Annotated in this window: 54 protein-coding genes and 1 other RNA gene (1 of these 55 cut by a window edge); 28 read left to right on the top strand and 27 right to left on the bottom strand. The window is 68.4% G+C overall.

The genetic code is table 11. The annotated features are described in order from the left end of the window. A protein-coding gene (locus NE2_RS27265; protein ID WP_084494363.1) for an ester cyclase crosses the window boundary here: on the top strand, positions 1–30 show its 3' portion. Its footprint begins 417 nt before the window's first position; 30 of the gene's 447 nt are visible here — the last part of the coding sequence; the start codon falls outside the window, past its left edge; the stop codon is at positions 28–30. Positions 31–110: 80 nt separating this feature from the next. Here the strand turns inward: NE2_RS27265 and NE2_RS27260 are convergent, their stop codons facing one another. The 3 genes from NE2_RS27260 to smpB form a co-directional block, all read right to left on the bottom strand. After that, entirely contained in the window at positions 111–1,190 is a 1,080-nt protein-coding gene (locus tag NE2_RS27260; RefSeq protein WP_218018672.1) for a hypothetical protein, read from the bottom strand. 63 nt (positions 1,191–1,253) lie between these two features. Then, positions 1,254–1,624, bottom strand: a transfer-messenger RNA (tmRNA) gene (gene ssrA, locus NE2_RS27255). Between the two features lie 81 nt (positions 1,625–1,705). Further along, a complete protein-coding gene (gene smpB, locus NE2_RS27250; RefSeq protein ID WP_040720876.1) occupies positions 1,706–2,179 on the bottom strand; it encodes an SsrA-binding protein SmpB in 474 nt (157 codons plus the stop codon). 340 nt (positions 2,180–2,519) lie between these two features. On the opposite strand from smpB, the gene NE2_RS27245 reads away from it, so the two are divergent. Next, the gene (locus NE2_RS27245; protein ID WP_030515491.1) at positions 2,520–2,888 is read left to right on the top strand and encodes a hypothetical protein; all 369 of its coding nucleotides are present in this window, start codon (positions 2,520–2,522) and stop codon (positions 2,886–2,888) included. 7 nt (positions 2,889–2,895) lie between these two features. Here the strand turns inward: NE2_RS27245 and NE2_RS27240 are convergent, their stop codons facing one another. The 3 genes from NE2_RS27240 to recQ all read right to left on the bottom strand — a co-directional run bounded on the left by NE2_RS27240 (position 2,896) and on the right by recQ (position 5,668). Next, positions 2,896–3,132: a WLR motif membrane protein gene (locus tag NE2_RS27240; RefSeq protein WP_030515490.1), complete on the bottom strand. Its 237-nt coding sequence runs from the start codon at positions 3,130–3,132 to the stop codon at positions 2,896–2,898. 15 nt (positions 3,133–3,147) lie between these two features. Continuing rightward, on the bottom strand, positions 3,148–3,399 hold the full coding sequence (locus tag NE2_RS27235) for an Rv3103c transmembrane domain-containing protein (protein ID WP_146165177.1): 252 nt from the start codon (positions 3,397–3,399) through the stop codon (positions 3,148–3,150). A 145-nt stretch (positions 3,400–3,544) separates the two neighbouring features. Beyond that, on the bottom strand, positions 3,545–5,668 hold the full coding sequence (recQ, locus tag NE2_RS27230) for a DNA helicase RecQ (RefSeq protein WP_063030688.1): 2,124 nt from the start codon (positions 5,666–5,668) through the stop codon (positions 3,545–3,547). Positions 5,669–5,871: 203 nt separating this feature from the next. Between recQ and NE2_RS27225 the strand changes: the two genes are divergently transcribed. After that, a complete protein-coding gene (locus NE2_RS27225) occupies positions 5,872–7,422 on the top strand; it encodes an HD domain-containing phosphohydrolase (protein WP_063030686.1) in 1,551 nt (516 codons plus the stop codon). Positions 7,423–7,510: 88 nt separating this feature from the next. Continuing rightward, a complete protein-coding gene (locus NE2_RS27220; RefSeq protein ID WP_063030684.1) occupies positions 7,511–7,918 on the top strand; it encodes a nuclear transport factor 2 family protein in 408 nt (135 codons plus the stop codon). Here the strand turns inward: NE2_RS27220 and ftsX are convergent. The 6 genes from ftsX to NE2_RS27195 all read right to left on the bottom strand — a co-directional run bounded on the left by ftsX (position 7,903) and on the right by NE2_RS27195 (position 12,752). Next, positions 7,903–8,808, bottom strand: coding sequence for a permease-like cell division protein FtsX (gene ftsX, locus NE2_RS27215; RefSeq protein WP_030515485.1), 906 nt, complete (start codon positions 8,806–8,808; stop codon positions 7,903–7,905). The genes NE2_RS27220 and ftsX overlap by 16 nt on opposite strands. Beyond that, complete coding sequence (gene ftsE, locus NE2_RS27210; protein WP_039780105.1) at positions 8,808–9,497, bottom strand: cell division ATP-binding protein FtsE; 690 nt, start codon at positions 9,495–9,497, stop codon at positions 8,808–8,810. The genes ftsX and ftsE overlap by 1 nt, the downstream gene beginning before the upstream one ends. 74 nt (positions 9,498–9,571) lie before the next feature. Continuing rightward, positions 9,572–9,727 (bottom strand): Rv3103c transmembrane domain-containing protein, encoded by a 156-nt coding sequence (locus tag NE2_RS36000; RefSeq protein WP_157110973.1) that lies wholly within the window; start codon positions 9,725–9,727, stop codon positions 9,572–9,574. Beyond that, a complete protein-coding gene (locus NE2_RS27205; protein WP_063013854.1) occupies positions 9,714–10,571 on the bottom strand; it encodes a mechanosensitive ion channel family protein in 858 nt (285 codons plus the stop codon). The genes NE2_RS36000 and NE2_RS27205 overlap by 14 nt, the downstream gene beginning before the upstream one ends. Before the next feature lie 127 nt (positions 10,572–10,698). After that, positions 10,699–11,811, bottom strand: coding sequence for a peptide chain release factor 2 (gene prfB / locus NE2_RS27200; protein ID WP_063030682.1), 1,113 nt, complete (start codon positions 11,809–11,811; stop codon positions 10,699–10,701). A gap of 83 nt (positions 11,812–11,894) precedes the next feature. Continuing rightward, on the bottom strand, positions 11,895–12,752 hold the full coding sequence (locus NE2_RS27195) for a helix-turn-helix domain-containing protein (protein ID WP_063030680.1): 858 nt from the start codon (positions 12,750–12,752) through the stop codon (positions 11,895–11,897). Positions 12,753–12,884: 132 nt separating this feature from the next. Between NE2_RS27195 and NE2_RS27190 the strand changes: the two genes are divergently transcribed. From NE2_RS27190 to NE2_RS27160, 7 genes are all read left to right on the top strand, one after another. Beyond that, complete coding sequence (locus NE2_RS27190; RefSeq protein WP_063030678.1) at positions 12,885–13,472, top strand: NADPH-dependent FMN reductase; 588 nt, start codon at positions 12,885–12,887, stop codon at positions 13,470–13,472. Positions 13,473–13,617: 145 nt separating this feature from the next. Further along, positions 13,618–14,424, top strand: coding sequence for an SDR family oxidoreductase (locus NE2_RS27185; RefSeq protein WP_063030676.1), 807 nt, complete (start codon positions 13,618–13,620; stop codon positions 14,422–14,424). Positions 14,425–14,483: 59 nt separating this feature from the next. Next, positions 14,484–15,269: an inositol monophosphatase family protein gene (locus NE2_RS27180; RefSeq protein ID WP_233429887.1), complete on the top strand. Its 786-nt coding sequence runs from the start codon at positions 14,484–14,486 to the stop codon at positions 15,267–15,269. Positions 15,270–15,385: 116 nt separating this feature from the next. Beyond that, a complete protein-coding gene (locus tag NE2_RS27175) occupies positions 15,386–16,279 on the top strand; it encodes an ABC transporter ATP-binding protein (protein WP_063030668.1) in 894 nt (297 codons plus the stop codon). Beyond that, on the top strand, positions 16,279–17,073 hold the full coding sequence (locus tag NE2_RS27170; protein WP_063030666.1) for an efflux permease Rv1217c-related protein: 795 nt from the start codon (positions 16,279–16,281) through the stop codon (positions 17,071–17,073). Before NE2_RS27175 ends, NE2_RS27170 begins: the two co-directional genes overlap by 1 nt. 120 nt (positions 17,074–17,193) lie before the next feature. Beyond that, complete coding sequence (locus tag NE2_RS27165) at positions 17,194–18,579, top strand: acyl-CoA dehydrogenase family protein (RefSeq protein ID WP_036524539.1); 1,386 nt, start codon at positions 17,194–17,196, stop codon at positions 18,577–18,579. Between the two features lie 45 nt (positions 18,580–18,624). Then, on the top strand, positions 18,625–19,863 hold the full coding sequence (locus NE2_RS27160; RefSeq protein WP_063030664.1) for an acyl-CoA dehydrogenase family protein: 1,239 nt from the start codon (positions 18,625–18,627) through the stop codon (positions 19,861–19,863). A 320-nt stretch (positions 19,864–20,183) separates the two neighbouring features. Here the strand turns inward: NE2_RS27160 and NE2_RS37735 are convergent, their stop codons facing one another. Beyond that, positions 20,184–20,540 (bottom strand): alpha/beta fold hydrolase, encoded by a 357-nt coding sequence (locus tag NE2_RS37735; RefSeq protein WP_373862285.1) that lies wholly within the window; start codon positions 20,538–20,540, stop codon positions 20,184–20,186. A 184-nt stretch (positions 20,541–20,724) separates the two neighbouring features. Between NE2_RS37735 and NE2_RS27150 the strand changes: the two genes are divergently transcribed. The 7 genes from NE2_RS27150 to lhgD all read left to right on the top strand — a co-directional run bounded on the left by NE2_RS27150 (position 20,725) and on the right by lhgD (position 29,887). Continuing rightward, positions 20,725–22,395, top strand: a complete 1,671-nt coding sequence (locus tag NE2_RS27150) for an acyl-CoA synthetase (protein WP_373862286.1) — start codon at positions 20,725–20,727, stop codon at positions 22,393–22,395. Positions 22,396–22,539: 144 nt separating this feature from the next. Further along, positions 22,540–24,198: an acyl-CoA synthetase gene (locus NE2_RS27145; protein WP_063030660.1), complete on the top strand. Its 1,659-nt coding sequence runs from the start codon at positions 22,540–22,542 to the stop codon at positions 24,196–24,198. A gap of 128 nt (positions 24,199–24,326) precedes the next feature. After that, a complete protein-coding gene (locus NE2_RS27140; protein ID WP_063030658.1) occupies positions 24,327–24,905 on the top strand; it encodes a hypothetical protein in 579 nt (192 codons plus the stop codon). A gap of 323 nt (positions 24,906–25,228) precedes the next feature. Beyond that, positions 25,229–26,734 (top strand): PepSY-associated TM helix domain-containing protein, encoded by a 1,506-nt coding sequence (locus NE2_RS27135; protein ID WP_307618026.1) that lies wholly within the window; start codon positions 25,229–25,231, stop codon positions 26,732–26,734. 283 nt (positions 26,735–27,017) lie between these two features. Then, positions 27,018–27,716: a DUF8020 domain-containing protein gene (locus NE2_RS27130; RefSeq protein ID WP_063030656.1), complete on the top strand. Its 699-nt coding sequence runs from the start codon at positions 27,018–27,020 to the stop codon at positions 27,714–27,716. A gap of 197 nt (positions 27,717–27,913) precedes the next feature. Beyond that, the gene (locus tag NE2_RS27125) at positions 27,914–28,576 is read left to right on the top strand and encodes a YcnI family copper-binding membrane protein (RefSeq protein ID WP_063030654.1); all 663 of its coding nucleotides are present in this window, start codon (positions 27,914–27,916) and stop codon (positions 28,574–28,576) included. A gap of 108 nt (positions 28,577–28,684) precedes the next feature. Beyond that, complete coding sequence (gene lhgD, locus NE2_RS27120; protein ID WP_063030727.1) at positions 28,685–29,887, top strand: L-2-hydroxyglutarate dehydrogenase; 1,203 nt, start codon at positions 28,685–28,687, stop codon at positions 29,885–29,887. Positions 29,888–29,897: 10 nt separating this feature from the next. Here lhgD and NE2_RS27115 read toward each other — a convergent pair whose 3' ends face one another. Together NE2_RS27115 and NE2_RS27110 are read right to left on the bottom strand one after the other, a co-directional pair. Continuing rightward, entirely contained in the window at positions 29,898–30,161 is a 264-nt protein-coding gene (locus tag NE2_RS27115; protein ID WP_063030652.1) for a hypothetical protein, read from the bottom strand. A gap of 12 nt (positions 30,162–30,173) precedes the next feature. Then, positions 30,174–31,895: a sodium:solute symporter family protein gene (locus tag NE2_RS27110; protein WP_228816356.1), complete on the bottom strand. Its 1,722-nt coding sequence runs from the start codon at positions 31,893–31,895 to the stop codon at positions 30,174–30,176. Positions 31,896–32,095: 200 nt separating this feature from the next. Here NE2_RS27110 and NE2_RS27105 point away from each other — a divergent pair, with 200 nt between their 5' ends. Genes NE2_RS27105 through NE2_RS27095 form a run of 3 tightly spaced genes read left to right on the top strand, consistent with a single transcriptional unit; the run spans position 32,096 to position 34,781 of the window. Further along, positions 32,096–32,644 carry a pyruvoyl-dependent arginine decarboxylase gene (locus NE2_RS27105; RefSeq protein WP_106958420.1) on the top strand — a complete coding sequence of 183 codons (549 nt, stop codon included), beginning with the start codon at positions 32,096–32,098 and terminating at the stop codon, positions 32,642–32,644. Beyond that, positions 32,641–33,240, top strand: coding sequence for a hypothetical protein (locus tag NE2_RS27100; protein WP_063030648.1), 600 nt, complete (start codon positions 32,641–32,643; stop codon positions 33,238–33,240). Before NE2_RS27105 ends, NE2_RS27100 begins: the two co-directional genes overlap by 4 nt. Next, positions 33,240–34,781: a GGDEF domain-containing protein gene (locus NE2_RS27095; protein ID WP_084494361.1), complete on the top strand. Its 1,542-nt coding sequence runs from the start codon at positions 33,240–33,242 to the stop codon at positions 34,779–34,781. The genes NE2_RS27100 and NE2_RS27095 overlap by 1 nt, the downstream gene beginning before the upstream one ends. Positions 34,782–34,788: 7 nt before the next feature. On the opposite strand, the gene NE2_RS27090 is transcribed toward NE2_RS27095, so the two are convergent. The 3 genes from NE2_RS27090 to NE2_RS27080 all read right to left on the bottom strand — a co-directional run bounded on the left by NE2_RS27090 (position 34,789) and on the right by NE2_RS27080 (position 36,916). Beyond that, positions 34,789–35,652, bottom strand: coding sequence for a TIGR03619 family F420-dependent LLM class oxidoreductase (locus NE2_RS27090; RefSeq protein WP_063030646.1), 864 nt, complete (start codon positions 35,650–35,652; stop codon positions 34,789–34,791). A gap of 15 nt (positions 35,653–35,667) precedes the next feature. Then, a complete protein-coding gene (locus tag NE2_RS27085; protein ID WP_030515457.1) occupies positions 35,668–36,045 on the bottom strand; it encodes a MerR family transcriptional regulator in 378 nt (125 codons plus the stop codon). Positions 36,046–36,148: 103 nt separating this feature from the next. Continuing rightward, the gene (locus NE2_RS27080) at positions 36,149–36,916 is read right to left on the bottom strand and encodes a DUF6319 family protein (protein WP_063030721.1); all 768 of its coding nucleotides are present in this window, start codon (positions 36,914–36,916) and stop codon (positions 36,149–36,151) included. A 416-nt stretch (positions 36,917–37,332) separates the two neighbouring features. Here NE2_RS27080 and NE2_RS27070 point away from each other — a divergent pair, with 416 nt between their 5' ends. The 3 genes from NE2_RS27070 to NE2_RS27060 all read left to right on the top strand — a co-directional run bounded on the left by NE2_RS27070 (position 37,333) and on the right by NE2_RS27060 (position 40,367). Continuing rightward, positions 37,333–38,118: a maleylpyruvate isomerase N-terminal domain-containing protein gene (locus NE2_RS27070; protein ID WP_063030642.1), complete on the top strand. Its 786-nt coding sequence runs from the start codon at positions 37,333–37,335 to the stop codon at positions 38,116–38,118. Between the two features lie 118 nt (positions 38,119–38,236). After that, entirely contained in the window at positions 38,237–39,040 is an 804-nt protein-coding gene (locus NE2_RS27065) for an SAM-dependent methyltransferase (protein ID WP_084494359.1), read from the top strand. Positions 39,041–39,071: 31 nt separating this feature from the next. Beyond that, positions 39,072–40,367, top strand: coding sequence for a sensor domain-containing diguanylate cyclase (locus NE2_RS27060; protein WP_063030640.1), 1,296 nt, complete (start codon positions 39,072–39,074; stop codon positions 40,365–40,367). On the opposite strand, the gene NE2_RS27055 is transcribed toward NE2_RS27060, so the two are convergent. Continuing rightward, positions 40,361–40,801 (bottom strand): MerR family transcriptional regulator, encoded by a 441-nt coding sequence (locus tag NE2_RS27055; protein ID WP_063030638.1) that lies wholly within the window; start codon positions 40,799–40,801, stop codon positions 40,361–40,363. The two genes, NE2_RS27060 and NE2_RS27055, sit on opposite strands and share 7 nt — an antisense overlap. A 157-nt stretch (positions 40,802–40,958) precedes the next feature. On the opposite strand from NE2_RS27055, the gene NE2_RS27050 reads away from it, so the two are divergent. Beyond that, a complete protein-coding gene (locus NE2_RS27050) occupies positions 40,959–41,864 on the top strand; it encodes an MBL fold metallo-hydrolase (protein WP_231509209.1) in 906 nt (301 codons plus the stop codon). Between the two features lie 87 nt (positions 41,865–41,951). Next, positions 41,952–43,043 carry an aminotransferase class V-fold PLP-dependent enzyme gene (locus NE2_RS27045; RefSeq protein WP_063030636.1) on the top strand — a complete coding sequence of 364 codons (1,092 nt, stop codon included), beginning with the start codon at positions 41,952–41,954 and terminating at the stop codon, positions 43,041–43,043. On the opposite strand, the gene NE2_RS27040 is transcribed toward NE2_RS27045, so the two are convergent. The 5 genes from NE2_RS27040 to NE2_RS27020 all read right to left on the bottom strand — a co-directional run bounded on the left by NE2_RS27040 (position 43,037) and on the right by NE2_RS27020 (position 49,067). Continuing rightward, on the bottom strand, positions 43,037–45,532 hold the full coding sequence (locus NE2_RS27040) for an ATP-binding protein (protein WP_063030635.1): 2,496 nt from the start codon (positions 45,530–45,532) through the stop codon (positions 43,037–43,039). The two genes, NE2_RS27045 and NE2_RS27040, sit on opposite strands and share 7 nt — an antisense overlap. Continuing rightward, positions 45,529–46,908 carry a LuxR C-terminal-related transcriptional regulator gene (locus tag NE2_RS27035; protein ID WP_063030633.1) on the bottom strand — a complete coding sequence of 460 codons (1,380 nt, stop codon included), beginning with the start codon at positions 46,906–46,908 and terminating at the stop codon, positions 45,529–45,531. The genes NE2_RS27040 and NE2_RS27035 overlap by 4 nt, the downstream gene beginning before the upstream one ends. 64 nt (positions 46,909–46,972) lie before the next feature. Beyond that, on the bottom strand, positions 46,973–47,557 hold the full coding sequence (locus tag NE2_RS27030; protein WP_030515447.1) for a dihydrofolate reductase family protein: 585 nt from the start codon (positions 47,555–47,557) through the stop codon (positions 46,973–46,975). A gap of 123 nt (positions 47,558–47,680) precedes the next feature. Next, entirely contained in the window at positions 47,681–48,190 is a 510-nt protein-coding gene (locus NE2_RS27025) for a hypothetical protein (RefSeq protein WP_063030631.1), read from the bottom strand. A gap of 142 nt (positions 48,191–48,332) precedes the next feature. Beyond that, a complete protein-coding gene (locus NE2_RS27020; RefSeq protein ID WP_063030629.1) occupies positions 48,333–49,067 on the bottom strand; it encodes a MerR family transcriptional regulator in 735 nt (244 codons plus the stop codon). Positions 49,068–49,184: 117 nt separating this feature from the next. On the opposite strand from NE2_RS27020, the gene NE2_RS27015 reads away from it, so the two are divergent. Then, positions 49,185–49,550 carry a DUF1707 SHOCT-like domain-containing protein gene (locus NE2_RS27015; protein WP_036524529.1) on the top strand — a complete coding sequence of 122 codons (366 nt, stop codon included), beginning with the start codon at positions 49,185–49,187 and terminating at the stop codon, positions 49,548–49,550. A gap of 6 nt (positions 49,551–49,556) precedes the next feature. Here NE2_RS27015 and NE2_RS27010 read toward each other — a convergent pair whose 3' ends face one another. Beyond that, the gene (locus tag NE2_RS27010) at positions 49,557–51,986 is read right to left on the bottom strand and encodes a serine/threonine-protein kinase (RefSeq protein ID WP_063030628.1); all 2,430 of its coding nucleotides are present in this window, start codon (positions 51,984–51,986) and stop codon (positions 49,557–49,559) included. A 127-nt stretch (positions 51,987–52,113) separates the two neighbouring features. Next, positions 52,114–53,664 carry an amino acid permease gene (locus NE2_RS27005; protein WP_063030626.1) on the bottom strand — a complete coding sequence of 517 codons (1,551 nt, stop codon included), beginning with the start codon at positions 53,662–53,664 and terminating at the stop codon, positions 52,114–52,116. 184 nt (positions 53,665–53,848) lie between these two features. Between NE2_RS27005 and NE2_RS27000 the strand changes: the two genes are divergently transcribed. Beyond that, on the top strand, positions 53,849–55,108 hold the full coding sequence (locus NE2_RS27000; RefSeq protein ID WP_063030623.1) for an SPFH domain-containing protein: 1,260 nt from the start codon (positions 53,849–53,851) through the stop codon (positions 55,106–55,108). A gap of 267 nt (positions 55,109–55,375) precedes the next feature. Here the strand turns inward: NE2_RS27000 and NE2_RS26995 are convergent. Continuing rightward, the coding region (locus NE2_RS26995; protein WP_167356787.1) for an NAD-glutamate dehydrogenase domain-containing protein at positions 55,376–57,076 on the bottom strand (1,701 nt) is incomplete at its 5' end.

The raw sequence follows: 57,076 nt of genomic DNA, 5'->3' as shown, positions 1-57,076 counted from the left end.
CACCTGCAGCAACTGGGGCTTCTCGGCTGACGCCGCCACCCTCGTCCGCATCGGAATGCCCCTCACCTGCGATGCACGGTGAGGGGCCGCTGTGGCGATGCCCGACCGGACTACAGCACCGGCGGGCGCTGATCGTCGGCCTCGGCCCGCACCGCGTCCTCGAACCCCGACTCGTATTCCTCGCAGTACAGCAGCCGGCAGCCGCGGATGGCGTCCAGCAAATCCTCCAGCAGATCGACGGCCGGACGGGCCGGATCGAGGCAGGAGATCCGGAATTCGTCGGTGAGCGCGGTCAGGCCCTCCTCGTCGAGTTCCTCTCCGCGCAAGCGCCTTTCGATCGCCTCGGCGGCCTCGACGATCCGGACCGGGTTGCGCACCCGGCCCTCGGCAGCCGCGAGCGCGTCGGCGATCAGGTCGACCACCACGGCGGTCGGGCTCTCGCCCGCACACAACCGCTCCAGCACCAGAGTCGGCGTCTCCACCTGCAGCGCCTCGAGATTGTCGGCCTCCGCGACCACGTGCACCGGATGCACCTCGGCGGCCTCGGCCGCGACCTGAGCGGCGAGGTACAGCCAGCGCGCGGCGGCCACCGCGGCGGCGGCCGGGTCGATATCGGTGAACCGGTCGAGAGAGGCGAGCGGGTCGGCGTACAGCAGCGCATCGGCCGCGTGCACCTGCACCGGCGAGATGTCCGCCCGCGACAACTCCACCGCCTGCCGGGCTCGTCCGGACAGATCGCCCAGTTCCGCGGCCTCGATCGCCGCCTGTTCGGTCCGCACCTCGGCGACCAGCGCGTCCACCAGTGTCGCATCACCGATCAGATGCGCCACCCGCCCGATCCGATGCGCCGCCTCCTCGACCACGCTGTAGGACACCGCCATCATCCCGTCCTCGTCCGGCAGATTCGGTTCCCGGACAGCCGCCTCCACCTCACGGAACCGATTGCGCTCCTCGGCCCGATGCCACGCCACACTGTTCGGCACCTCCGGATCCCCCGCCGCCGACGCCGGATGCGTGTAGGTCCGCCACTGATACTCCGACAGTTTCGTCAACGCCGCCGCCAGCGCGAGCGCGACCTCGGGTTCGACCGTCCGTGACAGGGGCGCGATGGTCTCGGCCACGTCTCCCCCACCGGTTCCCCAAGTCGCGACAAGTGCGCCGGCCCCCGCGTCGTATGCATACCGCGTCACGACCTCAGTTCTACCCTCGTGAATGAAAAAGGCCCCTCACCTGGGGCTCAGGTGAGGGGCCTGTCGTGGAGCTGCCGGGAATTGAACCCGGGTCCTCCGCCGCTTCTTCAGGGCTTCTCCGTGTGCAGTTCGCTGAGCCTCTACTCGGATCTCTCGGTCACGCGAACAAGCCGAGATGACGATCCCAGTCGCTGTTCGATGTCCCGTACGACTCCGCGACCGAGCCGCACGGTAGAGCTCTCTAGCTGATGCCAGTACCCGGGCCGAGAGCAAACCCGGACTGACAGACACGCTCTACTGCTTAGGCAGCGAGAGCGTAGTCGCGCTGATGAGAATCGGCGCTTATTGGGTTACAGCGACGCTTACGGTGGTCTCCTGCCTGCACCGACACGCTTCCCCTGAATCGACGTACGCAGTCGAAACCGATCAGCCCCGTAGTCAACTCAGTTGAACACCCGGCTGGTGGGCCGGGCTGTTCATATTAACATCACTTCGCCTTCATACATTCCCGCCGGTCAGCGCATGCCCTTCACGCGCCGGCCGAGTTCGCGCGTCACCTCGCGCTCCGCGGTGCGGCGGGCCAGGTCGTGGCGCTTGTCGTAGTCCTGCTTACCCTTGGCCAGCGCCAGTTCGACCTTCACCTTGCCGTCGGTGAAGTACATCGACAGCGGCACGAGCGTCTGCGAGCTCTCCTTGGTCTTGCCGGTGAGCTTGTCGATCTCGCGACGGTGCAGCAGCAGTTTCCGGGTGCGGCGCGGGGCGTGGTTGGTCCAGGTGCCGTGCCCGTATTCGGGAATGTGCAGGCCACGCAGCCACACCTCACCGTCGTCGATGGTGGCGTAGGCGTCCACCAGCGACGCCTTACCCTCCCGCAGGCTTTTCACCTCGGTACCGACCAGCGCGATCCCCGCCTCGTAGGTGTCGAGGATCGTGTAGTTGTGCCGCGCCTTGCGGTTGGTGGCGATGACCTTGCGCCCCTTCTCCTTCATGAACACCTTTCCCTCGACTCCGCGCAGCTCGGCGGCGCTCCACGCTGTCATTGTGCCTCGACGCCCGCTGAGCGTACGGACCTGTCCGGTTTACACGGCCGCCGAACAGAAGGAAAACGAAATTCCGGCGCGGAACATGCCGTGATCCGTCTCACGGTCGGCCGGTCTCCGGCAACCCGCCCGCGCCGCACGGGAGCCGGTGTCGCGGGAGAAACCACCGCACCGGAAGGCGGCGGCAGCGGACGAATGCGGACATCCCCACCGCCGGGAACCGAATTTGTGTGCCCATCACCGAGCGAGCGCGCAAAATGGTTGCGTGACAACGGTACCCAGATTCAGAGTGAGCACCGCCTCGGATCGTGTACTCGACGACCCGACCGATGCGCAACTACACGACCTCCTGGCCGAGTTGGATTACCGAGAACCCCAACTCGTCGTCGAACGCCCGGGTTCGCCTGCGGCCCAACACTATCTGCGCGTCGAGATGGATCGGCGCATCGATCCCGACGACGGTCGCGGCTATATCGTCGAATACGGCGGGGGCGGGCCGGGCATGCAGTTCCGCGCCAGCGTGCGCGACACCGCGCGCTGGGGAACCCCGCACTCCCCCGCCTTCGAGCTCGTCGCAAAGACCGTGCAGGACTGGGCCTTTCAGCGCTACGGCTGGCAGAACGCGATGATGTGGGAGCGGGTGAGCGCCGACCGCTGACGCGCGGTCAGCCGCCGGGGCGGACCTGCAGATACAGAATCAGCAAGGCGATCCACGCGAGTAGCAGCACCACGGTCGTCAGCCGCGGGCGACCGAGCGGGTTCGCGTGCGGGCGCAGCCACCCGGCCTCGACCGAATCCGCTCGGGTGCGGCGAGGTCCGGGTTTCGCGGCATCCGGCGGATCGCCGCCGGGGCCGGAATCCGACGACTGATCGGAGCGGTCGTCGTGATGGTCGTGGGACATAGCGGCACGCTACCGCTATCCGCCCGGTCGCACCGCCAGATACAGCGCCAAGACGGCAATCCAGACAGTGATCAGGGCCAGCGTCGAGGGCCGCATGCCGGTGCGGGCTCGTCGCAACTGCCGGGTCATTCCGATCCGGCCCAGGGGCCGCACCCCGAGCCGGGAAGGATCCGGCGTGGCCGAGACGGCCCAATCGGCGTCTGAAGCCGGGTCGTGGTACTTCGGCGACCCGTTGGTCTCGATCACTCCGTCCTGCCCATGTGTCACGGCGAGACGGTTACCCGCGCCGCGCGGAGGGATAAACGTGGAACGGGCGTCACCCCCGAGGCGGCGTGGCGGTCGACACCGGGGCGCACGGCGATCGCAACCTTCGTCCGCGCTGGTGAGCGGGCAGGCCGGCGCACCGAGCGGTTCAGTAGAAGTCGTCCGGCGGGGGCTCGAAATCGGCGTCGGGGATGTCCCAGTTCACCGAATCGTTCGGGGCTACCGGTTCCGCGGCCTCGAACCTCGAGCGTGTGACGGGGCCGCGAGACGGTTCCGGGCGCGAGCGGGCACCCGATGCGGCTGCGCGGGAGGAGCCGCGCCGGCCGGCCGGTCGCTCGGCTCGGTTCAGACGTGAGGCCGGCGCCTCCGCCGCATCGCCCGAGCTACCCGCATCGAATCCCGCGACCACTTCGAGGACGCCCTCGCCGTACTTCGCGAGCTTGTTCTCACCGATTCCGCTGATGCCGCCGAGTTCGGCCAGGGTCGCGGGGGCACGGCCGGCGATATCGCGCAGGGTGGCGTCGTGGAAGACGACGTAGGCGGGAACGCCCTGCTCCTTGGCGACCGAGGCACGCCAGGCACGAAGCTGTTCGAACAGGTCGGCCGCCGCGGGCGCCAGCTCGGCCGCGGCGAGGCGGGACGCCGCCTTCGCCTTGGCCGCGCGCGGTGGCTTCACGCGTTCCGGCTCGCGGCGCATGAGGACCGTGCGGTTCTTGAACAGCACCTCGTCGCTGGCTTCGGTGAGGGTCAGCACGCCGTATTCGCCGTGCACCGCGAGCAGGCCCTGGGCGAGCAGCTGGCGGATCACGCCGCGCCATTCGGTATCGCGCAGATCGGCGCCGACGCCGAACACCTTCAACTCGTTGTGCTTGTGCTGCAACACTTTCGGATTCGACTTCCCGAGCAGAATGTCGACGATATGTCCGGCGCCGAAGCTCTGCCCGCGTTCGCGTTTGAGCCGCAGCACCGCCGAGAGCACCTTCTGCGCGGCGACCGTGCCGTCCCAGGATTCCGGCGGATTCAGGCAGGTGTCGCAGTTACCGCAGGTGTCACCGGATTGGCCGAAGTAGTTGAGCAGCTGGGTGCGGCGGCACTGCACGGTCTCGCACAGCGCGAGCATCGCATCCAGATGGAGCTGCAACTGGCGCCGGTGCGCCGCGTCGCCTTCGGAGGAGTCGATCATCTTGCGTTGCTGCACAACATCATTGAGGCCGTAGACCATCCAGGCGGTGGACGGCAGGCCGTCGCGGCCGGCGCGACCGGTCTCCTGGTAGTAGCCCTCCACCGACTTGGGCAGATCCAGATGTGCGACGAACCGCACATCGGGTTTGTCGATGCCCATCCCGAAGGCGATGGTCGCGACGACGATCAGTCCGTCTTCGCGCAGGAACCTGGCCTGGTTGGTGGCGCGGGTGCGCGCGTCCAGACCGGCGTGATAGGGCACCGCCTCGATTCCGTTGCGGCACAGGAATTCCGCTGTTCGCTCGACCGAATTGCGAGACAGGCAGTAGACGATGCCCGCCTCGCCCGGATGTTCGGTGCGGATGAAGGACAGCAGTTGCTGATCGGCGCGATTCTTCGGTTCGATCCGGTACTGGATATTGGGCCGGTCGAAACCCGCGACGAAATGCTTCGCCCCGGTGAGGTCGAGCCGCTCGGCGATCTCGCGGCGTGTGGCCTCGGTGGCGGTGGCGGTCAAGGCGATCCGCGGCACGTCGGGCCAGCGTTCGTGCAGTACCGACAGCGCCAGATAGTCGGGCCGGAAGTCGTGGCCCCACTGTGAGACACAGTGCGCCTCGTCGATGGCGAACACGGATACTTTGCCGCGATCGAGCAATTCCGCGGTCGATTCGAGCTTCAACCGCTCCGGCGCCAGATACAACACATCCAGTTCCCCGGCGACGAACTGCGCCTCGACCGTGCGCCGCTCGTCCGGGTATTGGGTGGAGTTGAGGAATCCGGCCCGCACCCCGAGCGCGGTCAGCGCGTCGACCTGATCCTGCATCAGCGCGATCAGCGGCGAGATGACCACGCCCACCCCCGGCCGCACCAGCGCCGGAATCTGATAGCACAGCGACTTGCCGCCGCCGGTAGGCATCAGAACGAGTGCATCGCCCCCGGAGACGACCTGATCGACGATCTCGCGCTGTAATCCCCGGAAACTGTCGTACCCGAACACACGCTGCAGAATCTGTTGCGCCGCATCGGTTTCCACAGTGCGCGACGAAGCGTCGGCCGTCTCGAGCGTCTCCGGGGAATTCACGCCAGCCATCCTACGGACCCCCACCGACGATCCGAACCCCCAATCCACAGCCGCACCCCGTACACGAAGATCCCGCCGCCCCAGCGGGCAAATGCCCCCAACCTCGGTTCCAACCTGAGGACGGACACCCCGGAACCGAATAGGAGCGCACTCGGAGACCGCGCACCCCCGCCGCAGCGAAGCGGAGGCCGAAAATACAGCACAATTACTCCATGGGCACCCCGCCGGTAGGGTTGCGGCTGGCCGAGCTGGTCGCGTCGCTGTCGCTGGCCACGGATCTCGGTCTGGGTCAGCCGGAGGAGCATGTGCTGCGGCAGACGGTGATCGCGACGCGGCTGGCGCGGGCGGCCGGGTTCTCCGGTGCGGAGCAGGCCGCCGCGTTCTATGTGTCGCTGCTCGCCTGGGTGGGGTGCGTCGCGGATTCGCACGAGATGGCGCAGTGGTTCGGCGACGATCGGGTGGTCCGGGCGGACAGCTATCGGATCGACAAGGCCGGCCTGCCGATGATGGGGTTTCTGCTGAGCCATATCGGGCCGGGGTTGTCACCGATGCGACGGATGGCGTTGACCGGCCGGTTTCTGACCGGCGGGTTCCGGGATGCGATGCACTCCTTCGTCACCCACTGTCAGACGACGGCCGATATCGCGGAGCGGCTGCGGTTGCAGGACGAGGTGTGTGCCGCGTTGCCGCAGGCGTTCGAGCGATGGGACGGCAAGGGGGTGCCGAACAGGCTCGCGGGTGCGCGCATCGTCCCCGTGATGCGGGTGGTGCAGATCGCCGACGACGCCGAGGTCTTCTGCCGGTTCGGCGGCCCCGCCGCGGCGGTCGAGATGTTGCGTTCGCGCAGCGGTACCGAATTCGATCCGGAGCTGGTGGCGCTGTGCGAGCGACGGCCCGAGATATTCGACGACATCGATGCCGTCGATGCCTGGAGTGCCGTCATCGACGGTTGCGCCGCGCTGGACCGCTGGGTGCCCGACGATGAGCTGACCGAGGTCCTGGAGATCTTCGCCGACTACGCCGACCTGAAGTCGCCGTGGTTCCTGGGCCACACCCGCGCGACCGCTGCCCTGGCCGGGGCCGCCGCGCTGCGATCCGGGATGTCGAGCGGGGAGGCCGCGGAGGTGACGCGGGCGGCACTGGTGTCGAGACTCGGCGTGACCGGTGTCTCCACCGGCATCTGGAACAAGACCACCGCGCTGTCGGCGGCGGAATTCGAACGGGTCCGGATGGTCCCCTATCTCACCGAGCGCGTGTTGTCGCGGTGTGCGCGGCTGCGCCGGCTCGGCACGGTGGCGGGTATGTGCCATGAGCGGATGGACGGCTCCGGCTATCCGCGCGGAGTGTCGGGTGCGGCGATCCCCCCGTCGGCGCGATTGATCGCCGCCGCCGAGACCTTCCAGGCGCTGGGCGAGGAACGTCCGTACCGCGCGGCCGTGGCCCTCGATCAGCGCTGCGCGACCCTGAAAGACGAGGTCGCCGCAGGCCGGCTGGACTCCGAAGCGGTCCGCGCGGTGCTGGCGGCCGCCGGGCAACGGACTCCGCGCCGAATACGCCGGATCGCCGGCCTGACCGCGCGGGAGATCGAGGTATTACAGCTGCTGGTGCGGGGACGGTCGAACAGGGAGATCGCGGCGGAACTGTCCATCACACCGCGCACGGCGGGCACCCATATCGAGCACATCTACACGAAGATCGGCGTCACCACCCGGGGCGCCGCGGCGATGTTCGCCATGCGGCACGGCCTGGTGGGCGCCGACTGAACGCCGATCGGCGCGCGCCCGCGTGTGCCGCGCACAAGATCGGTTGTTCGCCCGATGTGCGGACGCCCGCGCGGCCGTAGAAAAAGATATGACCACGATCACACCCACCCCCACGGATCGGCCGGTAGCCGACCGATTCCTCGACGCATTGACCGCCCGCGACTTCACCGCGCTGTCGCACTGCCTCGCACCGGACGTCCGGATGCGCGGCCTGATCCCGCCGGGTCCCTTCGAGACCGATACCGCCGATGCCGCAGTGGGCCGGTTCCGGCACTGGTTCGCCGGGCCGGACGCGTTCGAGATGCTCGGCTGCGAGGCCGGGCGGGTCGGCGACAAACTGTATCTGCGGTATCGGGTCCGCATGCGACCGATCGACACCGACGCGCCCGCACGAATCGCGGAACAGCACCTCTTCGCCGACGCCGGCGACCGCATCGATGCCATCGACCTGCTCTGCTCCGGCTGGAACCCGGAACGACCCTATTCGCGCACGTAGTAGCGCAGCGTGCCGTAGGCCGTCAGCGCGGCGAACACGATGCCGACCGGCACCACGGTCAGCGCCACCACCGCGATGTCGTCGCCGGTGATGCGCGGGAAGACCTTCGACGCGAACAGGTCGCCGAGGGCGCGGTCGATGACCAGCGGCCGCGCGATCATCAGTCCGATCACCGCCAGCACCGACCCGGCCAGCGCGGCGACCACCGCCTCGAGCAGGAACGGCAGCTGGGTGTACCAGCGCGTCGCACCGACCAGACGCATGATGCCGACCTCCTCACGGCGCGTGAACGCCGCGATCTGCACCATATTCGCGATCAGCAGCAGGGCGGCCAGGGCCTGCAGCACAGCCAGGCCGAAGGCCGCGTTGCGCAGGCCGTCGAACAGGCTCACCAGCCGGTCGACGATGTCCTTGTCGTTGCGCACGAACCCGACGCCGGGTTTGCCCTGGAAGTCCTTGAAGATGCGCGGGTACTGCGAGGCATCGGTCATCTTGACGCGCAGCGAGGCCGGCAGGGGTGACTCGCTGACGTATTTGGCCAGCTCCGGCTGATCCTTGAAGGTCTTCTCCTTCGCTTCCCGGACCGCCTCCTCGCGATTGAGGAACTGCACCGATTCCACGCCGGGCTCGGACTTCAGCGCCGACATCAGCGCCTTGCACGGGTCCTGCGAGCAGTCCGGATCGTTGGCCGAGACGTCCTCGGTCAGGTACAGCCGCACCTCGAGCCGGTCCAGGAAGTACTGCTCGGTCTTGTCGGCCATCCGGACGGCCAGCATGCCGCCGCCGAGCATGGTGAGCGAGACCGCGGTGGTGAGGATCATCGCGATGGTCATGGTGACGTTGCGGCGTAGGCCGTTGAAGACCTCACCGAAGAGGAAGCTCGCGCGCATTACCGGCCCACCCCGTACACGCCGGTGGCCTCGTCGCGGACCAGGCGGCCGCGATCGAGTTCGACCACGCGCCGGCGCATGGCGTCGACGATGTGATTGTCGTGGGTGGCCATCAGCACCGTGGTGCCCGTGCGGTTGATGCGTTCCAGCAACATCATGATGTCCTGACTGGTGTCGGGGTCCAGGTTGCCGGTGGGTTCGTCGGCGAGCAGTACCAGCGGCCGGTTCACGAACGCGCGGGCGATCGCGACCCGCTGCTGTTCACCGCCGGACAGCTCGGTCGGCAGGCGATCCGCCTTACCGGACAAACCCACCAGGTCCAGCGCCTCCGGCACCGCCCGATTGATGAATTTGCGATTCTTGCCGATCACCTCGAGCGCGAACGCCACGTTTTGTTCGACCGTCTTCTGCTGCAACAACCGGAAATCCTGGAAGACGCAGCCGATGCGCTGGCGCAGCTTGGGCACCCGCCGTCCCGGCAACCGGTCGACCCGGAAATCCGCGACATGCACTTCGCCGGTGGTCGGCTTGACCTCTTTCAGCAACAGTTGCATGAACGTCGATTTACCCGACCCGGACGGTCCGATAATGAAGACGAACTCGCCCTTGTCGACCTCGACCGAAACATTGTCCAGCGCGGGTCTCGTCGAGGTTTTATATGACTTGGTGACGTTCCGCAGGGTGATCACGAGGTGCCAGTGTAGCCAGCGAAGTCATGGCACACCCCGGCCCACTCCGGAGCATGCGACTTGTCACAGAGAGGTCAGCGGGCCGGCGCGGTCGTCAGCGCGGAACCGGAAACGGTATTCGCGATGTTGAAACCGGAATGGTCCGGCGTGGCCGGTTTCACGAACAGATACAGCACGAGCGTCGCGACCCAGACACTGACCAGGATCGCGGTCGATTTACGCGGTTTCACTCAAACCCTCCCGACGCAGCGCCGCGGCGACACGCACTCGCAGCTCGCGTCCGACGTCGAATTGTTTACCCGGCAGTGTGCGGGCCACCATCCGAATGTTCATCTGGTCGACGGTGAGATCTTCCAGACCCATCACCGTAGGTTCGTCCAGCAGTAGCGATTTCAGGCGGCGATCCTGAAATGCTTTGGCGCCCACTTCGTGCAGGATCTCGTTGACCTTGGTGATATCGGCGGTGGCGGGCACCGGCACATCGATCGCCGCGCGGGCCCAATCCTTCGACAGATTGGTCACTTTCACGATCTGCCCGTTGGGCACCGTGATGACCTCCCCGTCCGGATTGCGCAAGGTGGTGATCCGCAGCGTGACGTCCTCCACGGTACCTTCGGCCGGCTCGGATTGCCCGGTGACCGCGATGCGCACCACATCACCGAATCCGTACTGCCGCTCGGTGATCAGGAAGAATCCGGCGAGCAGGTCCTGCACGATGCGCTGGGCGCCGAAACCGAGCGCGGCACCCAGCACCGCGGCCGGAGCGACCAGACCGCCGAGCTGAAAGCCCAAGCGCTGCAACACTTCCAGCGACACCAGGAAGTAGACGATGGACAGCACCACCCAGGTGATGACCTGGGCCAGCGCATGGCGATGTTTGGCGGCCTCGGTGCGCACCAGCGAATCGCTGCTCTGGAAACCGGCGTCGATGCGGCGGGTGATGCGATCACGCACGAAGGTGGCGAAGCGGCTGAACAGCATCGCGCCCACGATCAGCAGCACGATCTCGAGCCCGCTGCCGCGCAGCCACGACGTGAATTCCGCACCGGATCCGGTGGCGAGAGTCGTCGTCATCGGCGCATCCTTTCCGGTATCAACCGTGCACCGACACAAGCCAATCTGCCGCCCGAACACACGCCAGACAGGTTACTACGACCGGCGACCGACCGATATGCCGTGATTGTGCCGTGATAGGCGGGTTTCACGCGTTCTGGCGCATCCGCCAGCGGATTCCCTCTTCGATGAAACCGTCGATATCACCGTCGAGAACCGAGGACGGATTGTTCACCTCGAAGTTGGTGCGCAGGTCCTTGACCATCTGGTACGGGTGCAGCACGTACGAGCGCATCTGATTACCCCAGGAGGCGCCCTCGGTGGTCTTGAGCGCGTCCATCTCCGCGCGCTCCTCCTGCCGTTTGCGCTCCAGCAGCTTGGCCTGCAGCACGCGCATGGCCGAAATCTTGTTCTGCAGCTGGGACTTCTCGTTCTGGCAGGTCACCACGATGCCGGTCGGGATGTGGGTGATCCGCACCGCCGAGTCGGTGGTGTTGACGCTCTGGCCACCCGGGCCCGAGGAGCGATACACGTCGACGCGGATCTCCGACTCCGGGACCTCGATATGGTCGGTGCCCTCGACCACAGGCAGCACCTCGACCTCGGCGAAGGAGGTCTGGCGACGGCCCTGGTTGTCGAAGGGGCTGATCCGCACCAGGCGATGGGTCCCCATCTCCACCGAGAGGGTGCCGTAGGCGTAGGGCACCTTCACCGCGAAGGTGGCGCTCTTGATGCCCGCCTCCTCGGCGTAGGAGGTGTCGTAGATCTCGACCGGGTACTTGTGGCGCTCGGCCCAGCGCACGTACATGCGCATCAGCATCTGCGCCCAGTCGGCGGCGTCCACACCACCGGCGCCCGAGCGGATGTTGACCAGCGCCTCGCGCTTGTCGTACTCGCCCGAGAGCAGCGTGCGCACCTCCATCGCCTCGACGTCGGCGTGCAGCGCGGCCCGTTCGGCGTCGGCATCGGCGAGGGCGGACGTGCGGGCCTCGCCCTCTTCCTCTTCGGCGAGTTCGTAGAGCACCGGCAGATCGTCGAGCCGCTGCCGCAGTTCGGTGACGCGGCGCAGCTCACCCTGGGCGTGCGACAGCTCGCTGGTCACCTGCTGGGCGTGTTCCTGGTTGTTCCACAGCTCCGGGTCGGCGGCCTGATGTTCGAGCTCGTCGATGCGACGGCGCAGCTCGTCGACGTCGAGTACCGACTCGACAGTCTTCAACGTGGTGTCGAGTTCGGCGAGATCAGCGGAAACGTCAGGATGCACGGTTGTCCAATCTACCGCTCGCGCAGGTGGCGGTGAAATGCGGCGAGTCGCCGGCAGCCCGGGCGATGCGGCGGGCGGCCGGCTCAGCCCGATACCGCGCGCAATCCACCCGGGCGGCGGCCCAGCAGCGCATCGAGGGCCGCGGCGGTCGCGTCGTCGGCGGGCAGCTGGACCTGGATGTACTGGTCGTCGTCGGCGGACAGGTCCAGCCGTTCGTAGGCCAGCCGCAGCGGACCCGCCTCGGGATGGTCCATCCGGCTGATGCCGCTGGTATCCGGCAGCCCGGCGATGTCGGCGATGCGACGGGTGAATTCCGCACCCGCCAGCAGCGCCAGCTCGTCGGCGAGCGCGGCGATGGTCGGATCCGAGCGGAAGGGACCGGCCTTCAGGTTGGCTACCGCGAGATCGGCACGACGGTCCCACTCCGGGTAGACGATGCGGGCACGCGGGTCGGTGAACAGCCAGCGCGGGTAGCCCGCGGGCAGGCCGTGATCGAGCAGGCCGGTGCCGCCGACCAGCGCGCGATAGCCATCGGTGCAGCTCAGGACCTCACCGAGACGGTTGAAGACGGCCGCGGGCGCCGGTGCGAGACGATCGAGAATCGCCTGCACCGCGGGCCGGACCAGGCGATTGGGCAGCGCGCCGCCCGTGCAGCTGAATCCGGGATCGGCGGATTTGACCAGCCGATGCAGCTGGACGCGCTCACTCGGACTCAATCGGAGTGCATCGGCCAATGCGGACAGCACGCCCGCCGACGGATGCCGGTCGCGGCCCTGCTCCAACCGGATCAGATATTCGACGCTGACTCCGGCGAGTGTCGCGAGTTCGGCGCGGCGCAGCCCCGGGGTGCGGCGGCGGGGCCCGGCCGGGAGCCCGACGTCGGCGGGGGTGACCGCCGCACGCCGAGTACGCAGGAAAAGCCCCAGCTCGTTATCGCTCACAGATCGACGCTAACAGCGCGGGGCGCGCCGAGGGTATCCCTCTCACTACCACCCTCGCAGCGGGCTCCCTGGCCTCGCGCCCGGACGGCAGAGTCGACGACAGCGAACGACGCTTTCCGAAGGAGATCCGAAATGTCCAGCAGCACAATGCGGCTCGCCGTTGTCATCGCCAGCGTCCGGGAGGGCCGCTTCGGGCCGGTGGTCGGTGAGTGGTTCGCCGAACAGGCCCGGCGGCACGACGGCTTCGAGGTCGACCTGATCGATCTCGCCGCGGCCGATCTGCCCGTAGCGTTGCCGGCGGTTCCCCCACGAATGGAACCGAATCCGTCGCGGCCCGCCGGCATGATCGATCTGACCCGGCGTCTGGACGCCACGGATGCCATCGTCATCGTCACTCCCGACATCAACAGCAGTTATCCGGCCTCGATCAAGACGGCGATCGACTGGCACTACACGCAGTGGGACCGCAAGGCGATCGGCTTCGTGGGCTACAGCGGGGCGAGCGGCGGGCTGAACGCCATCGCTCACCTGCGGCAGGTGTTCGCCGAGCTGAACGCGCACACGATCCGCGACTACGTGTCCTTCCCTCGGTACTACCAGCAGTTCGACGCCGAGGGCCGGTGGACCGCACCGGGCGAATCCGAGGCGGCGGCAGCGGGAATGCTCGACCAATTGCATTGGTGGGCGAGCGCTTTGGCCGCGGCGCGGGTCGCGGCGTGAACAACGACTCGCGATGGCATGGGCCGGTCACAGACGCTCGGCCAGGCCCGCTCAGTGGAACGACCCTCCACACGACGGCAGCCCACAACTAGCCTCGATTCGAATATCTGATTCGTGGTTTCATCCAGCCGAAACAGGAGGGTCGATGGGGACCATCGCCGTAACCGGGAGCGCGTCGGGGATCGGGGCGGCCGTCGCCGCCCACCTGGAGAAGGAAGGGCACCGGGTCATCGGGGTCGATCTGCGCGACGCCGAGGTGACCGCCGACCTGGGCACCGACGAGGGACGAGCGCACGCGGTCGCCGAGGTCTCCCGGATCGGTGAGGGCCGGCTGGACGGATTCCTGCCTTTCGCCGGTGTCGCCGCCGCGACCGGGCGGCCCGGTGGGCTCGTGGTGTCGGTGAACTACTTCGGCGCGATCGCGCTGCTGGAGGGGCTGCGGCCGCTGCTGCGCGAGTCCGGCAACGCCTCGGTGGTGCTGGTGTCGTCGAATTCCACGACGACACAACCACTCTGGCCGGTGGAACTGGCCGACGCCTGCCTGGCCGGCGACGAGGAACGCGCCCGCGGCATCGCCGAATCGTTCGGCGACTTGGGCGCGATCCAGGCCTACCCGGCGACGAAAGCGGCCCTGGCCTGGTACGCCCGGACCAAATCGGCGGAGTACATCGCCGACGGCATCCGCCTCAATGCCATCGCGCCCGGCATCATCGACACCCCGATGACCCAGGAGGGCAGCAAGGACGCGCTCACCGGGGAGGGCATGAAGCAGTTCCTCGCCATGACCCCGATCGGGCGGCCCGGTCGCCCGGAGGAGATCGCCGACCTCGCGGCCTTCCTGCTGTCGGACAAGGCCGGTTTCTTCGTGGGCTCGGTGATCTTCTGCGACGGCGGTATCGATGCGGCCTTCCGCGGTAAGGACTGGCCCGCGGTCTGGAATCCGCAGCAGTAGCGCGTGCCGCCGCGAGACCGCGAATGGCTCCGATCGGGTGCGCCCATTACGGTGGCCGTGTGACCGATCATGCCGGCGATCTCGACCTTGCCCTGCTGTTGGCCGATGCGGCCGATGCGATTACCCGTGATCGTTTCGGCGCCCTGGACCTGAAGGTGAACAGCAAACCGGATCTGACCCCGGTCTCGGACGCGGATCTGGCGGTGGAGCGGTCGCTGCGCGAAATTCTCATCGAGCGGCGTCCGCACGATGCCGTGCTCGGTGAGGAGTTCGGCGGTGAGGCCGAGTTCATCGGACGGCAGTGGGTGATCGATCCGATCGACGGCACCAAGAACTTCGTGCGCGGAGTTCCGGTGTGGGCCAGTCTGATCGCGCTGTTGCAGGACGGCGTTCCGGTCGTCGGCGTCGTCAGCGCGCCCGCGTTGAGCCGACGCTGGTGGGCCGCAACGGGTTCCGGCGCGTGGACCCGTTTCGAGGACGGGGAGCCGAAGCCGATCACGGTCTCCGAGGTCGGCGGGCTGAATTCGGCCAGTCTCGCGATCTCCAGCCTGTCCGGCTGGCGAGACCTGGGGCTGCGTGAGCAGTTGATCGACCTGACCGATCAGGTGTGGCGCACCCGCGGCTACGGCGACTTCTTCGGCTACTGCCTGCTCGCCGAGGGCGCGCTCGATATCGCCACCGAACCGGAGGTCTCGCTGTGGGACCTCGCGCCGCTCGATGTGCTCGTGCGCGAGGCCGGCGGCCGCTTCACCGCCCTGGACGGAACCCCCGGACCGCATCACGGCAGCGCGGTCGCGACCAACGGGCTGCTGCACGACTCGGTGCTGAGCGCCCTGCGCGGCTGAGATACCGGCCCGGCGACAGGCCGCTATGACATCAGCAGGCCGCCGGTGACATAAGTCAGTCCCCACGGGTTCGCAGGGCTCTGCTCTGCCCGGCCCCGGCCGCGCAGTCTGGGACCATGCCACCGATGCTCGCGATGCGCGGCCTGACCAAGTTCTACGGTCACACGCCGGCACTGCTCGACCTGGACCTCGAGGTTCCGGCGGGAGTGATTTTCGGATACCTGGGACCCAACGGGGCCGGTAAGACGACGACCGTCCGGATACTCGTCGGCCTGATGCGGCCGACCCGCGGTTCGGTGACGGTCGCGGGCGCGGACGTCGGACGTGACCGATCGGCCGCCCAGCGCCATATCGGCTATCTCCCCGGCCAGTTCGTCGCCTATCCGGATCTCACCGCCGAGCGGTATCTGACCTACCTGGCCCGGCTGCGCGGCGACGTCGATCCGGCGGTTCCGCGCGAATTGGCCGAACGCCTGAACCTGGATACATCGGCTCGAATCTCGGCGATGTCGCACGGCAATCGGCAGAAGGTCGGGCTGGTGCAGGCATTCATGGGCAAACCGGACGTACTCGTGCTCGACGAACCGACCCAGGGGCTGGATCCGCTGGTCCAGCGAGAATTCCTGGCTCTGTTGCGAGAGGCCCGCGACGCCGGGCGCACCGTATTCCTGTCCTCGCACGTGCTGTCGGAGGTGCAGGCGGTCGCCGACACGGTGGCGATTCTGCGGCGGGGCCGGTTGGTCGAAGTCCGGTCGGTCGCGGCACTGGCGGCGCAATCGCTGCGGCGACTCGACCTCACCTTCGCCTCCACACCTCCGGAACCGCAGCTGCTGGCCGCCGTCGGCGGGGTGCGATCGGTCAGCGGCGCCGGGCCGGTGCTGCACGTCGAGGTGGACGGCTCGACGGCCGAACTCCTGAAGTTCGTCGCACCCTACGGGGTGGTCGACGTGATCAGCCACGAACCCGATCTCGAACAGGTCTTCCTCACCTACTACGGACAGGACAGCTGATGTTCAGCACGGTGTTCGTCAAATGCCTGCGTGACCAACGGCGCGGGTTGATCGGCTGGAGCCTCGGGATCGTCGCGCTGGTACTGCTGGAATCGGCACTGTGGCCGTCGATATCGAACATCCCCGGGCTCCGGCAGATGGTCGACAACTACCCGCCGGCATTGCGGAAGCTGCTCGGGATCGAGGACTTCCTCACCGGCACAGGCTTTCTCAACACCGAGCTCTACAGCATCATGCTGCCCATCCTGTTCCTGGTCTTCTCGGTCTCGCGCGGCGCCCGCGCGATCGCCGGGGAGGAGGAGTCCGGGACCCTCGAGGTGTTGCTGGTGACGCGGGTGACGCCGGTGCGGCTCGTACAGGAACAGGTCGCGGTACTGCTCACCGGCCTGGTGGTGCTCGGCACCGTGCTGTTCGCCTCCGTTGTCGTGTTCTCGGCGATATTCGGGATGCATATCGGCGTCGGGGCCGCGGCGACGGGATCGATCGCCATGGTCGCGCTGGCCGCGCCGTTCGGCGGGCTGGCCTTGGCCGTCGGCGCCGCTTCGGGTCGCCGCCTGGTCGCGGTCGCGGTCGCGAGCGTGGCCGCGGTGGCCGCCTACGTGCTGTACGCGGCGTCGAAGATCGTCGACGCGGTGCGCCCGTGGGGCCGGTGGTCGCCGTTCGAACAGGCGCTGTCCGACGGCCCGATGGGCGCGGGCCTGCGGCCGGGCTATCTGTGGCTCGTGGTGGCCGCGGCTGTCTTCGTGGTGGCCTCGCTGCCGATTTTCGATCGTCGCGACATCGCCGGGGTATGAGATTCGATACAGACCGATCGGCACTCGACTGCCTACTTACTCTGGAGTAAGATAGACTTACTCGCAAGTAAGATCCTGGGACCGATCACCCGAAACCCATACCCGAGAAGACTGGTGACTATGAGCACTCGAGACACCGCAACGGAGCGACGTCCGGATTCCGCCGTCGGCCTCAACCCGGTCAAGCGCGACTGGATGGGCGCGGCCATGCGGGTCATGACGACCATTACCGGTTCCGAACTGGCCGAGAAGTACAACCTGCGCAAGCCCATCGAACGGCTGACCTACGAGGGCACCAAGACCGGCTTCCGCACGCTCGGCGCAGCGACCCGCGCATTCGGCAAGGTATCCGGTGGCGGTAAACCGAAGCGCTTGCCCGCCAACGAGTCCCGCAGCAAGGACTACTTCGACCTCACCCCCACCGACGAGCAGCAGATGATCGTCGAGACGGTGCGCGAATTCGCCGCGGAGATCCTGCGTCCGGCGGCCTACGAGGCCGACGGCGCGGCCCAGGCGCCCAAGGACCTGCTCGAGCGCGCCGCCGAACTGGGCATCACGCTGATCAACGTGCCCGAGGAGCTCGAGGGTGCGGCCACCGAGCGCGGCGCGGTCACCAACTCGCTGGTCGCGGAGGCGCTCGCGCACGGAGATATGGGCCTGGCGCTGCCGATTCTGGCCCCGTCGGGTGTGGCCGTCGCGCTGTCGCAGTGGGGTTCGGACGCACAGCAGCAGACCTACCTGGGCGCCTTCACGGGTGAGAACGTTCCGCAGGCCTCGGTCGTAATCAGCGAGCCGCGGGCACTGTTCGACCCGTTCGCGCTGCAGACCAAGGCCACCCGCTCCCCCAGCGGCTACCGGATCAACGGTGTCAAGAGCCTGGTTCCCGCCGCCGCCGACGCCGAGCTGTTCATCGTGGGCGCCGAAATCGACGGCCGCCCCGCGCTTTTCATCGTCGAATCGGATACGCCGGGTGTGGTGATCGAGGCCGATCCGAGTATGGGCCTGCGCGCCGCCGGTCTGGGCCGGCTGATCCTGGACAACGTCGCGGTTCCGGCCGAGGCCATCCTGGGTGACGGCGACGCCGCCCAGCGCGCCGAGGAATACGCCGACGCGGTGCGACTGGCCCGCCTGGGCTGGGCGTCGCTCGCGGTCGGCACCGGCCAGGCCGTGCTGGACTACGTCAAGCCGTACGTGAAGGAGCGCGAGGCCTTCGGCGAGCCGATCGCGCACCGGCAGGCGGTGGCGTTCATGGTCGCCAATATCGCCATCGAACTCGACGGCCTGCGGCTCGTGACTCTGCGGGGTGCGTCACGCGCGGAGCAGGGGCTGTCCTTCTCCCGGGAGGCGGCGCTGGCCCGCAAGTTCGCCACCGACAAGGGCATGCAGATCGGCCTGGACGGCGTGCAGTTGCTCGGCGGCCACGGCTACACCAAGGAACACCCGGTCGAGCGCTGGTACCGCGATCTGCGGGCGATCGGCGTCGCCGAAGGTGTGGTCCTGATCTGATCCGGGTCTCCTCGACCCCTGAACCGTATTGATGGAGACATTCCGATGATCAATCTCGAACTCCCCAAGAAGCTGCGGGCCAGCGCCAACCAGGCCCACCAGGTCGCCGCCGAGATCTTCCGCCCCATCTCGCGCAAGTACGACCTGGCCGAGCACGAATACCCGGTGGAGCTCGACACCATGGCCGCCATGGTGGAGGGCCTGGCCGACTCCGGCACCCAGGACATCTCCGGCGCCACCGGCGGGCGCAAGGCCAAGTCCGGTGAGGAGGCCGCCGACAGCCACTCCACCGAACTGCTCGGCAACAGTAACGGCGGCAACATGTCCGCTCTGCTGAATGCGCTCGAAACCTGCTGGGGCGACGTCGGTTTGATGCTGTCGATCCCCTACCAGGGACTGGGCAACGCCGCGATCGCCGCGGTCGCCACCGACGAGCAGCTGGAGCGCTTCGGCAAGGTGTGGGCGGCGATGGCCATCACCGAACCGTCCTTCGGTTCGGACTCCGCCGCCGTCTCGACCACCGCGGTGCTCGACGGTGACGAGTGGGTCCTCAACGGCACCAAGATCTTCGTGACCGCCGGCTCGCGCGCCACCCACATCGTGGTGTGGGCCTCGGTGGACAAGTCCAAGGGCCGCGCGGCGATCAAGTCGTTCGTGGTGCCGCGAGATGCCAAGGGCCTCACCGTCGCTCGCCTCGAGCACAAGCTCGGCATCAAGGCCTCCGACACCGCCGAACTGCGCCTCGAGGACTGCCGCATTCCGGCCGACAACATCCTCGGCAGCCCGGAAGTCAACGTGGAAAAGGGTTTTGCCGGGGTCATGCAGACCTTCGACAACACCCGCCCGCTGGTGGCCGCGATGGCCATCGGTGTCGGCCGCGCCGCGCTCGAGGAACTGCGCACCATCCTCGAGGAGTCCGGCGTGGAGATCTCCTACGACATCCCCGCCAACAACCAGTCCGCCGCCGCCGCGGAATTCCTTCGCATGGAATCGGATTGGGAGGCCGCCTACCTGCTCGCCCTGCGCGCGGCGTGGATGGCCGACAACAAGAAGCCCAACTCCCTCGAAGCCTCCATGTCCAAGGCCAAGGCCGGGCGCATGGGCACCGACGTGACCCTGAAGGCCGTCGAACTGGCCGGCGCGGTGGGCTACTCCCAGCGCACGCTGCTGGAGAAGTGGAGCCGTGACTCGAAGATTCTCGACATCTTCGAAGGCACCCAGCAGATTCAGCAGCTGATCGTGGCGCGGCGCGTGCTCGAGCTGAGCAGCGCGCAGCTGAAGTAGGTTGCGGGACAACGGAAAACCGGTGCGGGTCCGACTCGCACCGGTTCACCGATCGGCCCTACACCGGATCGACCGACGGCCGGTTCCGGTTACCGCTTGGAGAAGCGGCCGGTCAGGTAGGTCGTCACGATGACCATGATCGTGAAGAGGAGAGCGATCAGGACTGCGGCGGTCGGCCAGTTCATGGTGTCATCCTCCCTTGCGGCACTGCCGCTCCTCGATGTACACCTTCGACGGTAGGGCGCTGACGGTTCCCGATCCCGTGCCGTAGGTCCCGTTCGAGGCGCTGGAGGTCACCCGAGCGAAGGACCGAGGTCGATTCAGGCCGTCGGCTGGGCCGGCCTGCCGTCCACCTCGGCGAGGAAGTCGGTCAGCTCGGCGTGGAACGTGTCCCACTGCTCGGCGAAGCACAGGTGCGAGGCGTCCTCGATGGTCACCATTCGCGAGCCCAGACTTTCCGGCGCCGGCCGCCGGTCGAGCGTGTACTGCAGGGCAAGCATCCCGCCCCACGAATTGCCGAGCAGATGGACGCGCTCCAAGCCCAGCGCCGCGCGCACGGCCACGAGTTCCGCGACGAACCGGTCCACGGTCCACAGCGAGGTATCGCTCGGCCGATCGGAATTGCCGCAGCCGAGCTGGTCGTAGAAGAGGGGGTAGCGCGAGGACATCCTCGACATAACCACTTCCGGCGAACCCCTGGCTACCGATCGGCCGAGCCGGCGGTGAACGATTCGGCAACAGGCGTACCCGCTCGCCATGGCCATCCGGCCCACATTCGAGGCCAATTCGTTGACCGGAAGTGTGTACCAAGTCACACTTGCGGCTGCTACCGTCCCCAGCACGCGATCGGGTCGTGTGGAGGTGGTTGCCGTGGGCGTCGGTATCGGGTCGATTCTGCAGGGGGTGCAGCGCAAGGCGGTCGAGGTGACCGAGGCGGTGCGAGCGCTGAATGTGCTGCGGGAGCGCGGTTTGATCGACCCACGCAATCTGGGTGAGACGGTGTTGTCGGCGAAGGAGGGGCGCCGGCTCGGGCCGCAGGCGACGATGGTCCGGCATGCCGCGCGGATGTGGCCGCAACGGCCCGCGCTGGTCGACGAGCACGGAAGTATGACCTTCCGCGAACTCGACGACAATTCCACCCGGCTGGCCCGCGGCCTGCAATCGCTCGGCGTCGAACCCGGAACGGTGATCGGCATTCTCGCGCGCGATCATCGCGGACTGCTGCTGGCGATGGCGGCCGCCGGGAAGGCCGGGGCGCGGCTGGCACTGATGAACACCGGCTTCGCGAAACCTCAGTTCGCGCAGGTCTGCGAGCGCGAGCACGTGAAGGTGGTGCTGCACGACAGTGAATTCGTCGGCCTGCTCGACGCGCTGCCGCCGGAGTTGCCGCGGGTCATCACCTGGGTCGACGACGGCACCGAATTGCCCACGGGCGCAATAACGATCGAGGAATTGATCGCGGCCCATCCACCGAACGAGCTGCCGCTGCCGGCCAAGCCGGGCGGCTTCGTGATCCTCACCAGCGGCACCACCGGCCTGCCGAAAGGCGCTCCCCGGGAGGCGGTTTCGCCGATCGCCTCGGCTCAGATCACCGATCGGATCCCGTTCCCGGCGCAGGGCACGATGCTCATCGTCTCGCCGATCTTCCACAGCACGGGCCAGGCCACCTGGCTGATCGCCACCGCGCTGGGCGCGACGACGGTGATGATGCGCCGCTTCGACGCCGAGCGGACCCTGGCCCTGATCGCCGAACACGAGGTCGATCTGCTGGTCGCGGTGCCGACGATGCTGCATCGGATGGTCGAACTCGATCCGGCGGTGCGCGAGCGATACGACCTGTCCTCACTGCGATCCATCGTGCTGGCGGGATCGGCACTGTCCCCGGAGTTGACCGTGCGCGCCACCGAGGCGTTCGGCCCGGTGCTCTACAACCTCTACGGCTCCACCGAATGCGCGGTGGCAACGGTGGCCCAGCCGGCCGATCTGGCCCTCGCCCCGGGTACCGCCGGCCGCGCGCCCGTCACCTGCGAGGTGGCGTTGTTCGACGAGAACGGCAAGCGTGTGCACGGCGCGAATGTCAAGGGGCGCATATTCATTCGGTCCGGCGCACCCTTCGGCGGATATACCGACGGCCGGCACAAGCAGATCATCGACGGCTACATGTCCTCCGGCGACGTCGGCCACTTCGACGAGCACGGGCTGCTGTTCGTCGACGGCCGCGACGACGACATGATCGTCTCGGGCGGCGAGAACGTCTTCCCACAGGAGGTCGAGAACCTGCTGCTGGAGCGGGCGGACATCTTCGACGCCGCGGTGGTCGGCGTGGACGACGTGGAATTCGGCAAACGCCTGCGCGCCTTCGTCGTGCCCGAGCCCGGCGCGACCCTGGATCCGGACGAGATCAAGGCCTACGTCAAGGGCACCCTAGCCCGCTACAAAGTGCCGCGTGACGTGGTGTTCCTCGACGATCTGCCGCGCAACGCCACCGGCAAGCTGCTGCGCCGGGCACTGGTGGAATACCAGATCACATAACCGGTCACCCGACCAGTTGTACGGTACCGTCGGTTACAGAGACGCGAACCACACCCGCCTGCCCCTGCTTGCTAGGGTTGACAGGCACTGGATCTCGATGTTGCGGTCCCGCCTGCCTGGCGGAATCCGCGGAAGGTTGTACCTATGTCAGCTGTCCTTCCGTCAGCAAGCACTGCCCTCCGAAAGGCCGGAGATCTGGCTCTGGGGGTCAACGTCATGCGCAAACGCGGGCTGTTCAGCCCGCTGCGACCCGACCATGCGGTCAGCTCGGCGCTCAACGTCACCAAGTTCGGACCCTTCGCGGGCGTGATCATGCACGCCGCGAAGACCAATCCGAAGTCCGCGGCGCTGCTGGACGAGCGGGGCGAGCTGACCTTCGCCGAGGTCAACGAGCAGTCCAACCAGCTGGCTCGCGGCCTGGCGGCACACGGTCTGCGCGAGGGTGATGTGGTGGCGCTGCTGGCGCGCGACCACCGCGGCATGGTGCTGAGCCTGGCCGCCACCGGCAAGCTCGGTGTGCGGGCGGTGTTGATGAACACCGGCTTCGCGAAACCGCAGTTCGCCGATGTCGCCACGCGCGAGCAGGTCAAACTGGTGCTGCACGACAGCGAGTTCTTCGACCTGATGAGCGCCATTCCCGACGAGATCCCCCGCATCCTGACCTGGGTGGACGAGTCCGACAACGTCGATCCTTCGATCCCGACCGTCGATTCGCTGCGCGAGGGCCAGTCCCCCGATGCGGTGAGCGCGCCGGCGAAGCCGGGCGGCATGGTGATTCTGACCTCCGGCACGACAGGCACCCCGAAGGGCGCGCCGCGCGACAAGGTCAGCCCGTTCATCTCCGCACAGTTCCTGGATCGAATTCCGTTGCCCCGCAACGGTTCCATGGTCGTCGCGGCGCCGGTCTTCCACGCCACCGGGCTCTCGCAGTTCACCCTCGGGCTCTCGCTCGGCAACCGGATGATCTTCCAGCAGCGGCGGTTCGATCCCGAGAAAACGCTCGCCAACATCGACAAGTACAAGGCGGAGTCGCTGGTGGTGGTGCCGACCATGCTGCAGCGCATGCTGGACCTGCCGCCCGAGACGCTCGCCAAATACGACATGTCCTCGCTGCGGATGATTTTCGCCGCGGGCTCGGCGATTCCGCCGGACGTCGTGACGCGCAGCCTGGACTACTTCGGTGACGTCCTCTACAACGTGTACGGCTCCACCGAATGCGCGCTGATCACCGTCGCGAGCCCGGAGGATCTGCGCAAGTCGCCGAGCACCGCGGGACGCCCGCCGCTCGGTATCCGGCTGGCGCTGTTCGACGAGAACCGCAAGCGCATCACCGAACCGAACGTCACCGGCACGATCTTCATCGAGAACGCGCACTCCTTCAAGGCCTACACCGACGGCCGCACCAAGGAGACCATCGACGGCATGATGTCCAGCGGCGACGTCGGGCACTTCGACGAGGACGGGCTGCTGTTCATCGACGGCCGCGACGACGACATGATCGTCTCCGGCGGCGAGAACGTCTTCCCGCAGGAGGTCGAGCACCTCATCGCCGATCGCGCCGACGTGCAGGAGGCGGCGGTCGTCGGTGTCGACGACAAGGAGTTCGGAAAGCGCCTGCGCGCCTTCGTCGTGCCGGGTCCCGACTCCAAGCGAGATGCCCAGGAGATCAAGGACTACGTCAAGGCGAACCTCGCGCGTTACAAGGTGCCGCGCGAGGTGATCTTCCTCGACGAGCTGCCTCGCAACGCCACCGGCAAGCTGCTGCGTAAGCCGCTGACCGAAATGGACGTCACCGGCGACTGAGTTCATCGGCACCGATCGGCCCGGGAGTTTCGACTCCCGGGCCGATCGTGTTTCCGCGCAGCTTCCACGCGGGAAGAGTCGGACGTATCTGTGAATTTGCTTCGAAGCGGTCGGCTATCATTCAGCTCGTGCTTCCCCCGTCCGGCCGCGTATCGGCCCGCGCCCAGGTGTCGACGCGTGCGCGTCGGGCCGCGGTGGCGCGGTTGCGGGGCGCGTCGGCCGGATCCGTGTCGGGCGCCCTGTCGATCGCCGCGCACGGATGGGCGGCGGGCGGGATGCCGGTGCAGTCCAGCACCCTGATGCTGCTCGTGGCCGCCTCCACCGTGGTCGGCGCGCTCGTCGCGGGGCTGGCGCCACTGCGCACCACCGCCGTCGGACTCGTCGCGGCCCTGTGGGGCGGGCAGCTGATCGGCCATCTGGTGATGTCGGCCGATATGGCGCAGATGCACGATATGCCGCTGTGGACGCCCGCCATGCTGGGCGCTCACCTGGTCGGCGCGGTGTGCGCCGCCGTCGTCATTCTCGGCGCCGAGGCCGCCTACCGGATCGGCACCGCCGTTATGCGGGCGCTGCCCGTCCCGGTCAGCCTCCCGGCCGTCGACGAACCGATTCTTCCGCGCAGCGTTCACCGCGACCGGGTGATCCTGCGGATCTTCCCCACCGAGACCTTCCGCACCCGCGGACCCCCGCTCGCTGCGTCCTGCTGATACATCTCATCACCCACATTCGCGAATCCTTCTCGCCGACAGTGCGTTCCGGGTAACCGGCGCAGCATTTCGGGTGCTTCGAACGCGGGATCGGGCGGCGTATCGTCCGCACCGTAACTCTGCGGGCGAATCCGAACCGCGTCGTCCCGGCGCGAATTCGGCTGTCTCGGAAGCGGGTACCGCCACAGTCCCAGTGCGGCGGAACCCGAGACCGCGCCGATGCCGGATACGGTCGCGCCGTGCGGCACACAGCCGCGAGGCGATGCGAGCCACGCGGTTTTCGCGCACAGCCATGTGGGTGCCCTCGAACAGGAGCACTACCAGTGAGCATCACCGATATTCCGGCTGCCGGCACCGAGCCGCCGCAGCCGGAGAAGTCGCCGCCCGAGGCGGCGCAGCAGTCACCACCCGGTTCGGCCGATCAGTCGCGACCGTCTCGGTCCGGCACCGCACGGGCGGTGCAGGCGCCGGCCATGCGGCTGCACTTCTACGCCGGCGTCTTCGTCGCGCCGTTCATCCTGATCGCGGCGGTGACCGGGGCGCTGTACGCGGTCGCCCCCAGCATCGAGTCGATCGTGAATCGCGATCTGCTGCATGTGGATTCGACCGGCCCGGCGCGGCCGCTGTCGGAGCAGATCGCGGCGGGTGTGGCCGCCGAACCGGGACTCGCGCTGGTCGCGGTCGACCCGGCGCAGCACGCGGGCGACACCACCCGCGTGATCTTCACCGATCCGAGCCTCGGTGAATCCGAGCGCCGCGCGGTCTTCGTCGACCCGGCGACCGCGACGTCCGTGGGCGACAGCGTCGTGTACGGCAGTACGGGTGCGCTACCCATGCGCACCTGGATCGATGTGCTGCATCGCAACCTGCATCTCGGCGATGTGGGCCGGCTCTACAGCGAGATGGCCGCCTCGTGGATGTGGATCATCGCGCTGGCCGGTGTAGCGATGTGGCTGCGCCGCTCCCGTGGCTCGCTGCGGCGGCTGCTGTGGCGGGACCGGTCGAAGGCCGGTCGCCCGCGCAGCGTCGGTGCGCATGCCACGGTCGGCATGTGGATTCTGCTGCCGCTGCTGTTCCTCTCGGCCACCGGTCTGACCTGGTCGTTACACGCGGGGCAGCACATCACGTCGCTGCGGCAGCAATTGAGCTGGACCACGCCGGTCGTCGACACGGCGCTGCCGGGTGCACCGATGCCGTCGATGCCGGCCGGTGGCGAACACGCCGAACACACCGGCGGCCACGGCATGTCGATGCCCGTTCCCGCCGACCGCGCCGCCCAGGCGGACAAGGTCCTCGCGGTGGCCCGCGGACACGGTATCGACGGTCCGGTCGAGATCTCCGTCCCGGCGAAGGACACCACCGCCTTCACCGTCAAGGAGCGCCGCCTGCCCGGGGTCTACACCCAGGACGCGATCGCCGTGGACGGTAGGACCGGCGATGTCACCGACATCCTGCGCTACGCGGACTGGCCGCTGATGGCCAAACTCGCCAACTGGGGCATCGCGCTGCATATGGGCATGCTGTTCGGCCTCGCCAATCAACTGCTGCTGCTGGCCACGATGATCGCGCTGATCACCGTGATCGGACGCGGCTATCTGATGTGGTGGCGACGACGGCCGACCCGCGCGGACGGCCCGTTCACCGTCGGGCGGGCACCGGCACGCGGAGTGCTGCGGCGGGCGCCGCGGTGGATCAGCGTGCCGCTGATCGCGGTCACCGTGGGGATCGGCTGGTTCGCACCGGTGCTGGGCGTGAGCCTGCTCGCGTTCCTGATCGTCGATGTCGTCCTCGGCCTGATCGCGGGACGACGCCGGGGAGCAGTCGTCTGAGGTCCTGAATCGTACTCGGTTACGACACCGGCCGAGGTAATTCGGTTGCGCCGCACCATCATTCCCGCGCACGCGAACACCACCGCGTCGCCCGTGCGATGGACCGCGCTCGGCCGGGTCGTAACAGCCGCCGACAGCGATCGGCCGGCATCACCGATTGCGCCGTAGATCCGCAGGACGTACCGCCCGCGGTCGTCCGGGGCTGCATCATGCCCACATTCGACGCAGTCGGCACATCTCCAGCAACTTTCGTTTACCTGATACCGCAAAAGGATTCATCACCATGGGAATCAAGAACATCGCCGCCACCGCCGCCCTCGTCGCCGCCGCCCTGGGCCTGAGCACGGCCACCGCCGGCGCCGCCCCCACCGACGCCGGCGCGGTGGGCTTCCAGGCCACCACCACGCCGACCGGCACCGTCATCTCCACCGATGCCGGATCGCTGTCGGCCGACGACGGCGTATTCACCGTCAAGGCGGCCGACGGCACCGTCCTGGCCGGAACGCAGCTCTCGTTCCGGGTCGACGATTTCGTCTTCCCGATCGAGGCGCGGATCCACGACCGCACCGCGACCCTCACGCCGAAGTTCGACCTCGCGCACGCGGCCTACCAGCCGGTCGCGATGCCATTCGAGGACAGCGCGCCGTGGAAGACCCCGTACGACCGGGAGCAGGCCGCGTGGAGCCGGATGACCAGCACCCTCAGCGCCGGCGCCTCGATCGGCACCCTGGTGGGCGGCATCGGTGGCGCCGGCATCGGCTGCGTCCTGGGCGGAATCGCGGGCGCGACCATCGCGGCGGCCACCATCGTCGGCATGTTCGGCCCGTTCGTTCCGGCCGCGGTGGTGGGCTGCCTCGGCGGCATCGTGGCCATCGGCGCGCTCGGCACTCTCGCGGGTCAGCTGCTGGTCACCGCCCCGGTCGCGGTTCTGGCCGCGGCCCAGTACTTCACCACGGTGAACTCCCCGTTCCCCGCGAAGTGAGATAGCGAGACCACGCGGCACCCGAACCCCGATATCAGGTGATCTGCCGGGTATCGGGGCGCGGGGCCGCCGGCGGAAAAGCGAAGGCGCTCAGCGCAATCCGCCGCGATCGGCGCCGGCGCAGCCCTTCCGGGATATCGTGCACACGATCAGCACAGGTTGTCTCCGTTTTCCCTTCGCGAAGGAGTGACCGCGTTATGAACGATCCCTGGTTCCACCGCACCGCACGCGCCGGTGTCGCCGCCGCGGGGGCCACAATCCTCGCCGCCGCCCCGGCTCTCGCCCACGTCACCGTCTCCGGTCCGGACGCGGCGCGCGGCGGTTCGGCGGTGCTGACCTTCCGGGTACCCAACGAATCGGCCACCGGTAGCGCCACCACCCAATTGAGCGTGCAGCTTCCGGCCTTGACCGAAGCCGAAACCGAACCCGTGCCGGGCTGGAAGACCAAGGTCACCCGCAACGACAACCACAGGGTCGTCGCCGTCACCTGGATGGCGGATACCGGCAGCGGCATCGGGGCCGGGCAGTTCGAACAGTTCTCCATACTGGCCGACGGACTGCCGGATGCCGACACCGTCACCCTGCCCGCCACCCAGACCTACGCCGACGGCCGGGTCGTGGGATGGGACCAACCCTCCTCCGGGGACACCGAGCCCGAATTCCCCGCTCCGACACTGGCATTGGCGCCGGCACACGCGGGCGGGGCGCACAACCACGGCGACGTCCACGCCGCCGGCGCGGCCGAGGAACACGAAACCGACACCACGGCACGATGGCTGGGCAGTATCGGCATCGTGCTCGGCGCACTGGGTGTCCTCGCGGCGGCCACGATGTTCACGCGAACCCGTTCTCGGCGGTAGGCGACACCGCCGCGGCGCCCGATCGGCCCCGGAAACGCGATCGCCGGAGACCGCCCGTACATTGACCACGAGCGCAATGGCCGATCTCGGGTGAGAGTGGGAGTGAGCGTGCCGGAGCAGACCGTCGGCATCATCGGCGCCGGCATCATCGGAATGGCGATCGGCCGGGAACTCGTCCACCGCCGGCCCGGCACCCGGGTCGTCGTCGTGGACAAGGAGGACCGGGTCGCGGTCCATCAGACCGGGCACAACTCCGGAGTCGTCCATGCCGGAATCTATTACGAACCGGGCTCGCTGAAGGCCACCCTCTGTGCCCGCGGGCGGCAGCTGCTGCGCGACTACTGCGCCGAGAAGCAACTTCCCTACGACGAGGTCGGCAAGCTGGTCGTCGCCGTCACCCCGGACGACGTGGTGCGGATGGACGCGCTGGCCGAACGAGCGGGCAGCAACGCCGTGCCGGGACTGCGGCGCATCGATGCCGGCGAGATCCCGGAGATCGAACCGCATGCGACGGGTCTGGCCGCGCTGCATTCGCCGCACACCGCCATCACCGACTACCCCCGCGTCGCCGCCGCCTTCGCCGACGAGATCACCGCCGCCGGCGGCGAGATCCGGTTGTCGTTCCCGGTCACCGCCGTCACGCGCGCCTCGAACGGCATCCGCATCGGCTCGGACGCCGCGGCGATCGTGGTCGATCGGCTCATCGTGTGCGCGGGCCTGCACAGCGACACCGTGGCCGGACTGGCCGGAGACCGGCCGGGGCCCAGAATCGTTCCGTTCCGGGGCGAATACATGCTGGTCCGGCCGGAGAAGAAGGAGCTGGTGCGCGGACTGATCTATCCGGTGCCCGATCCGCGGTATCCCTTTCTCGGCGTGCACTTCACCCGCCGGGTGAACGGCGAGGTCGAGGTGGGGCCGAACGCGGTGCTCGCATTCGCCCGCGAGGGATATCGCCGGTCTGCGGTCTCCGCGCGGGACCTGCGCGACCTCGCGACCTGGCCCGGGACCTGGCGAATGGCGCGCCGGCACTGGCGCACCGGGGTGCGTGAAGTGCACGGCTCACTGTCGGCGCGAGCGTATATGCGCGCGGCGCAACGGTATGTCCCGGATATCGGCGTGCACGATGTGTTCCGGGCCGGGTCGGGTGTGCGGGCGCAGGCCGTCGACGCCGGCGGGGACCTCGTCGACGATTTCCGCATCCACCGCCTCGGCCCGATCACCGCGGTCCGCAACGCGCCCTCCCCCGCGGCCACCTCGAGTATGGCTATCGCTGAGCATGTGGCCGACGTGCTCGAGCGCGAGGACGAATAGCGTTGGGCCGCTAAGGTTTCGACGGCCCGCCGGGCGGCTCGGTGTCGGACTGCTCCGGTTCGGCTTCGGTAAGCTGACGGACCGGGCGTAGTACCACCCACAGCAGGAACGCCGCCGCCGCGACGAGCATCCCGATCCCGGCCCAGAGGTTGATGTTCCAACCGCCGGTGCGCACCCGATCGGCCGCGGTGTCGTGGACGAGTGCGGTGACGACGAGGATCAGGCCGTAGCACCCGAGCAGGGAGCCGACGATGGTGCGGATATCGAAAAGCATGGCGTCACTTCCTCATCCCACGAAGATGTTCAGCGCGATCACGATGACCAGCGCGATCCCGGCGAGCAGCACCGGTCGCTGGTACCACGGCAGCGTCGCGGCATCGGGATCGCTGAGCTGGGCCTTCGGCGTCTCCGAATACACCAGCCCGACCAGTTCGGCGTCGGGTTTGGGCGCGGTCCACATACTCACCGCGATACTGAGCACCATATCGACCACGAAGGCCACGCCGGCGGCGACGAAACTCGAGCCCTGCCCCGACAGATGGAACACCTCGGCCTTGTTCAGGATGAAAACGACCATCGCGCTGAGCGTTCCGAACACCAGACCCACCCAGCCGGCGGTCGGGGTCATCCGCTTCCAGAACATGCCGAGGATGAAGGTCGCGAACAGCGGCGCGTTGAAGAACGAGAACAGCGTCTGCAGATAGTCCATCATGTTCGAGAAGCTGCCCGCGATGAACGCGGTGCCGATCGCGATGGCCGTGGCGCCGACGGTGGCGAGGCGGCCGACGGTGAGGTAGTAACCGTCGGGCTTGTCCTTGATCACGTACTGCTGCCACAGGTCGTAGCTGAAGACGGTGTTGAACGCCGAGATGTTGGCCGCCATCCCGGCCATGAACGCCGCCAGCAGTCCCGCCAGGCCGACGCCCAGAAGTCCGTTCGGCAGTACCTCTTTCATCAGATAGAGCAGCGACTGGTTGTAGGTCGCGTCACCGTGGCCGGTGTTCTTCAACTCGGCGATCTGCGGGATCAGCAGCGCGGCGACCATACCGGGGATGACGACGATGAACGGGATGAACATCTTCGGATAGGCGCCGATGATCGGGGTGCGCCGCGCGGCCGAGATCGAATGCGTCGCCAGCGCGCGCTGCACCTCGACGAAATTCGTTGTCCAGTAACCGAAGGACAGCACGAAGCCGAGTCCGAGCACGATGCCCGTCACCGACAGGATGTTGTTCGAGAAACCACTGAGCTCGTGGCCCGGCCAGGAATGCCACTGTTCGGAGCCGTCGGGCCGGGCGGTCACCTTGTCCTTCAATCCGCTCACACCGCCGATGCGATGCAGGCCGACCAGGGTGAGCGGCAGCAGCGCCGCGACGATGACGAAGAACTGCAGCACCTCGTTGTAGATCGCCGCCGACAGACCGCCGAGGGTGATGTAGGACAACACGATCAGCGCCGCCACGATCACCGATACCCAGAGCGGCCAGCCCAGCAGCACGTTGACGATCGAACCCAGCAGATAGAGGTTCACTCCGGCGATCAGCACCTGGGCGACCGCGAAACTGAGCGCGTTCACCAGATGCGCACCGGTGCCGAAGCGGCGCCGCATGAACTCCGGGACGCTGCGCACCTTGGAGCCGTAGTAGAACGGCATCATCACCACGCCGAGGAACAGCATGGCCGGCACCGCGCCGATCCAGAAGTAGTGCATGGTCGGCATGCCGTATTCGGCGCCGTTGGCCGACATGCCCATGATCTCGACCGCACCGAGATTCGCGGAGATGAAGGCCAGGCCGGTGACCCACGCCGGCAGCGAACGGCCCGACAGGAAGAAATCGATACTCGAGGAGACCCGTGCGCGGGCCATCAGTCCGATTCCGAGTACGAAGACGAAATACACGGCGACCAAGGCGTAATCGACGGGCGCGGCATCGAGCCGGAGCTGATCCGACCCCAGCACCGCCGCCGCTGAATCGAACCGGTGCGGTGGCTGAGCTAGCGGCTGCATACGGATCTCCTGTCGGAAAGACCAGCGGTCGACCGGGTCACGATGTGCCCGGATCGTAGCGCGCCCCAGTGCATCTCCGGGGCCAGTCCGCCGCCCGCGCGGCGCGCGCCGGGTCGATCTGCCACTCTTCGAAGGAAGAATTTAGAGAAACATCGCCCTGCAAAATGCAACACTGGTGAGCCCGGGAAGGATCGAACACGATGCTCACAACTCATACTTCGCTCGACCCACTCGGCCACCGTGATCGCGATCGCGAGGGACCTGCGACGCTGACCATCGAGATCGGCACGGCGACGGGAAGGGGCGCTACCGAGGTGGCCGCCTTCGACGCGGCCCTGTGCGAACTCGGTGTGGGAGAGGCGAATCTGATCCGATTATCCTCGGTGATCCCGCCCCGGGCGCAGGTGCGGCGGACGGCGCGGGTGCGCCAGCGGATCGGCTGGGGCGATCGTCTCTACTGCGTCTACGCCCTCGGGCACGCGCGATCGCCCGGCGCCACCGCGGCCGCCGGGATCGGGTGGACCCTGTGTGCGGACGGTTCCGGCGCGGGCCTGTTCGTGGAACACGCCGCCGAAACGACCGGGCAGGTCGAGGATCTCATCAACGCCAGCCTCGCCGATATGACCGCCGCACGGCCGGGGCGCTTCGGCCCGATCCACACCGCCACCGTCGCGGCGCGCGCCGACGGGCGCGACACGTGTGCGCTGGTGCTGGCCGCCTACCGCGCCAGCGGCTGGGATCGTCCGTGAGCGATGCCCTCGGAACCGGGGCGTCGTGGCCGGGCGTCGAGATCACCATCGAGACGGCGATCGCGGACGCCGAGATCGACCTCTTCCACGACCTCTACGAACAGGCCTTCGGACCGCTGCGAGCGCGCGCGATCGCCCGGCAGGTGCTGCATCGCAACGAGTTCCGCGCGGAGATGACCGACACCCGGGTCGACAAGATCGTGGCCCGCACACCGGCCGGTGAACCGATCGGACTCACCACCCTGACGCGGCATCTGGACACCGTGCCGTGGATCAGTCCGGAGTATTTTGCGACACGGTTTCCGCAACACGCCGAGCGCGATGCGATTTACTATGCAGGTTTCACCCTTGTTACCCCAACTGCGCGACACGGGGTGGCTTTTCATGCCATGATCAGTACAGTTGTCCAGATCCTGGCGGCAGATGGTGGGGTCGTCGGCTGGGACATCTGCTCGTACAACAATTCTCAATTCTCGTTTGCCGACGCACTGCGCAGTGTGGTCGGTGAACAGGCGAACGTGGAAGTCGCGGTCGAGGATTCACAAACCTACTACGCGGCTCGGTTCCTGAACGACGACGCGGACCAGGGGGGCTGATGACATCCGGCACACAGCACCACCACACCACCCGCATCCGGCCGCTGCGCACCTGGCCGCCGGAAAAGCTCTGGCGCACAGCGCTATCGACGGCTGTCGTCTCGATCGTGGCGGTCCTGGCGTTCGCCGAGTCCCCGGCGCTGTCACTGACGGCGATGCTGGGTGTCGTCGTCGCGACGCTGACCATGATCGGGACGGGAGTGCGCCGGCATCGGCCGCCCGCGCCGGCGGCCTGGTATCTGCTCGCCCTCTCCGGCGTCTTGTTCGCCGCCGGAACACTGCTGCGCGATTTCACCGGCAGCGGCTTCCCGCCGTACGACGATCTGGCGACGCTGGCCGGCTACGGCGGCGTCGGAGTCGCCGCCTTCCTCTGGTTGTGGCCGCGGCGCTCGAGCTGTCAACGCGATCTGGTGCTGGATTCCGGTTTGATCGCGCTCGGCGCGCTGCTCGCCTCGTGGACCTTTCTCATCTCCCCGGTGCTGCACAACACCCGGCAGTGGGACGCCTCGGCGCTGATCATGCCGATCTATCCGGTGATCGACGCCTTGCTGCTGACGCTGGTCACCCACTCCGTGGTCACGTCGTCGCGCTCGGAGACCTCGTTGCGGCTGGTGCACGTCGGCCTGCTGGCGATCCTGGTGGCCGACCTCGGCTACAACCTGCAGTCCGCCGGCTCGGTACATCTCGACGGGCGCATGCTGTTGACGCCGCTGCTCGTCGCCTATGCGATGGTCGGGCTGGCGGCGCTACATCCGACCATGGTCACCCTCGGCGGCGCCCGCCGGGTGCATCCGCACCGGTCCCGGCAGCGTGCCAGCGTGATCGCGGTGACGCTGGTGGTCGCCTCGCTGGTGCCGACCGTCGGCGCGCGGGTCGGCACGGTGGACCGGGTGGTGGTTTCCACACTGCTCGCCACGCTGTTGGTGGGTGTGCTGGTGCGCAGCGAGCGCGCGATCGTGCGCAGTGCGCGCAGCGAACGCCGGGCCCAGTACCAGGCCGACCACGATATGCTCACCGGCCTGCTCAATCGGTCGGCGTTGCTGCGCGCCCCGGCGCGCAATCGCGAACTGTGGGCCGGGCGCCCGACCTGCCTGCTGTTCCTCGATCTGGACGGCTTCAAGACCATCAACGACAGCTACGGCCACGCGGTCGGCGACGAACTCATCGCCAATGCCGCCGCCCGCATCCGCCGCGTCATCCACCGCGACGATGTCGCGGCCCGCTACGGCGGCGACGAATTCGTGGTGCTGGCCGGCGCCAACCGCGCCGAGGCGGCCGTTCTGGCCGAGAAACTGCTGGCCGCCTTCGGCAAACCCTTCGAACTGTCGGTCACCGAGGTGACCATCGGCGCGAGCATCGGCATCGCCTGCAGCGGCCCGCGCAGCACCGATGCCACCATCTACGACCTACTGCGCGAAGCGGATTCGGCCATGTACCACGCCAAGGACTATTCGCTCGGCTGCGCCTTCCACGACGACCTGCGCCATCTCCCCCAGGCCGAGAGCCGGCGGCGAGTGCGCCGGCACGAACCGGCGGTGTGAGCAGGCGTCACACCGCGGGTGCGAGCGCGAAACGTTCGGCGAATTCCGACATCTGATCGTGTTGCTGTGCCGGTTCGGCTCCGGCGAATCCGACGACGAGGCGATGCACACCGGTTTCGGCGAGTTGTCCGGCACGGTCGGCGGAGATATCGGCCGAGCCCCATCGCGTGTACTCGAGAGCCCCGGGGTCGCGGCCCGCCTCGGCAGCGGCCTCGCGCGCCAGCGCGAACTGCCGGTCGCGTTCGGCCTCGGTCAGCATGCCGCCGGCGAAATAGCCGTTGCCGCGCCGCCCGGCACGACGCGCGGCCGCCGCGCTGGAACCGCCGACATGGATGGGAAGTTCGCTCACGCCATGGGGTTTGGGGTAACTGCACAGTTCGTCGAAGCTGAAGAACTCACCACGGTGACCGACCCCTTCCGGACCGCCCGCCCACAGCAGCCGCAGCACGTCGATCGCCTCGTCGGCGCGGCGGCCGCGGGTGCGGTAGTCGACCCCGAGCGCCCGCGCCTCCCCCGGCAGACTGCCCAGGCCGACGGTGAGCAGCCGCATCCGGCCACGGGACAACACGTCGATCGTCGCCAGCCGCTTGGCCAGCACGACCGGATGGCGATAGGGCAGCAACAGCACGCCGGTGCCGAGCAGAATCCGCCGGGTGGCGGCCGCGACGAAGCTCAGGCAGTCGAGCGGATCGAAATACGGCAGAGTGGGCGGCAATTCGCCCGCGCCGTAGTCCGCCCCCGGATACAGCGCGATGTGATCCTGGACGTAGAGCCCTTCGAATCCACAGTCCTCGGCATGCCGGGCGAAGGCGACGAGCCGATCGGGATCGGTGCCGTTGAATGCCGTGCTGTAGCTGACCGCGAAACGCATCCGGAAACCTCCGAGTTAGCAGGTGAACGCACACTTCGGCGGCGGTCCGGTGACAGCGTCGATCCGATCCGTCAGATGCCGGCGTGCGGCGCCGAGTCGAGCGATCGCGTCGTCGATCTCGGCCAGTTTGCGACGCAGTGACTCGACAGATTCCGGACATTCGTCACCCGACCCGTTGCCCGCGCGCAGACAGGTGACGAACGGCTGCGTGTCGGCCAGATCGAATCCCAGCTCCAGCAGATCGCGGATCTTGCGTACGACGTCCACCTCGTGCTCGTCGTAGACGCGGTAGCCGTTCGCCGACCGCCGGGACCGGACCAGACCCTGCTGCTCGTAGTACCGCAGCATCCGGGCGCTCGTTCCCACCCGCTCGGCCAGTTCTCCGATCAGCATGAATTCCCTCTCGCCACTGCAGCCGTCACGCTAAACGTTGTCATCGGTGTCAACGCAAGGCCGCGGCCGCGTATTCGCCAGGGAGCTGTGGCGTGCGGCCCGGTTAGCCGGACAGTTCGTCGAGCAGGCGCCGGGCCTGTTCGAGTTCGGCCTGGAGTTGTTCGACCTTGGCGCGCTGAGAGTCGCGAACGGCGTCCAGCACAGAGTCGACCACCTCGGCGACCTCCGGATGCAGCAACTTCGCGGCCTGCGCCACCGAGGCACCCGCCACCGCCAGGCCCTTGATCGTGCGCTTCTTACCGTGCACCACGTCCACGGCCCATTCCCCGTCGGCGGTGCCGGACAGGGTGACCGTCACCTCGGGGGCCTTGGATTTGCGGGCGGCCGCGGCCGACTTCTGGGGACGGGCGGCCGGCGTGGCGGCGGGTTTGGCCGCCGGCTTCTGATCCGAAGCAGATTGCGGCGCAGGGGTTTTCGACGCCACGGCGGGCACGGCTGCCGGTGTGGGCGGCGCGGATGGCGCGGTCGCGGACGACGACATGCTCACTGCGGTGTCCTTCCTCGTTGCCGGCGGCGTAGCGCCGGTGGTCTCGGATGTGGTGGTGCGCTTGTCCTTGCGGGCGGGCTTGGCCAAAGTCACCTCGGTCGGCGAGAACGACATGACATCCTTCGATCCGGTCGGCCGGACCTGCAGGAAATCGCCGTCGGCCGGATCACCGAGTGCGATCACCTTGCCCGAACGCCCCTCGGATACTCCCACTGCCGCCGGCGTGAACCACACCATGGGTGGCCGGCCGTCGGCGAGCTCGGCCGCTATCTGTCGAATCTCGGTGTCGGACAACGGTTGCGGTTTGGTTCGTGGGGACGACATGGTGTACTCCGGGCGGGCTCGTAGACATCTGCGTGCCAAGAGCATGCCCCATGGCACCGACAAGTCCACATCGTGCGCGATACCCGGGTTCCGGCAGACATATCGGCAACAGCTCAGCGAATCGGTCGATCCGCGCGCGACGAACTCGGCCGCGTGCACAACATTGCATATGGAATCGTCGATGTCCGCCGATTCAACCGCGTACGAGACCACTGCAATGTTTCGGCGAACCGTTCGGCCGGCCCCTTCGCCCGCGCACCGGCGCAGACGGACGTCCCGGCGCGTGCGGCGACGTTGCCGCAGCGTGCCGAGGCGCAGGTCCGGAGCCGAAATCGGCGCGCGCTCTGGCTCCCGGCGACCACGAACCGGTAGCGTGCGCTGTTCATGAGGAGTTCGGTGGTCGTCGAGGTCTGCCGATGAGTTCGCGATATCTGCCCGGCCTGAGTGACGAGCGCCGCGCGGTGCTCGAATTCTGCGGGGAGTTGACCGAGGAGCAGTGGGCCGCGCCCAGCGCGGCCGCCGGATGGTCGGTGGCCGAGGTCGTCATCCACATGACGACCGGAGTGCGCGCGCTGCTCACCCCGAGTGCGGCCGCCATCGTAGCCACTCGCGATCTGGAGCGCCTCAACGAACAGCTGGTGGACGAAAAACGTTCGCACACAACGCGTCACGTACTGCCGGAATTCGACACCTGGTCGCGGCGCGGCGTGCGGGCGCTGTCGCTGTTCACCGCGGCGGGGATACGGCGCATACAGCTCCCGATCGGTGAGCTGGGCTGGTACCGGCTGGACCTGATTCCGGCGATGCTGCTCTTCGACTGGCACACGCATCTGCGCCACGACATCGCGGCCGCGCTCGACCTTCCCCCGCCACCCACCGACGCGCTGCGCATGAACGCCATCCTGACCTGGCTCACCGTACTGCTGGAGCGTTCCCATCGCGAGGCGCTGAGCTGGCTCGACGCCCCGGTGGCGCTGACTTTCACCGGCCCCGGCGGCGGTACCTGGCGGATCGAGCCGCGGGGCGGGCGGCTGCGGGTGCGGCCCGGTCAGGCCGCCGGCGCCGCCGCCCATATCGCCGCGCTGGCGCTGGAGTTTCCGCAGTGGGGTACCCGGCGGCTGCCGTGGCGGGCGGGCGCGGTCGCGATCACCGGCGATGCCGAGCTCGGCGCCCGCGTACTCGACTCGATCAATCTGGTCTGAGCGGCCGACGCATATCCGCGGACCGGACCCACGTGGGCGTACAGTTGGGCTTCGGCAAGATCGGCCCCGGCCCCCGCGGTCCGGCGGGCCGATTCTCGATCGGCAAGAGGGGATTCGAGTGGACAGGCCAGCGTGGGCGCCCGAGGGCGTGGATATGCAGCGGCCCAGCCCGGCCCGGATGTACGACGCGCTGCTGGGCGGTTCCCACAATTTCGAAGTGGACCGGCACGCTGCGGCGGAGGGGCGCAAGCTGGTGCCGGATCTGCCGCGGCTGGCATTGAGCAACCGCGCTTTTCTGCGCCGGGCGGTCCGATTCATGATCGACTCCGGGATCCGGCAGTTCCTCGATGTCGGATCAGGCATTCCCACCGCTGGGAATGTGCACGAGGTCGCGCACGACATCGATCCCTCGATCCGGGTGCTCTACGCCGACATCGACCCCGTCGCGGTCACCCACGCGGCCACCATCCTGGAGGGCAACGACCACGCGGGCGCCATCGAGGCGGATCTGCGCAAGCCGGAGGAACTGCTCGCGCGCGCCCGTGAGACCGGCCTGATCGACTTCGATCGTCCCGTCGGTCTGCTGCTGGTCGCCGTGCTGCATCTACTGCAGGACGAGGAACGTCCGCGCGAGCAGGTCGCCGCGTTGCGGGCAGCCGTGGCGCCGGGCAGCTATATCGCGATCTCCCATCTGTCCTCGGCATACCGGCCGGAGGCGGCCGCGCGGATTCACGAGGAATCGACCAGCGGCGTCGGAATCCGTTTCCGCGACCGCGCGGCCATCGTCGACATGTTCACCGGTTGGGAACCGGTCGAGCCGGGCGTCGTCGAATTACCTCTGTGGCGCCCGGAATCCGAGCGTGACCTGCACGAGACGCCGGGACGCTCGCTCGGTCTGGGCGGCGTGGGGCACAAGGTGTGACGGGGTCCACGGGATAGGCAGGGGTTGCAGGGTGGGTTCGCAGGAGTTGGCGGCGCGGTGGGCCGACGCACTCGACGGAGTGGTCGCGCCGACGCTGACGCGAACCGAGATCGAGGCCCTGCTCACCGGCCTGTGCGAGGAACTGCTGGGCACGCTGCGCGGCACCGTCGGCCTCGAGGCGGCCCGGCTGGCCGCCTCGTCGCTGGTCGCCGCGAATTATCGCGACGATGCCGCGGTGAGCCGATCGGTGGCGGTGATCTGCCGCGATATGGTCGCCGAGATCTGCCCGGACACCGGTGACCCCGATTACGAGACCGTGCGCGACCGCGCCGTCACCGTAGCCGGGGAGTTCGCCGCCGGATTCACCGCGGCCCTGCGCGGTGCCGCTCTCGCCGAACAGGAGACCACGCTGAGCGCCGCACTGGCCGCGGTCCGTGAGGAACAGGCGCGGCGGCAGCTGTCGGAGGCCCGGTTCGGCGCCATCTTCGCCGGCGCCTCGGTGGGCATCGGCACCATCGACGCCGAGACCGGCAGGGTCCGCGACGTGAACGCCGCTTTCGCCGAGATGCTCGGTGTGCCGATCGACCTGATCCTCGGCCGGTCGGTGGCGGCGGTGCTGGGCGAGGGCAACGTCGGTGAGGCCTACACCCAGTTCCAGCAGTTGCTGCGCGGCGGTCTGGACCGCTTCCGGATGGAGACGTCGCTCACCCGGCCCGACGGTCACCATTCCGATATCGACCTGTCCATGTCGGTGGTGCGGGACGCGCGCGGCAGGGTGCGATTCCTGATCGGGGTGGCCGTCGACATCACCGAGCGCAAGGCGCTGGCCGACCGGCTCTGGCACGAAGCCCATCACGACGATCTGACCGGGCTCGCCAATCGGCTGCTGTTCTTCGACCGGCTGGCGCAGGCCGAGCCGCCGATCGGACTGTGCTATCTCGACCTGGACGGATTCAAGGAGATCAACGACGATTACGGGCACACCATCGGTGATCGCGTGTTGCGTACGGTCGCCGAGCGGCTGGGGGCGGCGGCCGAGCCCGATGGGCTGGCCGCACGGATCGGGGGCGACGAGTTCATCGTGCTGATCGAGCGGTGCGCGGGCGAGACGCAACTGGTCGACATGTCGTCCCGGCTGCTGGCGGCACTAGGCGAACCGGTGGTCGTGGCCGGTGGGTCGATCACGGTGGGCGCCTCGATCGGCACCGCGCTGGTCACCCGGCAGCCCGAGGCGGTCGACGATCTCATGCATGCCGTCGACACCGCGATGTACCGCAACAAGAGTGCGCGGCAACGGCCCGGCAGCCGGTCACGCCTGCATCAGTGAACCGGCAGCGGCGAGGGGGCTCGATCCGCGAATTCGTGCCGGTCGCGCTCGTGGCCGTATCGGGCGAGGAATCCGGAGCAGTCGGGACATTCGGCCAGGATGGGATGGCGGCAATCGAGGATGTGGGCGAGGAAGCGATCGGTGGCCTCGAACAGGTCGATGCGGCGGCGCAACTGTGCCCGCTCGGCGGCGATGAGAGCCAGCCGTTCGTCGCGCCCGGAGATGCCGAGTTCCCGGATCCGGCGCAGCGACAACCCGGTGCGCTGCAGGGTGCGGATCAGCCGCGCCCGGTCGAGAGTCTGTTCGTCGTAGGCGCGATGCCCGGAGGGACTGCGGGCCGGATGCAGCAGCCCGACCGATTCCCAATGGCGCAGCACATGCGCCTCGACTCCGACCGCCACGGCGGCGTCGCCGATCTTCAGTCCCTCGTCCATCGCCGGCCTCACCCCTTTACTTCATGTCGACCTTAAGTTTTATCGTGCCACAACACGTGGCGACGATCCCGTCGTTCGCGGCCCACCCACAGAACGGACGAATGACATGCCGGATCCGGTGAAGACACCGAGTGTGCTCGAATGCTGCACTGCCGCAGTGGGTTCCGTGCGCGGGCTGATGCTGCCCCGCCGGCTCGATCGGCGCTTCCTGGCCTCGATCCCCGATGCCGGGCTGCCCGAGCCCCGAGGCGTCGTCTCGGTGCGCGCGCTGCCGCAGGCACCACGGTCGGTGCCGACGGCGGCGGTCGTCGAGGGAACGTTCACCCCGCGCCGTATCGACAACGCGCTGACCGCCTTCGTCGTCGAGCATCCGCAGGCCCGGTTCGTGGTCGACCCCGGCGTCTGCCTGGATGCCGAACGGCGGGCGATCGCGCAGCTCCCGGCGGTCCTGCGGGTCGCGGTCCGGCCCCCGGCCGCAACCGTGGCGACCGTCGACTCGCTGCGTGAACACGATCCGCGACCGCTGGATTTCGCGCTGCCCACGCACGCGCATTGGGATCATGTCTGCGGTCTGCTGGATCTGCCGGGACTGCCCGTCCACATGCACCGCGTCGAGCAGCGGTGGATCATGACGGGTCCGGTCGCGCCGGTCGGCGGCGTCCGCGATGCGCTGCGGGAGCGGCCCGTGGTCGAATACGACCTCGACGGACCGCCGGTGCTGACGTTCACCGCGAGCCACGATCTGTTCGGCGACGGGACCGTGGTGCTGGTGGATCTGTCCGGGCACACCCCCGGCAGTATCGGCGTGCTCGCCCACACCCGGCGGGGCTGGGTCCTGCTCGCCGGGGATGCCGCCTGGCACCACCTGCAGATCGACAAGATCCGCCAGAAGGCAAGCTACCCGGGCGGTTTCGCCGATGACGATCGCGATCTGACCTTCCGCACACTGCACCGGCTGCATCTGGCGCGCACGACGGTGACGGTGGTGCCGACCCACGACCACGCGGCCGCCCAGCGGTTGCGGGCAGAGGACGAGACCGTGGGCGTGGCGAACGACGGCTGAGGTCGCGGCGGTTCGGCACCTTCGACCGGTCCAGCGAGCCTCGGGTGGCTATGGACCGGCGGGCCACTCGCTCGCGACCATGGCCTCATGACCTCCTCGGCGTATGTTCCCGCTCTGGCCGGCCACGAATTCGCGGTCGACACCACCTACCTCGACACCGCCTCGTACGGCATTCCGCCGGCCCGCGCGTTCACCGCGGTGCGTGAAGTTCTCGACGGGTGGGCGAGCGGGCATCGCGCACCCTCGCGCTACGACGATCGGGTGGATCGGCTGCGCGCGGCCTATGCCCGCATCCTCGACGGCGCGACGGCAGCCGATGTGGCGATCGGCAATTCGGCCGCCGCGCTCATCGGCCCGGCCGCGGCCGCACTCGCCCCCGGCTCCGAAGTGCTGGTCGCCGCAGGCGATTTCGCCTCCGTACCCAATCCGTTCCGCTACCGCGGAGATCTGCGGGTACGCACGGTGGAACTGGAGCGACTGGCCGAGGAGGTTCGACCGGATACCGCGCTGGTGGCCTGCAGTCTCGTCCAGTCCGCCGACGGCCGGACCGTCGATCCGGCGCGGTTGCGCGAGGCCACCGCGGCGCACGACGCGCTGCTGCTGTTCGACGTCTCGCAGGCGGCGGGCTGGTTGCCGCTGCGATTCGCCGATGCCGACATCTGGGTGTGCGCGAGCTTCAAATGGCTGCTCGGCGCTCGCAGTGTCGGGCTGCTGGCGATCCGGCCGGATATCGCCGAGCGGGTGCGCCCGCATGCGCCGGGCTGGTACGCGGCCGCCGATCGCTGGGCGGAAATGTATGCGCCGCAACGACTTGCCGATACCGCGCGGCGCTTCGACGCCACGCCCGATTGGCTGGGTGTGGTAGGCGCGCTGGCCGGAGCGGAACTGCTGGAGGAGTTGACGATTCCGGCGATTCAGGCCCACGATCTGGCGCTGGCCGACCGCTTCCGCGCCGGACTGGACGACCTGGGCTTCACGCCCGTGCCCGGACGCGCGCCGATCGTGTCGATTCCGGGCGCCGCGGCCGCCGCCGACGCCTTGGCCGAGGCCGCGGTGGTGACCACGGCCCGAGCGGGTGCGCTGCGGGTGTCGTTCCACGTCCACAACGATTCCGACGACGTCGACCGTGCCTTGAAAGCCTTGAGCGACAGCCGGAGTCGAACGACGTCGGGTCAGTAGGTGCGGCGCGGGCGTCCCGGTGGCTGTCGCGATTCGGCACGCACGCGATCGCGCAGTTCACCGGGAATGCGGTGGATGATCGCCGAGCGGTCCGCGGCCGCGAGTTTGCGGCGAATGGTCGCCACCTGGGCGTCGACCGTACGGACCGACGTCCCGCGGCGCACCGCGACCGCACTGTTGGTCCAACCGGCGGCCACCAGAATCGCGATATCGCGTTCGGCGGGTGAAAGTTCCTGCCATCGCGCGTCGTCCGGGCCTACGTCGGCGTCCTCGACGATGTCCAGCCGCCCGAGGAAATACCGCTGCAACTCGTTGTCCTGCGGCCGCATCCGCCCACCGCGACGCACCGCGGCGGCGTAACGCTCGGCCCCGAGCACCGCGGTCGCGGCCGCGCGCGCCGCCGAGGATCCCTCCACCACCAGCGGAACCCGGTCCGAGGCGATCCCCATCGAGCGATGCAGCGCGGCCGTGCCGCCCTGCAGGTAGGCGATCTCCCGCGCGGCCGCCGCGAGTTCGTCCGGGCGCGCGCCGGATTCGATACGCCGCGACAGGATCGTGGCCAGCGCGACGGTGCAGAAATGGATGATCCAGCCCGCGGTCCAGGTATCTCCGCGATCGAGATGCGCGGCCACCGCCGCCCGGCCCCGGCGCACGGCGTCCGCGGGGTCGCCGTGGCGGATGGTGGCGACCAGTTCCGCGAACTCGGCCCACGAAACCGCCCACGGCGCATCGGTTTTCGCCGCGTCGTGCAGATGGCGGCGCACCACCCGCTCAGCGACCTCCGGGGTCGCCAGGCTGGCGGCCGCGAGCACGGTGAACAGATCACTGCGCTGGGTGCCGCCGCGATCGCCGACGGCCGCGAACTTCCGGCGGGCGCGCGACAACACCTCGATCGAGCGCAGGTCCAGGCGAATCAGGAACAGTTCCAGTCCCCAGGTGAATTCGACCTGGGCCGGCAGGCCGATGTCGTCGGCGGTGTGCTCCCGCCACTCCCGGCGCAGCACGGGATCGGTGAGACATTCGGCGGCACATTCGCCGAGGAGGCGGGAGGTGTAGTCGAATCGGCCCTGCCACACCGCGATCCAGCCGATCAGGGCCTTGGCGGTGATCCGCAGCGACGACAAGGCCGGATCGTCGCCGATCACCGCGAGGGCGCGTTCGGTGAGCCCGGCGACCGCGCGGTTGGTGCCGGTGAGGAACGACACCCGCAATGCCATGACCACGGTGGCGATCTCGAGTCCGATCACGGCCTCGGCCGGATCGCCGAGGCTGGTCTCCACCGCGAGCAGCACGTCGTTCCATGCCCCGCGGACCCAGTCGATCCACTCCATCTCGTCGGGGCCGTACCACATCGCCTGTCCGGCGACGACTTTGTCACGGAAGTAGCGGCGATGGCGGGCAGGCATGCCGGACGGTGAGGCCGAACCGTCCGGTCGCTCCTGCAGCCGGAGGCGGGCGAACGCCCGCACGCTCTCGGGCAGGAAATAGCGCACCGAGGTGGCCGTCATGCGGGTCGACACCAGCGACCGTTCGACCAGTCGCTCCAGCGTGGCGGCGATGACCGGCTCGGGCAACGCCTCGTCGGCGCAGACCTGTGCCACCGCGCTGTATTCGATACCGCCGCTGCGGGTTTCCTCGTCACCGGGGTCGAATCCGGCCGCGAAGACCGACATCCGGTCCAGCAGCAGGCGTTCGGCGTCGGTGCACAGCCCGTAGGACCAGGCGATCACGTCACCGACGTTGCGATGACGCTCGTCGGCGCCGGCCCGCACACCCGACGACCAGTGCATCCACGCCTCGGAGTCGGTGTCGGTGAGATCGCGCAACACCTCGGCGAGTGGCCGGTAGCGCAGCCGGGCCGCGGCCAGCCGGATGAACAGCGGATTGTTGTCCACCTGCCGGCAGATCCGGGCGGCCAGTTCCAGGGTCGCGGGATCCGCGGCGATGGGCCGGCCGGTCAGTTCGGCACGCCGCCGGAACAGTTCCAGCGCATGATTTTTGGTGAGTGGCGGCACCGGCACCAGCCGCTCGTCGGTCCAGCCGATCGGTTCCCGGCTGGTGGCCACGACGGTGACGTCCGGATTCACGCTCAGTAGCTCGACGATCAGGCGCGCCACCGGATGCAGCACGTGTTCACAGTTGTCCAGGACCAGGATGGTGCGAGCGGCGCCGAGCGCGGCGAAGGCCTCGAGCAGGCAGTCTTCCGCGCTGCGACCGGTGGTCGCGGTCGGTGCGACGGTGCGCACGATCTCCTCGGCGACCGCCTCGGCGTCGGCGCCGGTCTCCAGCCGCGCCAACCGCGCCCACAGCACGTGGTCGCGACCGGGCCGCTGGGACCGGCGCAAAGCCTCGGTAGCCAGCGTCGTCTTACCGATCCCACCCGGTCCGAGCAGCGTGATCAGCCGGGGCCCACCGGGTTCGAGCAGTTCGGCGATGCTGCGCAGTTCCGCTGTCCGGCCGACGAATTGGGATATCCACGGTGTGGTCACGACCGGGCCGTCTCGCGCCGGGCCGAAGCCTCGCTGCGCATCCGCTCCCGGGCCTCGGCGGGCAGATGCCGGGCGATCTCCGCGCGCGAGGTGATCTGCAACTTCTGCCGGACCATCGCCACCTGGGCATCGACCGTGCGCACCGAACTGCGGCGGCGCACGGCGATGGCGCTGTTGGGCCAGCCCGCGGCCGCCAGCACCGCCACCTCACGTTCCGCCCGCGACAGACTCCCCCAGCGATCCGGCTCCGGCCGCGCCGCCGCCACCGCGCCGACCGGCGGTTGTGCCGTGACGACACACGGCTGCTGGGGCAGCGCCGAGCCCTCGGCGCGGCGCACCTCCAGCCGGCGCAGCTGCAGATGCCGGGCCGCGAGCCGATTGGCCTCGACCGGATCACGCCGGTGCAGTTCGGCGCGCGCGACGAGGCGAACACATTCGGTGAGATACCACCGTGCCGAGGTACCGGTCAGCCGCACGATCACCAGCGAACGTTCCACCAGCCGGTCCAGTGTCGATTCGATCGACGCTGCGGGCAACGCCTCGTCGGCACAGATCGCCTCGATCGCCTCCCGATCGGCTCCGCCGCCCGCGGAACCACCCGGAAAGACCGACAACCGTTGCAGCAGAATGGATTCGGCCGGGGTGCAGCGACTGGTGGACCACGCGATGTTGGCGCCGATATCGCGATGGCGCGCTTCCACCCCGACCCGGGCACTGTCGGACCACTGCAGGCGACGGTCGTAGGCATCGCCGCTCACCTCGTGCAACACGATGGCGGGCGGATGGTGCCGTAACCTGATCGCGGCCAGCCGCAGGCCGAACGGATTGTGGCTCATATGCGCACAGATCCGCCGGAGAATATCGTCGTCCTCGTCGCCGGCGCCGGCCGTGCGGCCGGTGAGCTCCATGCGAATGCGCAGCAGCCGCAACGCCTGTGCGGGATCCAGCGAGGGCACCGGGACGAGTTGTTCGTCGATCCAGCCGATCGGCTCGCGACTGGTGGCCACGACGGTCAGCGCAGGGTCGGCTTCGAGCAGGTCCGCGAGCTCGGTCGCGAGGGCGGTCACCAGCCGATCGCAGCTGTCCAGGACCAGTACATGCGGGGCGCCGTCGGGCCGGGGCGCGAACTCGCGCAGTTCGGCGATCGCGGTCTCGGCGTCCAGTTCCGCCAGCGCCAGCCAGCGCGTGGGCAGATCGACATCGCGGCGCAGCGTCTCGATGGCCAGCCTGGTCTTGCCGATGCCGCCGGGGCCGGTCAGGGTGATCAGCCGCGCGCCACGGGCGATCAGCGCGGTTATCCGCTCTCGCTGCGCGAGCCTGCCCACGAACTCACTGCTGGTGGCGGGCAGTACACCGATGCGCGATCGCTGGAACATAGTAGGAACAAGTTAGCCCACCGTGCCCCCGTCGCGTGTCCGGATTCGATACCGCGATCTGCGACTACCCCGTTCGCGCGACCGGCGCGGCCTGTTGATAGTGCATCTGCACGACCGCGCTGTCGAAGGTCATGATGTCCACCAGCTGCAGTCCAGCCGTATCCAGCGGTTTGGGGAACAGCGGCACCCCACCGCCGAGCAGCAGCGGGTGCACGAACAGCCGGTATTCGTCGACGAGATCGTGTTCGAGAAAGTACGAGGCGGTTTGCGCGCCGCCGAAGACCACGACGGGTCCGGTCGAGGCCGCCCGCAGCGCGCTGATCTCGCCGATCGGATCCGCACCGATCACCCGGGTGTTCCAGCCCGGGTCGCGCAGCGTATGGGAGAACACCAGTTTCGGTGTGCGTTTCCAGCAGCGCGCGAATTCGACGTAGAACGGCGAGATGGCCGGATCGGCATCGGCATAGGGCCAGAACGCGGCCATGATCTCGAATGTCTTGCGGCCGTAGACGAACACTTCGGCCGCCCGTAGTTCGTCCAGGAAGGACTCACACAGCTCTTCGTCCACCACCGGCCAGTGAATTTCCTGGTCGGGCCCCTCCGCGTATCCGTCGAGCGACATCTGCATCCACAGTGTCACGCCTGCCATCGCTCACCCATCTGCCGTAACTTGCCGACGTGTGATTGTTCCCCCCGGTGGGGGCGGCGCGCATCGGTAATGTTCGGGCGCACCTACTTAAGTAGGTGGCGCCCGTTACCTATAGGTGCCGGATCAGAGCAGTTCGCCGTCGCGGCACAGGCTCGACGAGCGCCAGGTCGGCGCCGGGCCCTCGTCCTGGAAACGCCACTGGGAGATCGGACCGGCCGCTCGCCAGTACAGACCGCCCGAGGCCGGAACCGCCTCGTACACATCCTCGGTCCCCGCGATCAGCTGATTGCCCACGCAGTAATCGTTATAGGACGTGCCCGGCTGGCGTGCGCCGGGACTGAAGCGACCGGCCGGGTTTCCGAGCGCGCCCGGATTGGCCACGGTGTCGGCGCGGTGGGACGGACCGTCCGCATTCCACCGGGCGGCGCCGAAAAGGTCACTGCGGCAACTGAATGCCCAGCCGCCGGCATGCACCTGCGTCCCTGGGGCGAAGGCGGCGCCGGCCCACAGACAGTACGGTCCGGGCGCCTGCGCCGCGGCCGGACCGGCGGACAGGCCCACGACCGCGGCACCCGCGACGGTCGCGGCCAGCAGCAGGGATCGGGTGGTGCGGGCAAAGGTGGCTGCGGTCATCGGTGTGTCTCCGTTCAATCGTGCACTTCCGCCGCTGATGGACGTAAGTATCGGCCACACCATTAATGTACCGTTAGACAACGGCACGTTATATCGCGAAGTATCCCCAGGGATGGGAGTGAAGAAATTTCGCGGCGAACGCTCAGGAGTCGGCGAGCGCCTCGTTCAGCGCACTGTCCTGATCGAGATACCGGGCCACGAACCGGCCGATCAGTTCGGCGCCGGCCTGTGCCGGGACGGTCCGGATCGCCTCCGAGCCCGCGGCCAGCCCGGCCACATCGGCCGGCGTGCCCGCCGAATCCTGGAAGCCGCTCCACACCGTGCGCTGGAACAGGTCCGTGAAGCGGCGCGCGATCCGGTCGCATTCGGTCGCCAGCCGCTCGAATTCGGCGATGATCTCCGGCTCCGGCACACCCGCGGCGGCCAGCCGGTCGGCGGCCTGCAGCAGCACCGGATCGGCGGCGCGGTAGGTGCTGGCGTCGACCGGCTCGTAGAGGCCGAGGGCGACGACCCGGGCCAGTCCGTTGGGCACCTCGCGCAACCGCTGCGCCAGGTCGGTCGCGGCGATCGTCGCATCGGCCGGTGATTCGGCGCCCGACGACGCGTCGGGCTCCGCGACACCCAGAATGTCGCCGAGGTCGTCACCGCGATCCCAGGCGTTGAGCAGTTCCTTGATGCCGTTGAGTTTGATGCCGCGGTCGAGCAATCGGCTGATGGTCCGCACCCGGTTGAGGTGTTCGGCGCTGTAGAAGCCGGTGCGACCCTTGACCTGCGGCGGCGGCAGCACACCGCGCTCGTGGTACACCCGCAGGCTGCGCACGGTGGTCCCCGCCTCACGCGCGAGCTCGTCGATGGTGTACTCGGTCCGGGTCGTCATACATCAAGGAAACCACACTGAAACATACGTGGATCGAAAGTGTGCGGCGGCATGCCGGTTCCCATCCTTGGCGGTTCGATTGCGATCCGCGGGGGTAGCGGACCTATCCTGCTGTGCATGGACGATATGGCGGACGCGCGCCCCAGCGCCGCCGAGCGAGAGCGCGCACTGCAGGAATTGTCACAGCAACTGGGCGCCGGCAGATTGACCCTGCCCGAATTCGACGAGCGCACCGCGCTGGCCACCCGGGCCGATACCCGCGTCGAGCTGGCAGCGCTGTTCACCGATCTGCCCGCCGTCACCCCCGATCCCCCGGCCGCGCCCGCACCGGCCAATCCGCTGCCCTCCCTGGCCGTCCTGGCCGGTGCCATCACGGTGTTCGCGGGGGCGGCGGCATGGGCGGCCGGAAACTGGTTGTGGCTGTTGCTGATCGCCGCGGCGCCGGTGGCTGTGGTGCTCTGGCGGGTGCGCGGAGTCGCCTGAGCCGGTTCACCACCGGGTGCGCGGACGTACCTGATTGGCCAGATCGACGAGCCGGTAGCGATGCAGCCGGCCCGGTGCCGTGCGGGCGAGGGCGCGCAGCGAGGTCTCGAGCCCCAGCTGCAGACCGGCTTCGGTGAGCGCGAAGCCCAGCAGGGTCGCCTCGGGCCGGCGCGGCTGCCCGCCAGCGCGCACCCATTCCAGCGCCGCGCCCACCACGACGACCTGTAACTGCAGGGCCCGCGGTTCCTCCGGCAGCGCCTCCAGGCGCTGCGCGGCCGCGGCGAGGTCCTCCTCGGTCACCTCCGCCACCGGTCGCGACACCAGCAGCAGTCCGCCGGTCATGTGGGCCAGCGCGTAGTGCCGCGAGGACATCGGTACCCGGTCGAGTACCGCGACGGCGTCGAGCAGTTCGCCGTCCGCGGCCAGTCGCCGCGCCAGTCCGAACGCCGCGCTGACCACCCCGTGGTTGGTGCGCCAGACGGTCCGATAGAAGTCGACCGCGGCCCGGTGCCAGCGATCCGGATCGGCCGGTAGGTCGAGATGTTGCAGGACCAGTTCGGCGGTGGCCGCCAGCGCGAGCGCGGGGGCGATCTCACCGGGCAGCATGGCGTGCACGGCGTCGAACTGCGTGTAGGCGTGCTCGAAGGCGCCGTCGAGCAGATCGGCGATACCGCGGTACCAGGTCAGCCGCCAGTCGGTGTCGTAGTCGAGCATCAGTTCCCGCAACAGGGCCCGCGCCGGTTCCACCTCGCCCAGATCGAGATGGGCGCGCACCGCGGTGAGGGCACCCTCGAGTTCGAAGGAACCGGTGTCGGCCAGCACCCCGGAGGCGATTCGATCGCGTATGCGCCGCAACGTATCCAGCGCGTGCCGCGGATCCCCGTGCAGCAGCGTGGACATCAGCTCGGCACTGGGATCGGTGCTGTCCATCAGCGGAACCGGCAGGGCGGCCACCACCGCGCGCGCGTCGAGGGTCGGCATCCGGTGGCGGCCGTCGACGATACCGTCGGTCTGGCCGATCAGCGTCTCGATTCCGAAATCGCCGCGCATGGAACCGAATTCGACCGAAGCCTGCGGATGTTCCCGGTCGGTGTCGGTGGCCAGCACCATCCGGAGCACGCCGGTGAGCTGGCAGTACATCGAATAGGTGGAGGGGAATCGGCGGGCCGGTTCGGGATCGGTGGCCCGGCACAGCAGCCGATACAGCGACGGATAGCGGACCAGCAGCGGATGTGCCTGCGGCTCCGGCATTTCCGGAAGCTGATGGCCGCGCTCGTCGCGCGGCAACTGCATCACCAGTGCCGCCAGGGTGCGGCCCACGGTGTAGATGTCGGAGGCGACGGTGGGCCCGGTCTCGGTGATCTCGGGCGCCTGGAAACCCGGTGTGCCGTAGATACTTCCGAACGACTCCATGGCCGCCACCGCGCCGAGGTCGATAAGTTTGACCTCGTCCTCGCTGACCATGATGTTGTCGGGTTTGAGGTCGTTGTAGGACAATCCGAAGGAATGCAGGTAGTCCAGCGCCGGCAGGACCTCCATCACGTACGCGATGGCCTCCGCCACCGGAATACGCTGCGGCGCACGCTGATCGAGCACGCGCTTGAGCGACTGCCCGCCGACGTACTCCATCACGATATAGCCGTCGGCGACATCGCGGCCCGGGCCGCGGTGCTTGACGAAATTGTAGATCTTCACGATGCCGGGATAGGCGACCTCCGACAGGAACTGCCGCTCCGCGAGCGCGACCACGTGCGCCTCGAAATCCTGCGGATTCTGCAGGCCCTTCAGCACCACCCAGCGATCGCTGACATTGCGGTCGACGGCCAGATAGATCCAGCCCAGACCGCCGTGCGCCAGGCAGCCCTGCACCTCGTACTGTCCGGCGACGACCTCACCCGGTTGCAGAATCGGCCGGAAGTTGAACGGGGACGCGCATTTTGCGCAGTCCCCCGCGACCTGCCCGGGGCCCGCGTCGCCCGCGCGCCCGACCGGGGAGTTGCATTTCCAGCAGAACCGCTTCTCCTCGGGCACTTCCGGGTCGTCCAGCACCGCGGCCCGCGGATCCACCGAGACCACCCGCGGCATCTCCACCAGACCGGCGCCCAGCCGGCGCGGACTCGGTCGCGAGCGCGCGCTGCGACCGGAGCCGGTGTCGGTGCCGAGCGTGTCGACCTCGACATCCGCGGTCACCGGCCCGGAGAACGGGTCCGGCTCGAAACTCGTTGCGGCACCGTCTTTCTCGACAGTGATTCCGCCGGCCTGCCGCACGGACGGTTCATCCGGAGAGTCCACCGCGACACGCAGTCGCTGCGAGAGTTCCGTCCCACCGTTGCGTCGCGTCGCCCACGGATGCGCATCGGGTCCGCGCACCTCACTGCGGCGGATGCGGCGATTCGCCCACGGATGCGGAAGTGGCGTATCGGGTCGCTCCGGCATGAGAAACCTCCCGAGGCCGCTGATGAACCGGGGCCTCATTCTCGTTCCCCGTTCGCGGTCCCGCGCTCGCAAGCTTCCCAAGGCCGGGAACAGCTCCGCCCCGGTGGTACCGGGGCGGAGGGAGCGACTACTTCTGGGCGTCGGGCGCTGATCCCGGCTCCCCGGATTGGGCTGCCGACTCGGCCGCCTCGTTCTGTAGCGGACGCTCCGCCAGCACCGGGAACTGACCGGTGTAGCCGAGACGCTCGGTGGCCATGGCCAGGACCTTGCGGCGGGCCAGGAACCAGCCCGCGACCAGCGCGGGCAGCATGACGCACACCATGGCCAGCACGGCGAAGCGCTGCACGTCGTCGTGGCTGGCGGCCATCAGGACCACCACGGCCGCCAGGAACACCAGGGTCGCGATGCTGGTGTACGGAGCGCCGATCAGCCGGAACGACGGCCGCTCGACCTTGCCGATGCGCGACCAGCGCCACAACTGCAACTGACACAGGATGATCGCCGTCCACGCGAAGATCGTGCCCAGCGCCGACATGTTCAGCACGATCTCGAACGCCTTGTCCGGCACCATCGCGTTGAGTCCGACACCGATCAGCGCGATGCAGCCGGTAGCGAGGATGCCGACGTAGGGCACACCGGAACTCGACATGCGCGAGGCCACCTTGGGCGCGCTGCCGTTCATCGCCATCGAGCGCAGGATCCGGCCCGTGGAGTAGAGCCCGGCGTTCAGGCTGGAGAACGCGGCGGTCAGCACGACGAGATTCATGATGGACCCGGCGCCGTTCACCCCGAGTTTGGAGAAGAAGGTGACGAACGGGCTCTCGCCGGCGTGGAAGTCGCTGTAGGGCAACAGCAGTCCGAGCAGGACCAGCGAACCGACATAGAACAGCGCGATCCGTGCGATCACCGAATTGATCGCGCGCGGCATGATCTTCTCCGGATTCTCGGCCTCGCCCGCGGCGGTGCCGATCAGCTCGACCGCCGCATAGGCGAAGACGACGCCGGTGGTGACGGTGACCAGCGGCAGGAATCCGGTCGGGAACAGACCGCCGTGCGCGGAGAGCAGGCTCGGGCCGGTGGTCTGGCCGTCCAGATCGAAGCGGCCGCCGAGGATGACCACACCCACGATCAGGAAGGCGACCAGCGCGACCACCTTGATCAGCGCCGCCCAGAACTCGAGCTCGCCGAACCAGCGCACCGAGATCAGGTTGATGCTCACCACGATCGCCAGTGCGATCAGCGCGATGAGCCACTGCGGAATGCTGCGGGTCCCTCCCCAATAGTGGACATAGGTCGCGATCGCGGTGATGTCTACGATCCCGGTCATACACCAGTGGAAGAAGTACATCCAGCCGACGCCGAAAGCCAGCTTCTCCCCGTAGAACTCGCGAGCGTAGGAGACGAACGATCCCGAGGAGGGGCGATGCAGCACCAGCTCGCCGAGCGCTCGCAGGATGAAGAATACGAAGATTCCACAGACGGCGTAGACGAGGAACAGGCCCGGACCCGCGTCGTGCAGGCGGCCGGCGGCGCCGAGGAACAGGCCGGTGCCGATGGCACCGCCGATGGCGATCATCTGCAGCTGCCGGGGGCGCAGCGATTTGTGATAGCCCGCATCCTCGGCATGCAGCGCGTCCGCGGGCGCCGTCGCCTCCGAGGGAGGTCGAACAGTTGTCATGGGGGAGGACCTTTCACGTGACGGCGATCATATCTATGGGCAATGTACCGTCATTCAACGGCACGTTCAATACGTGGGATGGGTTGTAACACAACGGAAATGCCATCCGCCAAGGTCGGCGGTAGATCATACCGATAGGTATCGGTACGCTGGATAACGACAACGGCCGAGGAAGGGCGAGGATATGGCCTGGTTCGAGCGGGAATTCATCGCCGTCCCGGACGGTCGCAAGGATCAGCTGGTCTACAAGTGGCCCGATCTGAACATCCGGCGCTACAGCCGGACGATCGTCAACGCCGATCAGATCGCACTGTTCGTCAAGTCCGGCCGGGTCGTCGCGACGATGGGGCCGGGGCGCCATCGCGTCGACGCCGACGAGCTGCCGGTGCTGGGCGCGCTGGTCGACACCGTCACCGGCAACAACTTCTACCGCGCGGAGCTGTATTTCGTTTCCACGCGCGAATTCGCGGGCGTCAAATTCGGCGGCCGGCTCGACGACATCGTCGACCCGGCCAGCGAGCAGATCGTGACGCTGCGTGTCTTCGGCGAATTCGCCCTGTCCGTCCGCGATCCCGCGCAACTGATCACCTCCCTCGTCGGCACCACCGATCTCACCGATCCTGCCGGAGTTCAGGCCTGGTGCGCGGATTTGCTGCTCAAGTCGATGAAGATGACCGTGTCGCACGGCATCTCGCAGGGCGACTGGCAGGTGCTCGGCCTCTCGGCGCAGCTGCAGTCGATCGAGTCCGCGGTGGTGCGCCAGACCAATCTCACGCTGTACGAGTACGGAATGCGGATCTCGCGCATGGGCAATTTCGACATCACCCTGGCACCGGAGGACGCCGAGCGGCTCAAACGACTCGCCAAAGATGTCACCTACATCCGGCTCGCCGGCGACTTCCAGCGTTACGCCGCCGGGGAAATGGCCCTGGGCGCGGGACAGGGAATGGCGCAGGGACACGGCGGCGGTGATGGTGGATTCCTCGGCGCCGCACTGGGTCTCAACGCCATTGCCGGCATGGGTCAGCAGTCGACGGTGCCGTGGGCCGCGCAGCAATCCCCGCCGCCCCCGCCGTCGCCGTTCGGTCAGCCCGCGGGCCGACCGGCCCTGCAACCGCCACCCGCACCGGAGTCGACGACCTCGGGCTCGCCGCCGCCGACAACTCCCGCGGGGGCCGACGCCTCCGCGACGACCGGCTCCCCCGCCGCCGCCTCGAGCGCCGAATCGCCTGCGTCGGCGGCACTGCCCGAGAGTGACGACGCCGCCGCCTCGGAGCAGGTGACCTGCGCATCCTGCGATACCGACAACCCCCGCACCGCGCGATTCTGCATGCACTGCGGGACCCGGCTGGCCGCTCCCCCGCGGCACTGCGCCGAATGCGGTGCGGACCTCCCGCCCGCGGCCCGGTTCTGCGGCGCCTGCGGCACCCCCGCCGGCCCGTGAGCCGCCGCGGCTGCTCACTGGGACCGGTGAGCGGCTCGATCCATCGGTCCGGCCGCCACACGGCTGACGGCTCGACGATCTCGCTTGCGGGCCGACATCATTCGGATTCCGCCGTCCATACTTTCGTGTGCGGGCACGAGTCCCGCTCGCGCTCCACAGGATTCGCGGACGCCGCCGCCCACTCGTGAAACCGAGTGGGCGGCGGCGGGTTCCGGAGTGGGTTCGGGTGTGCCGGTCCCAGGCGGCGCACCCGAACCCACCGGCAGGTCAGCTGGGCACCGTCGCCGTCGTTTCGGCGCTGCCGACCATGCTCCGAACCTGGCGTGCGGCTACCGACAGGGTCGCCAGGTCGTGGGCTTCGGAGGTGAAGATCTCCCCGAGTGCCGCGCGAGCGCGACTGAGACGGGAGCGGTTGGTCGATTCCCAGTAGGCGATCTTCTCCTCGGGGGTGTCGACCGGTTCCGTGGTGGTCAGCACGTCGGCGGTGAGCGAGCGCAGCGAATCGTAGAGATCCTCGCGAACGGCCAAGCGCGCCAGGGTCTGCCACCGATCGCCGCGATCCAGTCCGGCCACCGCGGACAGCAGGCGCTGGATGTCGAAGTGGGCGTCCAGCGCGTAATACAGCGCGGCCACCTCGTCGGCATCGCGTTCACAGATATCGGCGATGTCGAGCACGTCCAGCAGCGGGAACCGATGGATCAGCAGGAACACCTCCTCTGCCAGTTCCCGCGGCGCGCCGTGACCGATCGGCCCGCCGGAGCGCGACATCAGATCGTCGGCGAGCGCACCGGGCCGCCACGCCGGCACCCGGGCCGCCAGCGCCCGCACCCCGTCGCGGTAGCGCGCGATGCCGGCACCGACCGCGATCGGCTGTGGCCTGTTGGTCAGCAGCCAGCGCGCCGCCCGGTCCAGGGTGCGCTTGGTCTCCATCTCCAGCTCGTTGCGCGCCGCCGCCGGCATCGGCGTGGTGCGGATGCGCTCCCACAGCGATCGCAGATCGAAGATCTCCACGGCCGCTGTGAAGGCGCGCACCGCATCGTCGGTGGTGGCGCCGGCCTCCTCGGCGAGCCGGAAGGCGTAGGTGATGCCGCCGTAGTCGACCATATCGTTGACCACCATGGTGGCCAGGATCTCCCGGCGCAGCGGATGCCGGCCGATCGCGGCGCCGAAGCGTTCCCGCAGCGGTGTCGGGAAGTACCCCGGCAGCAGCGCCTCGAACGCGCTGCTGTCCAGCAGATCGCCACCGAGCAGATCCGACTTGAGCGAAAGCTTCACGTGCGCAAGCAAATTGGCGAGCTCGGGCGAGGTCAGCCCGGCACCGGCCGCGGCGCGCCGGTCCAGTTCGGCATCCGAGGGCAGTGCCTCGAGCTGCCGGTCCACACCGCGCCGGGTCTCCAGTTCCGCGATCAACCGCCGGTGCACCCCCACCATGGCGGCCGCATTCGAACGCGACAGACCCATCCGGAAGTTCTGGGAGATGTTGTCGCGCAACACCAGTGCCGAGACCTCGTCGGTCATCTCGGCCAGCAGGGCATTGCGGTCCGAGGCGGCCAGCTCGCCGGAGGAAATCGCCGCTCCCAGCAGGACTTTGATGTTGACCTCGTGGTCGGAGCAGTCCACGCCGGCGGAGTTGTCGAGCGCGTCGGTATTCATCCGGCCACCGAGTTTGCAGAACTCGATCCGGCCGAGTGCGGTGGCGCCCAGATTGCCGCCCTCGCCGATCACCTTGACGCGCAACAGATCCGCGTCGACCCGGACGGCGTCGTTGGATTTGTCCCCCACGTCGGCGTGCGATTCGGTACTGGCCTTGATGTAGGTGCCGATACCGCCGTTCCACAGCAGATCGACCGGCGCCAGCAGGATCGCCCGGATCATTTCCGGCGGAGACAGCGTGCTCACGCCCGGATCCAGATCCAGCGCGGCGCGGATCTGCGGCGTAATCGCGATGGCCTTGGCGGAGCGATCGAA

The organism is Nocardia elegans NBRC 108235, assembly GCF_001612845.1.
Taxonomy (GTDB): domain Bacteria; phylum Actinomycetota; class Actinomycetes; order Mycobacteriales; family Mycobacteriaceae; genus Nocardia; species Nocardia nova.
Note: the sequence above shows the minus strand (reverse complement) of the source record. Positions and strands in the feature narration are given on the sequence as shown.

What these genes read in the sequence shown, in the direction of transcription:
- smpB (WP_040720876.1), bottom strand. Translation starts at nt 2,179, where the DNA reads ATGAAGGAGAAGGGGCGCAAGGTCATCGCCACCAACCGCAAGGCGCGG.
- NE2_RS27225 (WP_063030686.1), top strand. Translation starts at nt 5,872, where the DNA reads ATGGGCACCCCGCCGGTAGGGTTGCGGCTGGCCGAGCTGGTCGCGTCG.
- NE2_RS27025 (WP_063030631.1), bottom strand. Translation starts at nt 48,190, where the DNA reads ATGACCGCAGCCACCTTTGCCCGCACCACCCGATCCCTGCTGCTGGCC.
- ftsX (WP_030515485.1), bottom strand. Translation starts at nt 8,808, where the DNA reads ATGCGCGCGAGCTTCCTCTTCGGTGAGGTCTTCAACGGCCTACGCCGC.
- NE2_RS27145 (WP_063030660.1), top strand. Translation starts at nt 22,540, where the DNA reads ATGTCAGCTGTCCTTCCGTCAGCAAGCACTGCCCTCCGAAAGGCCGGA.
- NE2_RS37735 (WP_373862285.1), bottom strand. Translation starts at nt 20,540, where the DNA reads ATGTCGAGGATGTCCTCGCGCTACCCCCTCTTCTACGACCAGCTCGGC.
- NE2_RS27165 (WP_036524539.1), top strand. Translation starts at nt 17,194, where the DNA reads ATGAGCACTCGAGACACCGCAACGGAGCGACGTCCGGATTCCGCCGTC.
- NE2_RS27085 (WP_030515457.1), bottom strand. Translation starts at nt 36,045, where the DNA reads ATGCTGATCGGAGAACTGGCCGAGCGGGTGGGAACGAGCGCCCGGATG.
- NE2_RS27130 (WP_063030656.1), top strand. Translation starts at nt 27,018, where the DNA reads ATGGGAATCAAGAACATCGCCGCCACCGCCGCCCTCGTCGCCGCCGCC.
- recQ (WP_063030688.1), bottom strand. Translation starts at nt 5,668, where the DNA reads ATGGCTGGCGTGAATTCCCCGGAGACGCTCGAGACGGCCGACGCTTCG.
- NE2_RS27070 (WP_063030642.1), top strand. Translation starts at nt 37,333, where the DNA reads ATGAGTTCGCGATATCTGCCCGGCCTGAGTGACGAGCGCCGCGCGGTG.
- NE2_RS27240 (WP_030515490.1), bottom strand. Translation starts at nt 3,132, where the DNA reads ATGTCCCACGACCATCACGACGACCGCTCCGATCAGTCGTCGGATTCC.
- NE2_RS27020 (WP_063030629.1), bottom strand. Translation starts at nt 49,067, where the DNA reads ATGACGACCCGGACCGAGTACACCATCGACGAGCTCGCGCGTGAGGCG.
- NE2_RS27015 (WP_036524529.1), top strand. Translation starts at nt 49,185, where the DNA reads ATGGACGATATGGCGGACGCGCGCCCCAGCGCCGCCGAGCGAGAGCGC.
- NE2_RS27000 (WP_063030623.1), top strand. Translation starts at nt 53,849, where the DNA reads ATGGCCTGGTTCGAGCGGGAATTCATCGCCGTCCCGGACGGTCGCAAG.
- NE2_RS27080 (WP_063030721.1), bottom strand. Translation starts at nt 36,916, where the DNA reads ATGTCGTCCCCACGAACCAAACCGCAACCGTTGTCCGACACCGAGATT.
- NE2_RS27205 (WP_063013854.1), bottom strand. Translation starts at nt 10,571, where the DNA reads ATGACGACGACTCTCGCCACCGGATCCGGTGCGGAATTCACGTCGTGG.
- NE2_RS27190 (WP_063030678.1), top strand. Translation starts at nt 12,885, where the DNA reads ATGTCCAGCAGCACAATGCGGCTCGCCGTTGTCATCGCCAGCGTCCGG.
- NE2_RS27030 (WP_030515447.1), bottom strand. Translation starts at nt 47,557, where the DNA reads ATGGCAGGCGTGACACTGTGGATGCAGATGTCGCTCGACGGATACGCG.
- NE2_RS27005 (WP_063030626.1), bottom strand. Translation starts at nt 53,664, where the DNA reads ATGACAACTGTTCGACCTCCCTCGGAGGCGACGGCGCCCGCGGACGCG.
- NE2_RS27110 (WP_228816356.1), bottom strand. Translation starts at nt 31,895, where the DNA reads ATGCAGCCGCTAGCTCAGCCACCGCACCGGTTCGATTCAGCGGCGGCG.
- NE2_RS27220 (WP_063030684.1), top strand. Translation starts at nt 7,511, where the DNA reads ATGACCACGATCACACCCACCCCCACGGATCGGCCGGTAGCCGACCGA.
- NE2_RS27010 (WP_063030628.1), bottom strand. Translation starts at nt 51,986, where the DNA reads ATGCCGGAGCGACCCGATACGCCACTTCCGCATCCGTGGGCGAATCGC.
- NE2_RS27105 (WP_106958420.1), top strand. Translation starts at nt 32,096, where the DNA reads ATGCTCACAACTCATACTTCGCTCGACCCACTCGGCCACCGTGATCGC.
- NE2_RS27115 (WP_063030652.1), bottom strand. Translation starts at nt 30,161, where the DNA reads ATGCTTTTCGATATCCGCACCATCGTCGGCTCCCTGCTCGGGTGCTAC.
- NE2_RS27095 (WP_084494361.1), top strand. Translation starts at nt 33,240, where the DNA reads ATGACATCCGGCACACAGCACCACCACACCACCCGCATCCGGCCGCTG.
- NE2_RS27185 (WP_063030676.1), top strand. Translation starts at nt 13,618, where the DNA reads ATGGGGACCATCGCCGTAACCGGGAGCGCGTCGGGGATCGGGGCGGCC.
- NE2_RS27175 (WP_063030668.1), top strand. Translation starts at nt 15,386, where the DNA reads ATGCCACCGATGCTCGCGATGCGCGGCCTGACCAAGTTCTACGGTCAC.
- NE2_RS27035 (WP_063030633.1), bottom strand. Translation starts at nt 46,908, where the DNA reads ATGTTCCAGCGATCGCGCATCGGTGTACTGCCCGCCACCAGCAGTGAG.
- NE2_RS27160 (WP_063030664.1), top strand. Translation starts at nt 18,625, where the DNA reads ATGATCAATCTCGAACTCCCCAAGAAGCTGCGGGCCAGCGCCAACCAG.
- NE2_RS27045 (WP_063030636.1), top strand. Translation starts at nt 41,952, where the DNA reads ATGACCTCCTCGGCGTATGTTCCCGCTCTGGCCGGCCACGAATTCGCG.
- NE2_RS27170 (WP_063030666.1), top strand. Translation starts at nt 16,279, where the DNA reads ATGTTCAGCACGGTGTTCGTCAAATGCCTGCGTGACCAACGGCGCGGG.
- NE2_RS27055 (WP_063030638.1), bottom strand. Translation starts at nt 40,801, where the DNA reads ATGGACGAGGGACTGAAGATCGGCGACGCCGCCGTGGCGGTCGGAGTC.
- NE2_RS27125 (WP_063030654.1), top strand. Translation starts at nt 27,914, where the DNA reads ATGAACGATCCCTGGTTCCACCGCACCGCACGCGCCGGTGTCGCCGCC.
- NE2_RS27090 (WP_063030646.1), bottom strand. Translation starts at nt 35,652, where the DNA reads ATGCGTTTCGCGGTCAGCTACAGCACGGCATTCAACGGCACCGATCCC.